Consider the following 53,094-nt stretch of genomic DNA (forward strand, 5'->3'; position numbering starts at 1 on the left):
AAATTCGTTCAGTGCAGCCGTTCGCTCAGATCGCGTGGACTCGAGCGGTCCAGAAGTCGCGAAACGCGTCTTCGATGGCGGCCCGCGGCTTTCCCGTCGCGTCGGAGACGTCGGTGACGTCGGCGTGGTCGCGGACCTCCCCGAGCACGCTCCGCTCGCCGACGACGATCACGCGGTGCACGTCGTCCGCGTCGGCGACGGCGGCCAGCGCGCGGTTCGCCTTCTGCAGGTGATTGTCTATCTGCCCCTCTCGCCGGCGCTCGAAGCGCCCCTGCGAGAAGCCGCCCTTCGAGTGCGCCTCCTTCACGGCGGAGGTAAACCCCTCGAAGGCGACGCGTTCGGCGCCCTCGTACGTGCCGAGCGCGAACATGTCCGAACGGACCACCGCGAAAGCGAACCGACCGGTCGGACGAAACCACTCGTCCGACAGTCGAAAGGTGTCGTCCCACTCGTCGAAGGGCGTGGGTACAATCGCCGGCGTGATCGCCGCGCTCACAGCGCCCGAGTCGTCGGCGAGGACGACCGCGGGCGCGGCCCGACGAACGAGTCGCGTCCGGTCGCCAAACCAGTCCGAGACGCTCGTCGGCACTGCGTTGTCGTCCGGAACGAACGCGGTGAGCAGCCCCTCCGGATCGGCGCTCTCGATGGCTCCGAAGCGGTCGAGGAGGTCGGCCAGGCGCTCCCCTCGGGCGTCGCTCACGCGCCGGAAATCGACCGCGACTTCCCCGGTTCCGGCGTGACTCAGCCGTTCCTCTAGCGACTCGATCCGGTGTTCGAGGTCGTTGACGCGCTCCTCGGCGCGCTGACGGTCGGCGACCGCGTCAGAGCGGCGCTCCTCCTCGGCCTCGGCGCGGCGTTCGAGGTGGTGCTTCTCCTCTTCCAACTCCGCGATCCGCTCTTTCAGCGTCGCGCGCCCGAGCAGCCTGTCGATCATACCGAATCCGCGACCGCCGGTGACCTAAAAGGTGCGTCTGCGACGCCGACGAGTGCGGGACGGCTTTTAAATGAGCAAGACAACTGATAACTGAACGACGGCGGTCCAATCCTACGCGTTCACGAACGGTTCCCACCCCTCCCACCGCAGCAGGTTCTCGGCGCGGTCGGCGTCCGCCAGCAGGACGTTCTTCCGGTCCGGAAGCGTCTCGTCGGCGATCTCGAGCGGAATAGCGAGCGTGCCACTCGGGATGTCCTCGTCGCCACCGACGGGGATGTGGCCGCTTCCCAGCTTCATTACGAGGGGCGCGTCGAGTCGCTCGACGCCCTCGCCGTCCGCATACAGCTGCTCGTTGACGTGTTCGTGGTCGGCCCGCTGGATGACGGCGCGGTCGCCGTCGTGGGGCTCGACGTACAGTTCCCCCAGGTAGTATCCGCTCGAGAATCGCTCGAACATACTGTGCATGTGAATCTCTACCACGACAGTATTTAAGCGTTACTCGGAACACGCGTTCGACTGATAATCGGGGGCGACGGGCGTCCAATCCGCGAAAAACCGGTTGCTACGCCTCGTCAGACCGCCGCGCGACCTCGTGACGACCGAAACCGTACCGCAATCGGTTCGCGAGTCGACGCGAGAACCGTCCTTCGTTCCGCGAGTCGAACCGCTCCGCCAGCGCCTGATAGATGAGGGGGACCGGAACCTCCTGCTCGAGCGCCTCCTCGACCGTCCACGTGCCGGTGGACCCGCCGGCGACGTGGTCCGCGACGTCTCCCAGATCGGACCCCTCCTCGTGGAACGCCTCCTCGCAGAGTTCGAGGAGCCACGATCGGATGACGGCGCCGTTGTTCCACGTCCGCGCGACGGACTCCATGTCGAGGTCGTACCGTCCCTCGGCGAGCAGTTCGAACCCCTCGCCGTACGCCTGCATCAGCGCGTACTCCACGCCATTGTGCACCATCTTCACGTAGTGGCCCGACCCCGACTCGCCCATCCGGTCGTGGCCGTCGGGGCCGGTTGCGACCGCGTCGAACACCGGCACCAGCGCCTCGTAGGCCCACTCGGGGCCGCCGATCATCAGCGAGAAGCCCGCCTCCGCGCTGGCCGGGCCGCCCGAGGTGCCGCAGTCGAGGTAGGCGGCAGCCGTCTCCTCGGCGCGCCGGACCGATTCGTGAAACCGCGAGTTGCCGCCGTCGACGACCACGTCGTCGCCGTCGAGACGGGGCTCCAGTTCTCCGAGCGTGGCGTCGACCGCGTCGCCCGCGGGCACCATAAGCCAGATTCGCTTGCCCCCCTCGCCGTCGTCCAACCGGTCGCAGAGGTCGCCGACCGAGTCGGCCGGCGTCGCGCCCGCCTCCGCCGCGGTCGCCGTCGCCTCAGCCGAGAGGTCGAAAGCGACCACGTCGTGTCCCGCCTCCAGCGACCGATTCACGACGATCTGCCCCATCCGTCCGAGTCCGATGACGCCGAGTTCCATGCGCGAGGGGTAGCGACCGCTCGCCGTAGTGGTTCCGGTTCGGGCGGGCGAGCGGTGCAGCGGTGAGGACACGACGGTCGGCGAGTCGAGGGGCCCGGTCCCCCCTACTCCCCGTCGAGCGCCTGCCAAGAGAGCCGAGGGTTCCGCGCCGCGGAGACCTGGTCGATTCGGCTCGCGGCGGTCCGGTTCGGGGCCGCGTCGAGCGCCTCGTCGGTGTCGGCGTACGCGAGGTTGAACGCCTCCGCGAGGTCGTCGAGCGACGACTGCCCCTCGATTTCTGTCGGCTCCGTCAGCATCGCCTCGGGAACCATCTCTGGCCACTTCGTCGTCGGCGGGTGGACGCCGAAGTCGAGCATTCGCTTGGCGACGTCGGCGGCGTCGCGCTCGCCCGCCGTCGCCGCGAACTCGTGGTGGAAGGGACCGTGCGGCACGTCCAGGTCGATCCCCTCGGCGAGGTAGTTCGCGTTTAACACGGCCTTCGCTGCCGCGTCGGCGAGTCCCTCGTCTCCGAGTCGGGCGATGTACGCGTACGTCTTGACGAGGACGAGCCAGTTACCGGTGAACCCGTGGACCTTCCCGATGGTGCGATCGGGCTCGACGCGCTCGTACCCGCTTCCGGTCTCGTTCTCGCGGACCTGCGGCGCGGGGAGGAACTCCGACAGTTCGTCGACGACGCCGACCGGTCCGGCGCCGGGACCGCCGCCGCCGTGCGGCGTCGCGAACGTCTTGTGGACGTTGTAATGCATCACGTCGAACCCCATGTCGCCGGGCCGGCCGCGGCCGAGCAGGGCGTTGAGGTTCGCCCCGTCATAGTAGAGCAACCCGCCCGCATCGTGGACGATGTCGGCGATCTCGGTGATATCGCGCTCGAAGAGCCCGACGGTGTTCGGGTTGGTCAACATCAAGGCGGCCGTATCGTCGCCGACGGCCGCCTCCAGCGCCTCGACGTCGACGCGCCCGTCCTCCCCAGACGGGAGCTCTACCACGTCGTAGCCGGCGGTCGCGGCGGTCGCGAAGTTCGTCCCGTGCGCCGACGCCGGGATCACGACCTCCGACCGGTCGTTGCCGTGGTGCTCGTGGTACGCCTTCGCGATGAGGATTCCGGTGAGTTCGCCGGCCGCGCCCGCCGGCGGCTGGAGCGTCACGGCGTCCATCCCGCCGATCTTGGCGAGGAACTCTTGCAGGCGGTACTGGAGTTCGAGGTTCCCCTGCACGGACCGTTCGGAGCGGTCCGGGTGAACCGCCGCGTTCGGGTCGGCGGCGACGTCCTCGGTGAACTTCGGGTTGTACTTCATCGTACAGCTTCCGAGGGGGTACGGCCCGGAGTCGATCGCCCAGTTCATCTGGGAGAGTCGAGTGTAGTGTCGGGCGATCTCCGGCTCTGACGGCGACGGCAGGGTGAGCTCGTCGCGCGTCAGATCCTCGGGAAGCGGCGACCGCTCGCCGACGTCGACCGTCGTCTCCCCCTTCTCGGAGAGCAGGGGCTCACGGACGTTCTCGCCGTCGCGCTCGTAGTTTGCCTGATCGTGAATCATTCAGATCACCTCCTGAAACGCAGCCACGAGGTCGTCCGTCCGCGCCGCATTCAGGTCCGTCACGCACACCTGGAGGAGATGCTCGCCGACGACGTGGACCGCGAACCCCGCGGCCTCCAAGTCCTCGGCGATCGCTTCGGCCGGTTGGTCGACGCGCACGGCGAACTCTCGGACGTGGTGGCGGTCGTGGACGGGCGAGATGGCGCCGTCCAGCGCATCTATTCGGTCGGCGAGCGTGGCGGCCGCCCGGACGGATTCGTTCGCGAGGCCGACGAGGCCGTCCGGGCCGAGCACTGCCGCGTGGATCGCCGCGCGGAGCGCGACCCACGCCTGGTTGGTGCAGATGTTGGAGGTCGCCCGCTCCTTCCGGATGTGCTGTTCGCGGGTCTGGAGCGTAAGCGTGAACGCTCGGTCGCCGTCGGCGTCCTCGCTCGCGCCGACGAGCCGCCCAGGCACCTGCCGGAGGAACTCGTCGCTGCAGGCGAAGAGTCCGAGCCCCATCCCGTAGGCGGTCGGGAGCCCGAGCGACCCGGCCTCGCCGACGACGACGTCGGCGCCGACGCTCGCCGGTTCCTCCAACACCGCGAGCGAGACGATGTCCGACCCGAGGACGAACAGGGCCTCGGCGTCGGCCGCGAGGTCGCCGACCGCCGCGAGTCGTTCCTCGACGCAGCCGCGGACCGTTGGGTTCTCGGCGTACACCATGACGACGTCGTCGCCGACGCGCTCGGCGAGGGCGTCGACGTCGGCGTTGCCGTCGGTCATCGGGTACGACTCGACTGTCAGGTCGGCGCCGCCGCAGTAGTTCGCGAGCACCTCGCGCTTGCCCTCGCGGAGCTGCTCGGGGACGAGGACGGTATCGCCCGAGGTCGACCGGACACGGTCCGCGAGCGTCGCCGCCTCACCGAGCGCGGTCGCGGCGTCGTACATCGAGCAGTTCGCGACCGGGAGCCCGGTGAGTTCGACGAGCATCGACTGGTACTCGAACAGCGCCTGGAGGAACCCCTGTGAGATCTCCGGCTGGTACTGGGTGTAGCTGGTGAGGAACTCCGCGCGGTCCGAGAGGTGGTCCACCACGCTCGGGACGTAGTGGCCGTAGTGACCGCGTCCGAGGAACTCCGTCAGGTCGTCGTTCCGACCGAAGATGTGCCCGCACTCCGCGCGGATCTCCCGCTCCGTCCGCGGCTCGATCCCGAACTCGCCGTCGAAGGCGACGTCGTCGGGGATGTCGAACAGCGCCTCCTCGTCGTCGACGCCGATTGCCGAGAGCATCGCCGCCGTCTCGGCGTCCGTGTGCGGCGCGTACGGAGAGCCGCCCGTCCCGCTCATCGGATCGCCCCCGCGCGTCGGCTCGCTTCCGCGCGTCCGCCGTCGCTCTGTCGTCCGGTACCGGGTCGTCCGTCGAAGGGTGGGGTTGTCGTTGTCATGTGGCCCTTGGTGTGCGCCGCGTCCGGGCTTCGGTTCGGACGCGCTCCGCGTTCGCTACGCGATCTGTGCGTCGTACTCGTCGGCGTCGAGGAGGCCATCGGCGTCGCCGCCGTCGGCCAGGTCGACTTCGAGCATCCACCCGTCGCCGTACGGATCCTCGTTGACGAGTTCCGGCCGGTCGAACAGCGACTCGTTGACCGCGACGACCTCGCCGGAGACGGGGGCGTACAGATCAGAGACGGCCTTGATCGACTCGACGACGCCGAACGGCTCCCCGGCGGTGATCTCGTCGCCGACCTCGGGAAGCTCGACGAAGACGACGTCGCCGAGTTCGTCCTGGGCGAAATCAGAGACACCGACGCGGACGGTGTCGCCGTCGGTCGTGGTCCACTCGTGCGATTCTAGGTACCGTAACTCGTCGGGAACTTCGAAGCTCATTTGTGAAAGGGATCGTCGTGGAACGCTCGAAGCGGGCGCGGCCCGGCGGACGCGCACCGCCGGTTCACGCGGCGTCGATCGGCCCGCGTTCGGGGGGCGACGACCGACGGAATCCGCCGTCGAGAGATGGTCCACGACACGTGTAGCGTATCCTTCCCACGAAGGGGAAATAAAAGGTATGTTCGCGGCACCCCTTCGTGTCGCACCGGCCGTCTCACGCCCGGAGGTCGACGCTCACGACCAGCGATCGAGGCCGGTCTGGACCTGCGACTCGCTAATACGCTCGAAGCCCCGCTCGACCTCGTCGGCGTCGACGCCCCACTCGTCGACCACGTACGCCCGAGCGGCCGCCACGTCGGGGTTCACGTCGGTGTCGACGTCAACGTCGGTCGCCGGCGGGTCCATGAACAGTTCTCGGATCTCCGCTGCGTTCGGGATCTCGGTACCGCGCGCGTCGAGGACGCCCCATAGGTCGCCGTGTTCCTTCACCTCCTTCACCGCGGTCTTCGGCCCGACGCCGTGAACGCCCTCGTTGAAATCGGTGCCGCAGAGCATGGCGACGTCGACGAGCCCCTGTCGGTCGAGTTCGAGGGCTTCCAGCGTCGCCGCGAGATCCATCAGCTCCGGATTGCCCTTGCTCGTGAGCTGGCGAAGCGTCGTCGGGGCGCCGAACAACAGGGTGTCGTAATCCTCGCTGCCGGCGTGATCGACCGTTCCGGTCGCGGCCATGTGCGCGCACTGGGCCTCCCCCTCGGCCGGGGCCTCGACGATCGGGACGTCGAGCAGCCTGAGTAGCTCGCGGGTCGTCTCCTGGATCGTCTCCGTGAGCCGCTGGGTGCGGGCCTCCAGCCGTGCGGCTTCGACGGCGTCACCGCGGTCCTCGGCGGCTGCGCGCCGCTCCTCGGCTTGTTCGCGCTTCTCGCGCCGGTCCGCTACCTCGTCGGCCTTCAGGTCGGTGACGGCCCCGTCGAACACCATCACGGGGATCAGGTCGTGTTCGAAGAACTTCGGGAGCCCCTGAACGACGCCGATCAGGTTCGCGACCTCGACGCCGTCGGCGGTCGTGTACTTCTCGTCGGTCGTCCACTTGACCGTCGTCGTGAGGTACCGGTACAGCCAGTTGTGCGCGTCGACGGCGACGACGCTTCCCTCGATCTCATCGAACGCGACGTCCCGGATCGCCGCGAGGTCGCGTAGGTCCGCGTTTCCCATTACCCGATCGGTTAGCGTCGCGGCTCTTAAACCATCGACTCGTTCGCCCGTCCGCGAACCACCGTCCCCCGCTGCCGGCTTGTGTGGCGTTTATGTGCGTCAGACCGCTACGGTACACCAGCGAATGGTCTCGCCGTTCGAGGTGTTGGAGATAGACGAAGACGCCGACGAGGCGACGATAGAGCGGGCCTACCGCGACCGGGTAAAAGAGGCGCACCCGGATCAAGGCGGGACGGTCGAGGAGTTCCAACTCGTCAGGCGCGCCTATCGCGAAATCGACGAGCAGACCGCGAACGGAGGCGACGCCGACGGTACGGTCACCGACGTCGATCTGGGCGACGACGACGGCGACGCCGCGGAGGTGGAGCCGGTCCGCGTCGAGTTCCTCGATTACGACGTGCTCGCCGACTACGGCTGGTCGCTCGACGACGAGGATCTATTTACGAAAGCGTCGCACGCCGACCTCGACGCGGCGGCGCACGGCCGACTGCTCGTCCAGCCCGACGAGAGCCTCTTGGAAGCGGCCGAGAACCGCGGGTTCGGGTGGCCGTTTTCCTGTCGCGGCGGAGCCTGTGCGAACTGCGCGGTGTACCTCGTCGACGGTGAGCTCTCGCAGCCGGCGAACCACATCATGCCCGACGAACTCACCGAAGACGGGTTCCGACTCTCGTGTAGCGGCTATCCGCTGAGCGACGAGCTACAAGTCGTGTTCAACGTGAAACACCTCGCGAAACTCGACGACCTCATCCTCCCGCCCGGACCGTTCACGCGACGCTGATCTGACGCGGCTATCGAGTTGCTGTATAAACTGACGCGGCGACCTCGCGGTCGCCTACCCGAGGAAGTAGCGGAGCCACGGCGTGTTCTTGACCAGTTCCGTCTCTTCAAGCACGCGGTCTACGCCGAGTATCCGGCCCGCGCCCCACGCGCCGAGTCCGAACAGGAGCAGCATGTAGACGAACGAGCTGTCGACGAAGTAGCCGTGCGCCACCGGGAAGCCGTCCATGAGGCCGCCCTGCCACGCCGCGGTCCAGAACAGCGATAGTTGGATTGCACCCATCAGCGCGGCGAATCTGAAGAGGACGCCGAACAGGAGCGCCAGCCCGATCAGAATCTGTCCGAACACTACCAGTGGGTCGACGATCGCCGCGTAGTCGGCGAAGAAGAGGAACAACCCTCGAAGCGGGTTCGCTTCCGCAATCGCATTCTGGAGGAAGCCGGCCGAACTCCACGCCAACGGGTCGGCGAGTCCGCCTTCGAACAGCTTCGATAGACCGGCCTGCAGGAATACCCACGCCATCACCACGCGGAGGCCGAGCATGGAGTACGCGAGCCACGTCTCCGAGTAGTTGAATGTTACCTCGTTTCCCAGTAGCTCCGAGCGGAGCGTTCGTTCCGACGGCTGTGTTGCCATGTCACCATCACCCACACTAAGAAGTCAACGAGGCAACAATAGCTTATCGGTGAACCCAATGCGCGGGAGTTCTCGGAAGTCTCCCGAAAATTACTCTCGCGTCTCAGAACGCTTCGGCGATGGCGGCGACGACAGCGTCTTCGACCGCGTCGCGCTCGCCCGAGAGGAACTCGATTTTGCCCTCGCGGAGCCCGGCCGTCGCCACGTCGGCGGCGGGCGCGAGTTCGGCCGTGCGCTCGGCAACGCCGCGAACGGAGACGTTCGCGCTCGTGCGGATGTACAGCTCGTCCATTCCGATGCCAACGGTCGCGTGCGCCTCGCCGTTCGTCCGCCGGCGGTGGAGGTCGTCGAGCAGGAGCGGCGTCGGCGGGAAGTCGTAGCGGTGGGTGTAGCCGTCGGTGTCGAGGACGTCGAACTCGACGCCGTCGACCGCCTCGGTGACGACGTTCGCGGTCGCGGTCTCGATTTCGGTCTCCAGCTTCTCGCGGAACTGCTCAGAGACGTGCGCCGCGAGGTTGCCGCTGTCCTCGAAGAGGAGGTCGGCGACGAGCTCGCGTTTGTCCTGGTACGACTGGTAGTACGCCTCGAGGGCCACCGCTTCACGGAGCTCCGCGACGCGCTCGACGTCGTAGCCCGCGTCACGGGCGAGGTCGACGTAGCGGTCGGGCGTGTCCGCCCAGTAGCTCACAGCCGGGAGGTGCCGTAGGTCGTCGCGGATATCGTCGTTGACCGCAGAGGCCAGCGACGCGACCAGTGCGCCCGTCGAAAGGTCGCCCTCTACCGATTCGATCTCCGGGGAGACGAGCGTGTCGACGGCCTCGCGGGTCTCGGGGTCGGCGACCTCCGCGTCGACGACGACGGCGTCGACGCCGTAGACGGAGAGCAGCTCGATGCCGTCGGCGGACTCGACCGTCGAGCCGGTGCCGACGAGCAGGAACAGCGGGAGCTTCTCGTCGTGGCGGTCGCGGTCCTGCAGCATGCGGGTCGCGTCGTTCGTCGCCGCATCCATCCCGTACACCGGCTCGTCGAGCGGGCGGCGGGTGAAGTAGTGGTACTCGGCGTCGCTCTTGGCGTGCTCGTCGCGGATCAGCGGGAGCACGGCGCGCTCGACTGCCGCGCCGGCGACGTAGCCGTCGGCGGTGGCGGCGTGACGCACGACGATCGGACGCGATTCGAGGACCGCGCGACGGATCGCCTCCGCGGCGTCGAGCAGGCCGTCGGCGAGCTGCGCGACCGTCTCGTCGCCTGCGAGCGGCTGCAGCCCGTCCGGACGCGCCTCGTCGGTGAGCGCCTCGGCGAGCCGGCGGCGGACCGCGTCGGCGTCCGCGTCTTCGAGGAGGACGAGGGCCGAAGACTCGACCTGCACGTCGCCTCGGTGACTCTCGACCTCGCCGTCGATCCGCACCACATCGCCGACCTCGATGGTCGGGTACGCGCGGGCGCCCGGCTCGATGAATGCGGCGACGTCGACCACACCGGTCTCGTCGCGTACCTCGAAGACCGTGGGGCCGCCGGTCTGCCGGACGCCGACGACTTCGCCGTCGATCTGTACCTCATCGTCGACGAGTTCGGAGAGCGCACCGATCTCGACGCGCTCGCGGTCGTCGTCGAGGTCGTCGGAGTCATCGGCGGCGTCGGACTCGCCGCCGTCGATGTCGCTCTCGGCGTCGGTCGGTCCGTCGTCCGTCGTCACGTCGGCGACATCGCCCTCGGCCGAGGGCGTCGAGCGGTCTACGTCGTTCGGCTCGCTCTCGTCGGACGACGAGTCGGCCGCCGTCGCGTCGTCTTCAACGGCCGCGTCGTCTTCAACGGACGAGTCATCTTCTTCGGTCGTCTCGTCCGCCCCGGTCGCTCCGTCGTCTTCGTCGTCCTCATCGTCCTCGTCGGGCACGTCCGGCTCGGCCGATTCGGCTGGTTCGGCCGCCGTGTCGTCGTCGTCCTCGTCTGCATCCGCTTCCTCGGGCAGGCGTTCGGTGTCGCCGTCCTGCACGAGCACGCCGCGGAACTCGCGGTCCGCCTGTCGGATCGACCACGCGAGGTCGATGTTCCCGTTGTCGCGCACGCCTTTTACCTGCACGAACACCTCGTCGCCCGACTCCCAGTCGAGGCTTTCGAGCCGACGGTCAAGTTCGGAGCGGTGGAGCAGTCCGGTCACGCCGGGTGAGAGGTCGATGAACACGCCGAATTCGGCGTAGCCGTCGACGACGCCGCGGTAGAATCGGTCGGGCACGAGCTGATCGGGAGCATTCCCGCGGAAGTCGAACACGACGTCCTCCTGGTGCGGATCGCAGATGCGACCGCCACCGTCGACGTCGACGCCACAGATGATACAGGATCCCATTTGAGTACACCGAGAGCTTCAGGCCTAAAACGGTTGTCGAAAGCCCCGCGCGATCCTCCGCGTCGGGAGCGACCGAATCAGAACCGCGGGCACAGAGCGGCAATGGCCACCCGGTGTCTCCCCGGCGACTGCCGCACCGGCCGCGCGGTGTCACCCGAGGAGGAGTCGAACTGACGCGATCACGCGGTAGCCGACGCCGTAGCCGAGCAGCGCCGGCGGAATCCCGGCGACGAGCGTCCGAAGCGGCGACGTCCGGTGAACGACCCGGAAGCCGATCAACAGCAGCACGACCGCGTACGCGCCGCAGGCGACGCGCAGCGCCGGTATCGGCGGCCCTGCGAGCGCCATCGGCGAACTCGCGTACGCAACGACCTGCACGGTCTCGCTGACCCCGCCGCGGTCGCGCAGGCGGAGACCGTCGTCGTACTCGACGCTGGCGACGATGACGCTCACCGTCGCGACCGCCGCGGTCAGGTGGAGTCCGACCGGGGCCGCGAGCGCGATCACGACGAGGAGCACGACGAGTGCAGAGACCGGAACCGACGAAACGATGCCGGGGACGACGGCGGGGTCCGCGATCAGCCAGCCGAGCGTAAACGCGGCGGCGACGGCGACGGCGAACGTCAGCGCAGGCGCTTGATCGCCGGGTCCAACCCCGTTCGCGAAGAGGCGACGCGGTCGCACGAGGGTCTCGACCCAGGCGCGGGCGAGTCCGCGGGCGCCTCGCTCCCGCCCGCCTGCCGGGTCCTCGATCCACGATGTCACGGACTCCCTTCGGGCGGGTGGAATAACGGGGTTCCGGTTCGCGCCGAACGAACGGCTCCGGTTCGCTGACGCGACGCCCTCGACCACGAGCCGGTCGTTCTCCCGTCTGATAAGCGGCGGGTAAACGCTTATAAGACTGCACTCGGAGGAGGATTCGAATGAGTGGGTTTCGGAACGACCAGCGTGGGTTTACCCCGATAGCCGGCACGGGACTGCTGGTCGGTATCGTCGTCCTCCTGCTGGCCATCGTTGGGGCCGCGATGTTCGGCCTGATCGACGGCGTCGCACCTCCGGACGCGGAGTTCCAGGTCGAGACCGAAGGCGGCGACCTCGTTATCATCGCCGCCGGCCCCGAGCCCGTCGCCGCCGAAGAGCTGTACGTCCGCGGTGAGGACCCCGATGGCAAGGTCGAGTTCGGCGCGTGGCCGGGCGGCGGGGTCGTCGAGCCGGGCGACCGCGTGACCGTCCCCAACGCGACCGGCAACGAGCAGTTCGACGTGATCTGGGAGCCCGTGGCGTTCGACACGCGCGAGACGCTCGGCAGCTACGACGGCGAGAACTCGGCTATCGGTGAATGGACGGAGGAGGGATCGAGACGGGACCCGCTCGGCGGTGGCGGCGGGTTCTAACGAGGACGGCTACTCCACCGACACCCACTCGCCGCGCTCGTCGGCGCGCTCGATCGCGCTGAGGGCCGTCTGCACCGCGTACCCCTCCGCGAACGACGGCGAGAACTCGCCCCCCTCGGCGACCGCCGAGAGGAACTCGTAGTTCTCGTGGACGAAGGTGTGTTCCCACCCGATGACGTGTCCGGGGGGCCACCACCGGTCGACGTACGGGTCCGTCTCGTCGGTGACGAGGACCGTCTGGTAGCCACGGTCGCCCTCCCGGAGCACCTCCAGTTCGTTGAGCCGCTCTAAGGAGAACTTCAGGCTGCCCGTCGAACCGTGCACCTCGATCGTGTGGTCGTTCTTGTGGCCGCTCGCGAAGCGGCTCGCCTCGAAGCTTCCCATCGCGCCGGAGTCGTAGGCGACCTGCGCGGAGTAGGCGTCGTCGACGGTCACGTCGCGGTACTCGGCCACGTCGCCGTCGTCGTCGTACACCGGACGCTCGTCGACGAACGTCTGCAGGTGTCCGGAGACGCGGTCGATCCCGCCGACCTCGTCGCCGACGAGGTAGTTCGCGAGATCGATTGTGTGCGCGCCGAGGTCGCCGAGCGCACCAGAGCCGGCCATGTCGGCGTCCATCCGCCACGCCCACGGCGCCTCCGGATCGACGAGCCAGTCCTGCAGATACCGCCCGCGAATCTGTCGGATCTCGCCGAGGTCGCCGTCCTCGATCAGTCCCTTCGCGTAGCGAATCGCCGGGACGAACCGGTAGTTGAACGCGGTGCCGGCGGGGACGTCGGCCGCCGCAGCGGCGTCGCGCATGGCCGCCGCCTCGTCGAGCGTCGGCGCGAGCGGTTTCTCGCAGAGGACTGGAACGCCCGCCTCGAGGGCTGCGATCGACGGCTCCGCGTGGACGTGATTCGGCCCGAGATTGTAAAAGACGTCCACCTCGTCGAGGGCGTCTTCCCAGTCCGTTGCGGTGTGCGCGAAGCCGAAGCGCTCCGCGGCGTCCGCGAGGGCCGCCTCGTCACGCCCGACGAGCGTGTGCCGCTCGACCGTGGGCGCGTCCGCGAAGAACATCGGCAGCCGCGCCAGCGCGTTCGCGTGCGCCTTACCCATGAATCGATACCCCAGCACGCCGATCTTGAGTGGTTCCTGTGTCATGATCTCGTCCTCCGTCTCACTCCGCCCAGTAGGCGTCGCCCGGTTCGGTCGCGAAGACCGCTCGGTCGAGCACGTCGACGGCCTTCTCTAATCCCTCGCGCGAGGAGGTGAGCGAGTCCTCGTGTTCGATTGAGAGCGCGCCCTCGTAACCGACCATCCGGAGCGTCGAGACCACGTCCTTCCAGTGGCCCTCGTCGTGGCCGTAGCCGATGGAGCGGAACAGCCACGACCGGTCGGGCTCGTCGGTGTAGCTCGTCGTGTCGAGGACGCCCTTCACGCGGGCGTTCGCGTCGTACACCTTCGTGTCCTTGGCGTGGACGTGGTGGATCGCGTCGCGCTCTCCCAGAAAACGGATCGCCTCGGTCACGTCGATCCCCTGCCAGTAGAGGTGCGAGGGGTCGAAGTTGGCGCCGATCCGCTCGTTGGTCGCCTCCCGCAGCGCGAGCATCCCAGTCGGTTCGTAGACGAGCATGTTCGGATGCATCTCGATGGCGACGTCGACGCCGTGGTGGTCGGCGTGTTTCGCCAACTCCCGCCAGTACGGGATCGCGACCTCGTCCCACTGGTACTCGTGTGCGTCGGCGTGCTCGCTCGGCCAGGGAGCCGTGATCCAGTTCGGCGTCGAATCGCCGGGCGCGCCCGCGGGCAGCCCCGAGAAGCAGGTGACGGTGTCGACACCGAGTAAGTCGGCCAGTTCGATCGCCTCCCGGAGTTCTCTGTCGGCCGCCGCGGCGCGCTCCTCGTCCGGGTGAAGTGGGTTGTTGTGGGTCGCCAGCGCCGAGACTCGGAGGTCGTGCTCGTCGAGGAGACCGAGGAGGACCTCTCGCTCGGCCTCGTCGTCGAGATGGGCCTCGCGGTCGACGTGCTCCTCGCCCGGCCAGCCGCCGACGCCCAGTTCGACCGCGTTCACCCCGATGGATTCGAGGTACGCAGCCGTGTCTTCGATCGATTCTCCGCCCAAGGGAACCGTCAGCACGCCGATGTCCATGCGTAAAGAGTGTACAACATCCCGAATAAATCTTCAGGAACGTCTCAGCGTTGCGGTCGCGTTCGGGCCACACAACCCATCAACCCACACCGACCGGGATCGCGTTCGGGTCAGCTCAGCCGGTCGCGCCCGAGTCGGTTCGATCGAACGCCGCAACGGGACGGTCCTCGCGATCGTTTCGAGGGGTGGAGGGGTCGGCTGTGGCGTTTCGGTCGGGTGTGGGGTCCCTAAACCACATGAGGTTTTAACGGGTGGAACGCGTATGCCGGGGTATGGGAATCCTCTCGCGCGCCTCCTACGTTATTCGCTCGAAGCTGAACGCCCTCCTGAATCGAGCGGAGGACCCGACGGAGTCGCTCGACTACTCGTACGAACAGATGCGCGACGAACTCCAGGACGTCAAACAAGGGATCGCCGATCTGACGACCCAGAAGAAGCGGTTGGAGATTCAAAAGCGCAAGCTCGACGAGAACGTCGAGAAGCACAACCGACAGGCCCGCGAGGCGGTCCAGCAGGACCGCGACGACCTCGCGCGGAAGGCCCTCGAGAAGAAAAAGTCGAAGATGGCCCAGATAGAGGAGCTTGAGGGCCAGATCGCCTCCCTGAACAACACCCAAGAACAGCTCGTCGAGAAGAAGAACAAGCTCCAGAGTCGTATCGAGGAGTTCCGCACGAAGAAGGAGACGATGAAGGCCCGCTACGAGGCCGCGGAGGCGTCGTCGCGCGTCTCGGAGGCGATGACCGGCGTCGGCGACGAGATGGAGGACGTGGCCCGTTCGATCGAGCGCGCCGAGGAGCGCACCGAGGAGATGGAGGCACGCGCGGAGGCGATGGACGAACTGGAGGACTCCGGCGCCTTCGAGGACGCGCTCTCGGACAAGGACAGCATCGACCGAGAGTTGGAGAGCCTCTCGACGGACAGCGAGGTCGACGCTGAGCTGGAGACGCTCAAGGGCGAACTCGGGAAAAGCGAGCCGGCGAGCGACACGGACGACGGCGCGACCGACGAGGAGATCGACGCCGAACTGGAAGATATCGAGACGGAGATCGACTCCGACGACCTCGAAGCCGAACTCGACAGCGAGGCCGACGAGGACCTCGACGTCGAACTTGAGGATTCAGAAGTCAACGCGGACGAGCCACGGAACTGACGCCTTACAACGGTCCGCGTTACTTGTCTGTACGCTGCCGGGCGCCGGTTCCCGTCCGGTCCTGTTCTCCGAGCCGAATCTCGCCGCCCGCCATGTCGACCCCGTCGTACGGGTCCTCGGCGAGCAGCAGGGAGCCGTCGAGGTCGGCGTAATCGAGGAGCGGTGCGAGCGCCGCAGCCGCCGCGATTGACGCGTTCGATTCGATCATGCAGCCGCACATCACTTCCAGTCCGTGGGCGCGAGCCGCGGCGATCATCCGCCTCGCCTCCAGCAGTCCGCCCGTCTTCATCAGCTTCAGGTTCGCGATGTCACAGCGGTCGGCGATCGCAGGGATGTCCGACAGCGTGATACACGACTCGTCCGCCGCGATCGGGAGCGCCGAGCGTTCATAGACGAACCGGAGGCCCTCCGGGTCCTCGGCGGGGACCGGCTGCTCGACGAACTCCACGTCGCGGTCGGCGAGCCACTCGCTCTTCGCGACCGCCTCGTGCGGGGTCCAGGCCTCGTTGGCGTCGACGCGGAGGCGAGCGTCCGGCGCGGCCTCGCGGACGGCGTCGATCAGTTCGCGGTCCCGGTCGGTGCCGAGCTTGATCTTGAGTACGGGATAGCCGGCCTCGACCGCCGCCGCAGCCTTCTCGCGGACGCGAGCCGTCTCGTCGAGCCCGATCGTGTAGGAGGTCGCGGGCGCCTTAGAGGGGTCGAGCCCCCACAAGCGGTGGAGCGGGACGCCGAGTCGCTTGGCGGCGAGGTCGTGAACGGCGATGGAGACGGCGGCCCGGGCGGCCGGGTTGTCGCCGATGACACCGGCCATCCGAGATTCGATCTCGTGGATCGCGTGCGGGTCGGCGACCGATTCGACGGCCGAGAGCAACTCAGGAAGCACCGCCTCGACCGTCGCGGCCGTCTCGCCGTAGTGGCTCGCGGGCGCGGCGCCGCCGACGCCGGTCATGCCGCCCTCGTCCGTGATCCGAACGATCACGTTTTCCGCTTCGGTCTGGGTCCCGCGGGAGATGGTGAACGCGTTCTCGAGCGGGAGCGAGACCCGCTCGAACTCGGTTTCGAGGCTCATTCGCCGGCGGCTCCCCCGTCGGCGGCCGCGGTCGGCTCACCCAGCCCCGCGTCGACGATGCCGTCGACGATCGCATCGGCGCCGTCCCGGACCGGATCGGCCGCGGGCACACCGACCGAGTCGCCGAACTCCGTGACCACGTCGGCGGCGGTCGCATCGTCGGCGACGTCCTTGGTGTTGAGCGCCCCGGCCACGATACTCGCCTCCCGAACCGGTGCCGAGAGCCCCTCGTAGAGGTCCACGTAGTCGGAGAACGGGGGGAGCGAGAACGACTCGTAGCCGTGGACCGCCTCGCGTCCAGCGGCGTGACAGAGGACGAGGCCGTCCGCCATCGATCCGTGGAGGATGCCGCAGGTGACCGCCGAGTAGGCGGGGTGGATGATGCTCCCCTGCCCCTCGACGACGAGGAGGTCGTGGTCGTCGCCGATCTCGAGGAGCATGTCCTCGACCGCGCCGGCGGTGAAGTCGGAGATGACGCGGTCGATCGGGTTCCCCCAACCGGCGATCATGATACCGGTCTGGCCCGTCGGGACGAACGCCGCGTCGATCCCCCGTTCGCGCGCTGCCGCGACAATCTCCAGTGAAGCCGTCATCTTGCCGACCGAACAGTCGGTGCCGACCGTGAGCACCACGTCGGCGTCGACGTCGCCGGAGGCGCCCGTCGCCACCGTCAGGTCGTCGTCCGGCTCGCGCACGTCGACGAGGTTGACGCCGTGTTCGGCGGCCAGCGCGGCGAGGTCCTCGTCCTCGTTGAGGAAGTAGTGGAGTCCGCTGATCACGTCGCAGCCGGCCGTGATCGCTGCCTCGACGTCGTCGCGCCACGACTCGTCGAAGCCGCCGCCGATCGGGGCGATCCCGATGTAGAGGGCGTCGACGTCGCCGTCGGCGGCCGCGCGCGCCTCCTCGAACGATTCGACGATCGGCGCGTCCGCCACGTCAGGGACGTGATCGTGCACGCGGTCGCCGGCACAGTCGCGGTCGAGGACGGCCTGTACCGTCTGGTCGCCGTAGCGCATCACGCCGAGTGCGGTCTTCGCTTGGTCTGGGAACTTTTCGTGGGCGAGGATGACGATCCGTTCGTCGCTCATGTCCCAGCGCTCTCTCCGACGGGTGATAAAAGAGTCGGGGCAGATCGGCGGGGCGAACCGGCCCCGGTGAGATAGTCAGACGAGTCGCGGCGTCGGAACGAGACGTTGGCCTCGCGTTAGGCGCTGCCGTCGACGAACTTGTCGGCGCCCTCGTAAAACCAGTAGCCGTTCTCGCGCATCGCGCGGCCGAGCTCCTGGTGGAACTCGACGAAGTCGGCGAACTCCTCTTTCTCGACGCCCTCGAAGATTTCTGCGACGGAGACGACCGTCTCGAAGTCGATCCGAATCGGGTGGTCACCGTACTGCTCGACGTACTCCGCGGCCGTCAGGGGAAAGTCCTCCTCCTCGTTGATCTTCTTCGCGAGCACGGCGTGGCCGTACTGCCGCATACCCTCGCTTCCCTGCTCGCCGTCGGGGTCGTGTGGCCAGTCCATACCCCTCGTTTACGGTGCCACAGGAAAGTCGTTGCGCTCCGACGAACGCGCGGCCGCGTCCCTCGGCGTGGGGGCTTGATCGCTCGCGGCGCCGCCGGACGCATAGAACTACACAAAATGACTATTAATTGAATTGTACCACGATTTATTAACGGTATATATAATTGAAAAACATTTAGGATAAACGCGGCGGACAGTTCAAATGGACCACACTATGAAAGCAGTAGTTTACCAAGGGCCGTACGAGGTAGCCGTAGAAGAGGTAGATGACCCACAACTCGAACACCCGAACGACATCGTCGTCGACATCACGACGTCGTGTATCTGCGGGTCCGACCTCCACATGTACGAGGGTCGGACGGCCGCGGAGGAAGGAATCGTGTTCGGTCACGAGAACATGGGCGTCGTGAGTGAGGTCGGCGAGGCGGTGTCGACGCTCGAGGAGGGCGACCGCGTGGTGATGCCGTTCAACGTCTCCTGTGGATTCTGTCAGAACTGCGAGGAGGGGTACACCGGCTTCTGTACCAACGTCAACCCCGGCTTCGCGGGCGGAGCGTACGGCTACGTCGCCATGGGTCCGTATCCGGGCGGACAGGCGGAGAAACTCCGCGTTCCGTACGCGGACCACAACGCGCTGAAACTGCCCGAAGGGCGCGAACACGAAGACTCGTTCTCACTGCTCGCGGACATCTTCCCGACCGGCTGGCACGGCACGGAGCTGGCTGACCTCCAGCCGGGCGAGTCGGTGGCCATCTTCGGGGCCGGCCCGGTCGGCCTGATGGCCGCGTACAGTGCGAAGATCAAGGGCGCGGCCGAGATATACGTCGTCGACCAGGTTCCGAGCCGACTGGAGTTGGCCGAGGAGAACTGCGACGCCACCGCCATCGACTTCTCCGAGGGCGATCCGGTCGATCAGATCATCGAGACACACGGCGGGATGGTCGATAAGGGCGTCGACGCGGTCGGGTATCAGGCGACCGACCCCAAAGACGTCGACACGGAGACGGAGGACTACTCGTACGACCCCGCCAAGGAGAACCCGGCGGTCGTGATCAACAACCTCATTCGCGTCGTCCGGCCGACGGGCCAGCTCGGCATCCCCGGCCTCTACGTGCCGGAGGACCCGGGTGCCCCGGACGAGATGGCCGCGCAGGGGCGGCTCGGTATCGACTTCGGGAAGTTCTTCGAGAAGGGACTGAAGTGCGGCACCGGGCAGTGTAACGTGAAGTCGTACAACCGCTACCTCCGCGACATGATCATCGAGGGACGGGCCGACCCGAGTTGGGTCGTCTCTCACCGCGTCAGCCTCGACGAGGCGCCGGAGATGTACGAAGCGTTCGACGCCCGCGAGGAGGGCGTGACGAAAGTCCTGCTCGAGCCCTGATCCGCCGAGGCTCCGCCTCGCTGTCCCCGGCTCCGGCTTTTTTCACCCGCGTCGATGCTTAGGTTCGGAGCCACGCCTTCGGGTGTTCGACCCGAAGATGTGACTGATACTGCGTGATAAGTTCCGGATACCCGTCTGCAACGCAGTGCCAACCGCAGTGTTCGCAGAGTCGCTCGACCCCTTCGTCGTCGCTTCGCACGTGTCCCCCCCGCCTGTATACTACCATTGTGTAATACCGCCGCGGCCGTCCACGTCGATGGATACCATACGTCACGAACACTGTTCACTCTATCGGCGCTCCCATATCCTGCCGCTCGGGCGCGTTCGAGCTTCCGAACCCGACTGGCCCGCCGAAACCGGTATGTCGGTTCCGCGCGTTTCGCCCCGTATGTGCAAGTACTGTAACTGGGCGTTCCACGACGGGTGGGGCGAGCTGTTGAAGTACGACGACGTGTATCAGTCGGCGGTCGGCGCCGAGACCGAGTCCACCCACGGGTTCCACGAGGACTGGGACGACCTCCAGGCGGAGCTCGGCATCTGAGTCAGAGCGGGAAGACGTCGGCCGCCGAGGCCTCACTCGGATCGGCCACTGCCAGCTCGTCGAGCTCCCGTCGAATCCGCGTCTCGTCCATCTCGCTGCCGATGAACACGAGTCGTGTGCGCCGGTCGTCGTCCGGCCCCCACTCGCCGATCGGTCCGGCCTGCACCGCGGGTCCGGCCTGACTGACGCCGATGACCTCGTCCGTGCCGGCGACGTTCGCGACGCCCTTGGCCCGGATGATGTCGCCGTCCCAGTCGTCGAGCCAGTCGGCGAACGGCCCCGGATCGAGGGCGTCCGCGGAGCGGTAGACGAACGAGTCGACGCCGTGAGCCGCGGCGGCTCCCTCGGCGTGGTCGTGGCCGTGTTCGTCGCCCTCGCTCTCGACTATCGCTCGTTTCCACCCCGGCGACCGCGAGGCCTCCTCGAAGTCGAACAGGCCAGTGTCGAGCACGGCGTCTGGGGCGACCTCGGAGTAACTGGTGCGGATTCGCTTCGCCCGCGGACCGAGGCGCTCGGCGACCGACTCTATCTCGTCGAGCACGTCGTCGGGCACCATATCCGTCTTGTTCATCACGAGCACGTCACAGAACTCGATCCCTTCGACGAGCACGTCCGCGAGCGGGCGGTCTTCCGCCGGCTCCCCGTCTCCCGGGAGCGACTCGCCGGCGTCGAACTCTTTCCAGAAGCCGTAGGTGTCCAGCACCGTCACCATCGTGTCGAGCCGGAAGCGGTCAGTCGGGTCGACCTCGGAGTCCTCGGTTCCCTCCGTGAACGCCCGCGCGATCGGGATCGGCTCGGAGATGCCCGACGACTCCACGAGAAGGTAATCGAAGTCGCGCGACTCCGCGAGCGCGGCCGCCTCGCTCAGCAGGTCGTCTTGCAGCCGACAGCAGATACAGCCGTTCGAGAGGTCGACGATTCCCTCCTCTTCGTTCTCGCGCGCGACGAGTTCGGCGTCGACGTTCACCTCTCCCATATCGTTCAGGATGACGGCGATCCGCCGGTCACCCGGGTTCGCAAGCAGGTGGTTCACCATCGTCGTCTTCCCGGCGCCGAGGTACCCGCTGAGGACGGTGACGGGAATCCGGTCGTCGTCACTCATACGTGTTACCGTGAGACGTGCCACCAGTATGAAACGATCGATCGGGTGGGTCTTCAGCCACAAAATGTTCCCCGACGGCCGGACCGCACTCTCCTCTGCGCCGCTGAGCCCTCGTTTCGACCGTGGTCATTCCGGCGCGGCGACGAGACGGTACTCGACGAGGCGACGTGAGCCGACCGCGAGTCAGCGCTCGATGCCGCCCTGCGCTTTGATCTGCATGATATGCCGGACGTTCAAGTAGATCTCCTCGGGCGAGGTCTGCTCGTCGGGGTCGTACAGGTCCGACACGCGGTAGAGGATCGCCGAGAGCTGTTTGCTCTCGGAGCTGTCACCGCGGACGTCGGCCGCAACGTCGCGGAGGAACGCTCGGACCTCGTCGTCCGCGGCGAACGCCTCTCCGGCCGCGTCCGCGGCTGATTCCGGAACGGCGGGGTCGACGCCGGCGGCGGCGAGGGGGTCCGCGGGGCCGTCGTCGCCACAGTCACCGCCGTCGCTATCGCGGTCCTCGCTCATCGCTCCTCGCTCACGCTACGGCGGCGCACCACGCCGGCGTTGTTCGCGACGTTCTCGACGATCACGCGGAACGCGTCGGCAGTCTCGCCCTCGTCGAGCACCACCGGCTCGCCGTCGTCGCCGCCGCTCCGGACCGCGGGATCGAGGGGCACGCCGCCCAGGAACGGAAGTTCGTGCTCCTGCGCCAGCGCCTTCCCGCCACCGGAGCCGAATATCTCGTGGAAGCCACCGCAGTCGGGGCATCGGAACCCGGCCATGTTCTCGGCGATACCGAGCACGTTCGTGTCGTGTTTGCCGAACATCCGGAGCCCCTTCACCGCGTCGTCGAGCGCGACTTGCTGGGGGGTGGTGACGATCACGGCACCCGTCAATGGGAGCGTCTGGAGGATTGTGAGTTGGGTGTCGCCCGTCCCCGGCGGGAGGTCCATCACGAGGTAGTCCAGCTCGCCCCACTCCACGTCCTCGACGAGTTGGGTGATGATCTTGTGGACCATCGGTCCGCGCCAGATGACAGGGTCGTCCTCGCCGGTGAGGAAGTCCATGCTCATCAGCTTCACGCCGAAACGTTCGGGCGGGACGATGGTCTCGCCGTCGGTCTTCGGGCGCTCTTCTGCCGACACCATTCGTGGGACGTTCGGGCCGTACACGTCGGCGTCGAAGAGCCCGACGCGCGCGCCGAGTTCCGAGAGCCCAGCGGCGATGTTCACGGCCATCGTCGACTTCCCGACGCCGCCCTTCCCGGAGGCGACCGCGATCACGTTTTTGACGCCCGGGAGGACCTGCTCGTCCGCGTCTAACCCGTCCGGGATCGACGCCGAGAGCGACACGTCGAGGCCGGTGTCGGCGAGCGCGTCCCGGACGTCCTCGGCGATTGCGGACTCGTGTGGCGAGAACGGGGCGCCGAGCGCGAGCGACACGCGGACCTCGCCCGCGCCCTCGTCGACCTCGACGTCGTTCACCAGCCCGAGCGAGACGATATCGCCCCCGAGGTCGGGGTCCTGCACGTTCGCGAGCCGCTCTCGCACGTCCGCTTCGTTCATATCCGGAGGGAGGGCGGTGGGGCGAATAAGGGTTCGGTCAGCCGGTCAGTCGATTCGCGTGCCCGCGGCCTCCCCCCGTAGGAACGATTCGAGCCCCGCGGCGCCGAACACGTACGCCGGCGCGTCGAGCGCCAAGAGCTCCCGCACCTTCGCCGCCATCCCGCCGGAGACGTCGGTCGCGTCGCTCGCGCCGAGCGCCTCAGCGACCGCGTCGAACGAGTCGATGGCGGGGATCACGTCGCCGTCGACGTCGAGGACGCCCGACACGGTCGAGCAGACGCCGACCCGTCGCGCGCCGAGCCCGGCAGCGAGTTCGACGACCAACTCGTCGCCGGAGACGACGGTGACGCCCGCGTCCGCGGTCGCGACGCCGTCGCCGTGGAGCACCGGGACGAACCCCTCTTCGAGCATCGTCGCCGTCGAGGAGAGCGGCAGGTCGAGGTCACCCTCGGCCCCGTCCGGACGAGCCGAGAGCGACAGCGGATGAACCGGAACCGCGGGCACGTCCCGGTCGTGGAGCCGGTCGAGGACAGCCCGGTTCAGCGCCGTCATCGCCGTGTGAACGTCCATCACGGCCGCCGGGTCGTGAGTCCCCGCGCTCGTCGACACGCCGTGCTCGCTCGCGTGGTGGTGGCCGAAGCTCCCGCCGCCGTGGACGACGACGAGTCGATCGACCGTCCCCTCGGCGAGGGCCGCCGCTATCGCGTCGCAGGCGGCGTCGAGAGCGTCCTCGTCGAGCGTTTCGGGCCGTGATTTCTCAGTGATCAGGCTCCCGCCGAGTTTGAGCACGACCGGAGGAGCGGGGTCGTCTTCTCCGTCCGCCCCGCGGTCGGCGGTCACGACTCCACCACCCGGACGCCCTCGGTCGCCAGCTCGGCGCGGAAGGCGTCCTCGCAGCACTGGGTGAACGAGAGCGCGGTCTCGGTCGCATCGCTCGCGTCGAGCGCGACGATGCAGCCGCCGCCGCCGGCGCCCGTGAGCTTCGCGCCGTGAGCGCCCGCATCCCGAGCGGCCCACACCATCGCGTCGAGCGACCGCGCCGAGACGCCCAGCGCGGCGAGCAATCCGTGGTTGAAATCCATCAGTTCGCCGAGCTCGTCGAGCAGCTCAGGTGACGGCTCCGCTTCGGGGGCGGCATCTTCCAGCAGGGCCTCACCGGTCCGGACGACGTCGCCAATCGACTTGACCGTGTCCGCCGCGAATCCGTACTCCTCGCGGAGTTCGCCGACGCCGGCCACTAGTTCGCCGGTGTCGCCGGCGCCGCCGTCGAAGCCGACGACGAACGGGAGGTTCGGCGCCTCGATCGGCTCGCAGTCGTCGCCCTCGACGCGGACCGCGCCGCCCATCGTCGAGCAGAACGTGTCGGCTCGGGAGGCCTGCCCGTCCTGTACCTCGAACTCGGCGCGGTACGCGCGGTCGGCAAGTTCGCGTCGGTCGAGCGGCTCTCCGAGCGCCCGCGTCGCCGCGTCGATTCCCGCGACGACGACGGCCGCCGACGAGCCGAGCCCCGCGCCAAGCGGAATGTCGCTCTCGACGGTGATGTCGAATCCGGCGTTCGGCGCGTCGGCCGCCGCCCGCGCCTGCCGCACCGCGGCGTCGACGTACCCCATCGCGGCCTCGACCAGCGGTGTCGGCACGTCGACGTCGGGCCGGTCGCCAGTCCCGCCGGAGTACTCCACGGTGAATCCGTCGAGTGAGAGGTCTTCGGCCGCGACGCGGACGTGGTCGTCGGCCCGCGGTTCGGCGGTCACGGTTGCGCGCCGCTCGATCGCGGCCGGCACCGCCGGCTCGCCGTACACGACGGCGTGTTCGCCGAAGAGATACACCTTCCCCGGCGCTTCACAGACAGTCATACGACCCTCCTCTCTCCGCGGGCTTACAGGCGTTGCGCTTATCGGCTGGTCGATCCCCAGCTTTTCCATGTCGGCCCTCGTCGCGTGTGTCATGACTCAGCTGTCGTCGCTGCTCGAGGGGTCGATCACGAACTTCGTTCAGAGCGTTTCGGTCGCCATCCCGCGACTGCTCTCAGGGATCGTCTTCATCGCGCTGGCGTACGTGACGGTCCGGATCGTTCTCGCGCTGGTTCGGGGCTCGATTCGGCGGATGTACGTCGGGGACCGGGAGCTCGTCGGGGACCTCATCGTCACGCTCGTGGCGATTTTCCTGTGGTTCGGCGTCGCGCTGACGTTCCTGAAGATCGTCGGGATGGGAGATATCGCGGCGAGTCTCGGCACCGCCGTCGGCTTCATCGCGTTGGGCGTCTCGTACGCGCTCTCCGAGATGATCGAGGACACGGTGGCCGGCGTGTATCTCCTCCGCGACCCGGACTTCAACCCGGGCTATCGCGTCGAAGCGAAGGGCGTGACCGGAACGGTCGCCGCCATCGAACTCCGGAAGACGCGGATCGACACGGACGCCGGCGACCGCATCGTGCTCGCTAATCGCGAGATCGAAGGGCGGTGGACGTACGATAAACCCGACAACGAGGCGGCGTGAGGACTCGGGATCTGGGATCCCTCGTTCACCAAACATTTATTACGGCAGAATGAAAGCTGACAAACATGTCTGACAGTATCGACACCGATGAGGAATCGACGGTGGAAGAGGTGGATCCCGCGGAGATGACGGGGGAAGACGCAGATCCCGCGAGGACGACGGGGGAAGACGCGGACCCCACGGAGACGACAGTCGAGGGCGACAGGACGCTCGCGGCGTTAGCGCACGCCTCCTCGCTCTTCGCGTCCTTTTTAGGACCAATCCTCTTTCTGATACTCGCCGATGACGACGACGAACTCGTCAAACAGAACGCCAAGAACGCGCTCAACTTCCAGATAGTCGTGTTCGTAGCGCTCGTGATATCCGGCCTGTTGACCGTCGTGCTCGTCGGCTTCCTCCTGCTTCCCATAATCGGCGTGATAGACCTCGTGTTGGTCCTGATTGCGACCGTGAAAGCCAACGACGGAGAGGTGTACAAGTACCCGTACACGCCCGACATCATCTGATCGGACGGCGCGTAGCGGACGCATCCGGCGACTCGGTACCGCCGCTCGCGAACTCTTAATACGCGCGTGGTATGCGCACCGCTCTGAACCGGATTCTCTGGGTATGAGTCGCGAAAAGTCGAACTCGACGTCGAGGGCCGTTACAGTTCGTCCTCGAAGTCGTCGAGGGCGAAGACGGTGTCGGTGCCGCGGCGGTCGAGCGTCTCGTTGGCGAGGAGCCAGTAGACGACCGACAGCGCGCGTCGACCCTTGTTGTTCGTCGGGATGACGAGGTCAACGTTCGACAGCTGGTTGTTGGAGTCGCACATCGCGATGACCGGGATGCCCACGGTGATGGCCTCCTTGACGGCCTGCGCGTCGCCGATGGGGTCGGTCACCACGACGACGTCCGGCTCGATGTAGCCGGCGTAGTCGGGATTCGTCAGCGTGCCGGGGATGAAGCGACCCGTGCGGGCGCGGGCGCCGATGGCGTCCGCGAACTTCTCGGCCGGGAACCGGCCGTACTGCCGCGAGGACGTGACGAGAATCTGCTCGGGGTTGTAGTTGGAGAGGAAGTCCGCCGCGGTGCGGATCCGCTGGTCCGTCGTGCTCACGTCGAGCACGTACAGGCCGTCGTCGCGAACGCGGTGGATGAACCGCTCCATGTCCTTCGTCTTCTGCTGGGTCCCGATGTGGACCCCGGCGGAGAGGTAGTCCTCGACCGGAATCAGCAGGTCGACGTCGTCGTCGGGCATGACGTCGTCGTCGAACGGGGAGGCCTCCTCCTCGTCCTCGGCGTCGTCGCCCTCGGCGGTCGCCTCGTCGGGTTCGGCGTCGGCGGGTGCCTCCTCGGCAGCCGCGTCGGCGGTCGGTTCCTCGGTCGTGTCGGCCTCCTCCTCGACCGCCGCGTCGACCGCCTCGGTCTCCGCGTCGTCGTCGAGTTCGACCGCGTCGTTGTCTTCGCTCATGCGTGGTGTGGGTCCGTCATACCGCGTCGTCCGCGATGCGGATCAGTTCGTTCAGCTTGGCAGTGCGCTCGCCGCCGACCGTGCCGGTCTTGATGAACCCGGCATCGGTCGCCACGGCGAGGTGTGCGATGGTGGTGTCCTCTGTCTCCCCCGACCGGTGCGAGATAACCGTCTCGTACCCGTTGCGGGCGGCGAGTTCGACCGCGTCGAACGCGTCCGACAGCGTCCCGATCTGGTTCGGCTTGATCAGGATGCTGTTGGCCGCGCCGACGTCGATCCCCTCGCGGAGACGCTCGACGTTGGTGACGAACAGGTCGTCGCCGCAGATGAGCGTCCGGTCGCCGACCCGGTCGGTCAGCTCCGCGAACGCCTCGTAGTCGTTCTCGTCGAGCGGGTCCTCGACGTACGCGAGGTCGTACTCGTCGACGAGGCCGGCGACGTACTCGATCTGCTCGTCGGTCGACTTGGTCTCGTCGCCGTACACGTACGCTTCCTCGTCGTCGTCGTACAGTTCGGCGGCGGCCATGTCGAGCCCGAAGCGGATCTCGAAACCCACCTCGTCTTCGACCAATTCGACCGCCTCCTCGACGACCTCGAACGCTTCCGCGTCGGAGATCGGGGGCGCCCACGCGCCCTCGTCGCCCTTCGCGGCCGGCACGCCGCGCTCGTCGAGCACGTCCGCGACCGCCGCGTGAACTGCGGCGTTCGCGAAGACGGCCTCCGAGACGCTCGGCGCGCCGACCGGCGCCGCGAGGAACTCCTGGATGTGGGTCGCTTCCTTGGCGTGCTCCCCGCCGCCGACGACGTTGCCGAGCGGGATCGGGAAGTTCTCACCGCGGAACGCGCCCCCGAGGTGCTGGTACAGCGGGGCACCGAGCACGTCGGCGGCGGCCTTCGAGGCCGCCATCGAGATGGCGACGGCGCTGTTGGCGCCGATCGCGGAGAAGTCGTCCGTCCCGTCGGCCGCCCGAAGGGTGTTGTCGACGGCGCGCTGGTCGCCGGCGTACAGCCCTTCAAGCCGTGGAACGGCGTGTTCGCGGGCCTTCGCGATGGACTCGCTGGCGGGCAGTTCGATCGCCTCGTACTCCCCGGTCGACGCCCCGCTGGGCGCCGCCCCGCGGCCGAACCCGCCGGACTCGGTCAACACGTCGGCCTCGACCGTCGGATTCCCGCGGGAGTCGAGCACGCGACGCAGCGAGACGCTGGTGATTCGCGTCATTCAGTTGGACTCCCTCCGGACCGTGAACGGAAGCACGCCCGCGTCGTACTCTTCGGCGGCGACGAGGATGGGCTCCGTTTCGTCCGTCTCGATCAGCACGGGCGCCCCGTAGGACACCTGCAGCGCTCGTGCGCCGAGAATGCGTGCCTTCTCGTATCGATTGTATCGCTGTTCTGACATTGTTACTGGTACGGTGAGACGACGTCGACGAGGTCGCGATGGCTGACCATCATCCGGCGGCAGCAGTGCCGGTCGACCCCGAGGTCGTCGAGCACTTCGCCCGGGTCCTCGTCGCCCTCGCGGGCGCGCTCCTTGAACTCCTCCCAGTGTTCACCGATGACGTTGCCGCACGTGAAACACCGGACGGGGATCATCATGACTGAATCACCTCAGCGGTAGGATTTCTGGTAACGAGCGCGCGCGCCAGGTCCGCCCCACTTCTTGGGTTCGGACTGGCGCACGTCGTTGACCAGCAGCGTGCGGTCGAAGTTCATGTACGCGTCGCGCAGCTCGGCGTCGCTGAGGTGCTGGACGAGACCGCGCGCGATGGCGGTCCGCGTCGCGTCGGCCTGACCACTGAAGCCGCCACCCTCGACGTTGATGTCGATATCGACGCCGTCGCGGAGCTCCTCGCCCGCGATGCGGAACGGCTCCAGCATCTTGAGTCGTGCCTGCTCCGGTTCGACCAGCTCGACTGGCTGGGAGTTGATGCGAACGCGACCCTCGCCGTCGCGCACGGTTGCGCGGGCGACGGCCGTCTTCTTCTTGCCTGAGGTGTTAGTTACCATGTGACGTTGGCTCCCAGTGACTCGGAGATCTCCCCGAGCGTCGTGAACTTGATGTTCGAGAGGCGGTCGAGCGAGGTGCCGTCGAGGACGACGCTTTCGGCGTCCTCGTCGCGCTCGTAGGGGTTGCCCACGTAGACGCGGACGTTCGAGAATGCCTCGCGGCCGTCCTCAGTCTTGTACGGCAGCATGCCGCGGATGGCACGCTTGAAGATCCGGTCGGGGCGCTTGGGGTAGTACGGCCCGCTGTCGGAGCCGAGCTCCGCGCGGGTGTGGTACGTGTCCATCGTCGCCTCCTCGTTACCGGTGATGACCGCGTGCTCGGCGTTGACGACGGCGATCGTTTCGCCGTCGAGGACGCGCTGGGCGACCTTCGACGAGACGCGACCGAGGATGCAGTCGCGGGCGTCGACGACGACGTCCGCGTCAATCTTCGCGAGACTCATCGAATCACCCGGACGTTGCTCCCTTCGGGGTTCTGTTCAACGTACTGTTCAAGCGTCACCGCTTCGCCGGCCTGGTCGATCTTCGTGCGGGCGGTTCCCGAGAAGTCGACGGCGGCGACGGTGACGTTCTTTTCGAGCACACCGCTGCCCAGCACCTTGCCGGGGACGACGACCGTCTCGTCTTCCTGAGCGTACCGTTCGATGCGGCCCAGGTTGACCTCAGCGTGCGTGCGCCGTGGCTTCTCCAGTCGGTCGGCGATATCCAGCCATACGTTGGCACCGGAATCACGCGAGACCGACTTCAGATCGGCGATGAGATTCTGTAGTTTCGGATTCGTCTTGCTACTCATAGCTGTCCCTCCTGTGTTGGAGAGTTAGTAAAAACGGAGTGCAGGGAGCAGGATTTGAACCTGCGGACCTCTACAGGACAGCGCCCTGAACGCTGCGCCGTTGGCCTGACTTGGCTATCCCTGCGTGCACTCCTGGGTAATCCGGCTCCCTTCAAACCACTTTCGGTCCCGCCGTCGGCGGGGCGACCCGACGCGGCGTCGGATCGGGGTCCGGCGCCGCGGCTCCGTGCAGGGGCGAGCGCCGGTCGCGTGATTTGAAGGTCCGTCATTACGTTAGACCGCGACTTTCGTCTGTAGTTCGTCCGCGCGCTCCTCGATGGACTCGATCGCGCGGAGCAGCAGTTCCTCGACGCTGAACGACCCGTCCGTCTCGATGTGGAAGACGAACGCGCCGGGGACATCCTCGACGCTGACCTCCTTCCCGGGGAACCGTTCCGAGAGGTCGTTGTCGAACTCGTCTGTGAGCTCTATCGAACCGTCGGGCGTCTCGATGACACCGCGGAGGATCCGCGGTTCGTCGTCGTCGAACTCGCCGAGGTCTCCCTCGACCGAGACGCGCTGGAGGTGACGGTACCCGACGGAGACGCCGCCCTGATGTTTGGCGTGCTCCTTGCCGGTGTTCAGCACCGCGTCCGCCTCGAACTCCAGCCGCTGTCCCTCTTTCAGCTCGATGATCGGCACGTTGTCGTCAGCGACTTCGACGATCGGGTCGGAGCTCTCGATGTCGCCGGAGTACGCCGTCGCCGGTCCTTCGACGTCGAGCGCGAGGGTAACCTCGTCGCCGACCTCGAAGTCGTCGAGCGGCGTCGTCAGGGGAACGAGCCCCAGCCGAAGGCCGATCATCTCGTCGAACATGACGGAGGAGTTCTCGACGAACCGGACGGTGTCGATCGAGAACGTCGGGACGTCGGCGATCATCGCACGGCGGATGCCGTTCGCGAACGCCGGCGTGAGCCCACGGATCAGCACCCGCGCGCTGCGTTCGTCCCGTTCGACGTACTGGACGTCGAATTCGTCTTCCGTCATGTCAGACTCGCTTGTTCTTGGGCGCCTTCGTCCCGTCGTGCGGGATGGGCGTGACGTCCTCGATCCGGCCAATCTCGACGCCCGCACGCGAGAGCGCGCGGATCGTCGCCTGTGCACCGGGGCCGGTGGACTTGTTGAGGTTGCCGCCGGGGCCGCGCACGCGAACGTGCACGCCCTCCAGACCGGCATCCTTGACGCGCTCGGCGACGACCTCCGCCATCTGCATGGCGGCGTACGGCGACGCCTCGTCGCGGTTCTGCTTCACCACGGTGCCGCCGGACGACTTGGCGATCGTCTCGGCGCCCGTCTCGTCGGTGACCGTGATGAGCGTGTTGTTGAACGACGCGTACACGTGGGCGATGCCCCACTTTCCGTCCTCGGATTCACTCATGGTTGGTTACTCCTGTGACTCCGCGCGCTCGGGGTGGAGATCGTCCGCGAGCGGGCTCGTCTCGTCGAAGGCGATGGCGCCTTCGTCGTCCACGTCGACCTTCACCGAGGGGCGCGTGACGCGTGCGCCGTTGACGGTGATGTGGCCGTGAACGATGAACTGGCGGGCCTGTTGGGTCGAGGACGCGAATCCCTGCCGGTAGGCGACCGTCTGAAGACGGCGCTCGAGCAGGTCGGTCACGTCCAGCGAGAGGACCGCGGAGATGTCGTCGTTGTCGCCGAGGATGCCGATGCGGCGAAGTCGCGCGACGAACTCCGCGCCGGCCTCCTGGGCGGCGTCGACGTCACCCTGGGCCTCGCCGAGCAGGCGACGCGCCTCGCGTCGCATGCTACGCAGCTCGGACTGGGCGCGCCAGAATTCCTCTTTGTTTTTCAGGCCGTACCGCGAGAGGAGGTCGGACTCCTCGGCGATGCGCTCGCCCTGGTACGGATGGTTCGGCGTCTCGTAGCCCTTCGTGTTCTTACCGGTACTCATTCGTCGTCAGCCTCCGCTTCTTCCGCCATCTCCTCGCGGATCTCCTCGACATTGACGCCGATGGTGCCCTCGGACCGTCCCGTGGACTTCGTGCGCTGGCCGCGTACCTTCTGGCCGCGCTTGTGGCGAACGCCTTTGTACGATTCGATGACCTTCATCCGGTTGATGTCGTGGCGGCGCTTCTCGTTGACGTCGGTGCCGACGAGGTGCGTCGTCTCTCCGGAGTAGAAGTCGTTCTGTCTGTTCGTCATCCACGACGGGACGTGGTCTTCGAGGTTCTCGGCGATGTCAACCACCGCGTCGATGTCATCCTCGTCGAGGAGACCGAACGTAGAATTGCGGTCCACGTCGGCCTTCTCGGCGACCAGCCGCGCCGTGCGCGTGCCGATGCCGTCGAGTTCGGACAGGCTTCGCTCGACCGTCTTCGTCCCGTCGAGGTCAGCGCCCCCGATCCGGACGAAGTATTGGAGGTCTTCCTCCTCCTCCGGCGAGTCGTCCTGTGATTCTTCCGTGCTCATGTGTTGGTTGTGGTGAGTCCTACCGGCGCGAATCCGGCGGTACTCGGTCCGTTCGAGCGTTGCGGCGGGGATTCGAACCCCGGAGGCAGTGACGCCACAGAGTTAGCAACCCTGCGCCTTGGGCCAGGCTTGGCTACCGCAACCCGCGTTGTATCATCGCCCTCGTGGACTCGGGACCCGACGCCCCTGCAGTTCGTGCATCAGTACGGTTCCGCTTTCGCTACTTAAACATCACGGAAGGCTCGGGCGAGTGTGGTCCGTTCGCACGGGTGTCAGCGGGTAACGTGGAGAAAACCGGACTTTCATAGAGGTTCCGTTTTCCGTACTGTTTAGTTGGTGCCGCGGGAGGTCCGACTCATGAAAGCAGTCCAGTTCGATTCTCACGGCGATCGCGACGTCATCGAATACGACGAGTTCCCTGATCCCGAACCGAGTCGCGGTGAAGTCGTCATCGATGTCAAGGCGGGCGCGCTGAACCATCTCGACATCTGGACGCGTCGCGGGATGCCCGGAATCGACCTGGAGATGCCTCACATCCCCGGTAGTGACGCGGCCGGCATCGTCGAGAGCGTGGGCGAGGGCGTGACGCGATTCGCGCCCGGCGACCGTGTCGCCGTGAGCGCCGGCGTCTCCTGCGGCGAGTGCGAGTTCTGTCGCCACGGCGAGGAGACGCTGTGTCAGTCGTTCCACATCATCGGCGAACACGTGCGCGGGGTCCACGCAGAGAAGGCGGCCGTCTCGGCAGAAAATCTCGTCACGGTCCCCGCGGGCGTCGACTGGGAAGTCGCCGGCTCCGCCTCGCTTGTCTTCCAGACCGCGTGGCGAATGCTCCAGACCCGCGCCGACATCGAGGCGGGCGAGAAGGTCCTCGTGCTCGGCGCCTCCGGAGGCGTCGGTCACGCGGCCGTCCAGATCGCCGACCACGCCGGCTGTGAGGTGTTCGCGACCGCCTCCACTGAGGAGAAGCTCTCGCACGCCGAGTCCTGCGGCGCAGACCACGTCATCGACTACGAGACGAACGACTTCGCCGAGGAGGTCGCCGAACTCACCGGGAAGCGCGGCGTCGACGTCGTGGTCGACCACGTCGGCGCGGCGACGTACCCGAACTCGCTGAAGTCGATGGTGAAGGGCGGACGACTCGTCACCTGCGGGGCGACTACCGGCCCCAATCCCGACGCGGGACTCAACCGTATCTTCTGGAACCAACTGTCCGTCATCGGGTCGACGATGGCGACGCCCGGCGAGGTCGACGACGTCCTCGAACTGGTCTGGGACGGCACGTTCGAACCGCGCGTCCGCGAGACGCTCCCGATGAGCGAGGCCGCGCGCGCCCACGAGATGATTGAGAACCGTGAGGGCTTTGGCAAGGTAGTGGTTAAACCCGATAGTGAGTTCTGAGACCGACGCCGACGGGACTACCGACGGTGGCTACGTCCACGTCCCGGGGGGAGACGACGGCGAGCGTTCGGTCACCGAGGAGTCGACCACCGACGGCTTCGGTCGGAGAGGGTGGGCGCTGACGGCAGTGCTGTTCACCTGCGTCCTCGTCATCCCCGGGATCATCTACCTCAACCCCTACGCCGCGGGCTGGTTCGGGCTCCCCTTCTTCGCCACGTACCTCGCGCTCCCGCTCGTCCCCGCAGTCCTCCTCGGTCTCGTCGCCGTCTGGTCGATGACCGCGGCCACGCGGGACCGGTAGCGAGGGCGGCGGCTCAGCCCCGGACCGTTCGCCGCCGGTCGCCGACTGGAGCGCCGAACGACAACCGTTTTGAACGACACCCGCGCAGTAGCGATATGTTGATTACCGTCTCCGGCCCGCCGGGAAGCGGGAAGAGCACGAACGCCGCGGGGCTCGCCGATCGGCTCGGCATGGATCACGTCTCCGGGGGCGACATCTTCCGCGAGATGGCTGCCGAACGCGACATGACGCCGGTCGAGTTCAACGAGTTCGCCGAGGAGGACCCCCAGTTCGATCGTAAGCTCGACCGTCGCCTCCGCGAGATCGCCACGACCCGCGACGGCCTCGTCCTGGAGTCGCGACTCGCGGGGTGGCTCGCGGCCGAGCAGGCCGACTTCCGCTTCTGGTTCGACGCCCCGCTCTCGGTCCGTGCCGAGCGGATCGCCGAGCGAGAGGAGAAACCCGTCGACCGCGCGCGAGCCGAGACCAAGCGCCGCGAGGACTCCGAGGGGAAGCGGTACGACGAGCTGTACGACATCGACATCGACGACCTCTCCATCTACGACGCGGCGTACAACACGGCTCGCTGGAGCCCGGACCGTTTCCTCGACGTGCTCGTCGCGACCGTCGAGGCGTACGACCCCACGACCGACGAGGGGAAGGCGCCGGTCGAAGGCGTGCGCTACGACTTCTGAGATACAGACCACACGGTGTCCCACATGACCGACACAGCCGACGACGTTCCCGAACCCGCGGACGACCCGCTCCGTGCCCCGCCCGGCGAGCGGTCGGTCCCCGAACTGCTCCGCTTCGGCGTCGTCAACGTCGACAAGCCCGCCGGCCCCTCCTCCCACCAGCTCTCCGCGTGGGTTCGCGACGCGATCAACGACGCGCTCGACGAGTTCGACCCGGAGGGCGAACCGATCGATGGCGTCGCCCACGCCGGCACCCTCGATCCGAAGGTCACCGGCTGTCTCCCGACGCTCACCGGCGACGCGACCCGGGCGGCGCAGGTCTTCCTAGAGGGTGGCAAGGAGTACGTCGCGGTCCTCGAACTCCACGGGTCGCCCCCGGGCGACTTCCGCGAGGTCGTCGGCGAGTTCGAGGCGGAGATATACCAGAAGCCGCCGCGGAAAAGCGCCGTGACCCGCCGGCTCAGGACCCGCACGATCCACGCCCTCGACGTGCTGGAAGTGACCGACCGCCAGGCCCTCCTCCGGATTCGGTGTGAATCGGGGACGTACATCCGAAAGCTGTGTCACGATATCGGCCTCGCGACGGGCGTGGGCGCCCACATGGGACACCTCCGGCGCACCGCGACCGACCCGTTCGACGACGGCGACCTCCACACGTTACAGGACCTCGTGGACGGACTCACGTGGGCGCTCGACGGCGACGAGTCGCTGCTCCGCGAGGTCGTTCGGCCCGCGGAGGACGCGCTGGTACATCTCCCCTCGGTCACGGTCGCTCCCTCGGCCGCGCGCAACGTCGCCACCGGCGCGCCGGTGTACGCGCCCGGCGTCATCGACGCGGACCCGGAGGCCCGATCGATCGACGCGTCCGCGAGGGGCGACGACCGACCGCTCATTGCGTGCCACACGCCCGACGGCGTCGCGGTGTGTCTCGGTCGGCTCGTCGGCGACCCGGACGCCGACTCCGGCGTCGTCGTCTCGCTGGAACGCGTCCTTTTATAATCGCGTCGTCGCGGGTCGCCGTCGTCAGTGACGGCCCGAATGAGGGTCTCGCTGGGGCGTCGACGGCGCCTCGCGGTTCCGCGCGAGGACGAGGTGTGAAGCGAAGTCCTTAATTACCGCACTCTCATTTTTTCGCGTGCAGACAGGGACCGTGGGGTAGTGGTATCCTATGCGGATGGGGTCCGTATGACCTGAGTTCGACTCTCAGCGGTCCCACTTCGATTTTCACTTCGTTCGATGCCGACGCACTCGTTTATAAGATCGACCGGTGATCGAGGGCGACGGCGCCTCCCGCTCCGGAACCACTAAACGCCGCACCACCCTACCGCGGGTAATGGCTGACTGGACGGAAAAGTACCGCCCGAGCACCCTCTCGGAGGTCCGCGGAAACGACAAGGCCCGCGACGCGTTCGCGGAGTGGGCGCGCTCGTGGGACGACCACCACGAGGCCGTCGTCCTCCACGGGAGCCCGGGCGTGGGGAAGACGAGCGCGGCTCACGCGCTCGCGAACGACATGGGCTGGGAGACGGTCGAGCTGAACGCCTCGGACCAGCGCACGGCCGACGTCATCGAGCGCTTCGCGGGCCGGGCCGCCCGCAACGCCACGCTCGGCGGGAGCGCGAACGGCGGCGGGGCGGCCGGCGGCGACACGGCCTCCCGCCAACTCGTCATCTTGGACGAGGCCGACAACATCCACGGCAACTACGACCGTGGCGGCGCCTCGGCGATCACGAAACTGGTCAAGGAGTCGGGCCAGCCCATCGTCCTCATCGCCAACGAGTTCTACGACATGTCCCGGGGACTCCGCAACGCGACACAGGAGATCGAGTTCCGCGACGTCTCCGCCCGCTCCATCGTCCCCGTCCTCCGCGACGTCTGTCGGAAGGAGGGAATCGAGTTCGAGTCCGACGCCCTCCAGCAGATCGCCGAACGCAATCGAGGAGACCTCCGCGGCGCGATCAACGACCTGCAGGCCGCCACGGAAGGCCGGGACTCGATCACGGTCGAGGACGTGGTCACCGGCGACCGCGACAAGGCGCTCGGGCTCTTCCCGTTCCTCGACGCGGTGTTGAAAGAAGAGTCGGCACAGGAGGCGCTTCAGTCCGCGTACGCCGTCGACGAGACGCCCGACGATCTCACGAAGTGGATCGAGAACAACGTCCTCGACGTGTACGACCCGAACGAGGCGCTTCGGGCGTACGACTTCCTCGCGAACGCCGACGTGTGGCTCGGCCGCGTTCGCGCCACGCAGAACTACACCTACTGGCGCTACGCGACCGACAACGCGGCCGCCGGGGTCGCCGCCGCCCGCGACGGAGGGAAGGGCGGGTGGACGCGGTACAGTCGCCCGCAGTTCTGGGGCTCCTCGGACGCGACCGCCGACGAGGTCGTCGGACGGATCGCCGCCGCCAGCGGCTGTAGCATCGCCACCGCTCGCCGCGAGGTGTTGCCGTTCCTCAAAACCGTCACGCACCACTGCAAGCCCCGAGAGCTGACGGTCGCGATGGCGGCCGCCTACGACCTCGACGAGGCCGGCGTCGCCTTCGTCACCGGCTCCGGCGAGTCAACCAACAAGGTCGAGTCGGTCGTCGAGGACGCGCAGGCGCTTCGAGACGAGCGCATGGAGGACCACGCCGAAGGCGCGTTCGCCGGCGGTTCCCGGGCGATTGACGCTCCGGACGACGGCGCTGCCGAAGCGCCGGCTACCGACGAGAACGGTACGCACGAAAGCGCTGGCGACACCGACGACGGGACCGGCGAAGACGCCGAAGATGCCGAAGACGCCGAAGACGACGGACAGTCCGGGTTGAGCGATTTCATCTAAGACCGGCACACCGCACCACTGCGGCGGTACTCCATCAACGGTCGGCCGAGTCGGTCTCGGTGCTGCCGGACTCCGGTCCCTCGCAATCGACGTCAGCACCGTCGTCGGTGCCCTCGAACTCAAACTGCGCACCGCCTGCCCGGCTCTCCGTCACCGACACCGACCAGCCGTGCGCTTGGGCGATGCGCTCGACGATAGCGAGTCCGAACCCGGTCCCGTTGTCCGCGGTGGTGTGGCCGGGGTCGAACACCGACTCGCGCTCCGCTGGGTCGATACCCGTCCCGTCGTCGGCGACGTAGAAGCCGTCGGGCAGGGACCCGACGAAGACTCGGAGCGGCGCGCCGTCCGGCGGCTTGCCGTCGCTCCCGGTCTCGTCCGCCTCGAAGCCGCCGTGCCGACCGCCCGATGAGGACTCGTCGGGGGCGCCGTGTTCGATAGCGTTCCGAAAGAGGTTCTCCAGGGCCTGGCGGAGCCGGCGCCGATCGCACTCGACCGTCGGGAGCCGATCGTCCACCACCAGTTCGGCGGCGGCGTCGGCCCCGGCGGTTCGCCACGCGGCCTCGACGATTGGGCGGAGGTCGACCGACGCGGTCTCCTCGACGGACCGCCCCTCACGGGCGAGTGCCAGGAGGTCAGAGATGAGGTCGTCCATCCAGTCCAGCGCCTCGTGGGCGCGGTCGAGTCGCTCGTCGTTCGACTCACCCTGCGACTCCTTCGCCAGTTTGACGTTGCCGACGGCGACCGAGAGCGGGTTTCGCAGGTCGTGTGAGACGACGTTGGCGAACTCGTTCAGGCGCTCTCGCTGTCGCTCCACGCGACGACGGCGTTCGACCCGATCGCTCGCCGGGAGGAGGTAGCCGACGACGTCGCCGCCCGCTTCCCAGCGCCCGCACTCCCGAACCCAGGTCGGCTCGTCACCGATCTCGAGCCGATAGGTGACGTCGATAACGTCGCCGTCGAACGCCGCCCGGAGACGCTCTCGGTCCGCCTCGGCCGTGACCTCCAACCAGCCGGTTCGCGGCAGGGCGTCGACGTCCAGTCGCGCCTCGCCGGCGGCCTCAACGACGAATCGGTTCGGATCGCCGTCCGGCCGCCGATACGCGACGCCCGGTCGACGCTCCATCGATGCAAACACGACCCAATCGCTATCGTGTACGATATTAAACCTTACCTAACTATCAGTTGTCTGACGGTGGGTATCAACTCGTATCTACGTGAAATCAACCCTAAAAACGACGAAAAGAGCGTCTCTACCCTATATCGGGCGCTGTCGAATCGAAACTGCGATCTGTCCTATCACAAACGAGACCCATGTCTGACGCGGCGATAGGGACCGGAACGCCACGGATCGCGAGGGGTTTTACCTCGTTCCGCTCCCTTCCTCTGGCCATGCGCGCGGCGATCCTTCACGAGTACGGTGAACCGCTGGCGATCCGCGACGTGGCTCCCCCGGAACCCGGATCCGATGGAGCCGTGATACGCGTGGAGGCCTGCGGCGTCTGCCGGAGCGACTGGCACGCCTGGATGGGCCACGGCGAGTGGGCCGACGACCGCGTCCCGAAGGGACAGGTGCTCGGTCACGAACCCGCCGGAGAGGTGGTCGCGGTCGGCCGGTCTGTCGACCGATTTGAACCGGGCGACCGTGTCGTCGTCCCCTTCTCACTCGGCGACGGAACCTGTCCGTACTGTCGACGTGGCGCCGGCAACGTCTGTGCGGACGGGCGCGCGCTCGGCTTCGAACCGGACGCCCCGGGTGCCTTCGCGGAGCAGGTGGCCGTCCCGAACGCCGACTACAACCTCGTCGAGCGACCGGCGTGGCTCGACGCGACCGCCGCGGCCGCGCTCGGCTGTCGGTACATGACCGCGTACCACGCGCTCGCCGAACGAGCGGGACTGAGCGGCGGCGAGAGCCTCGCAGTCCACGGCTGCGGCGGCGTCGGACTCTCCGCGATCCAACTCGGCGACGCCCTCGGCGCCAGAGTCGTCGCGATCGATGTCGACGACGACGCGCTTTCGCTCGCGACGGACCTCGGCGCCGATGGGGCCGTGAATCCGAGCGAGGTCCCCGACGACGAGTCCGTCCCGGAGCGCGTCAGGGACCTCACTAGCGGCGGCGCAGACGTCTCGGTCGACGCGCTGGGGATCGCCGAGACCTGCCGAAACTCCGTCCGGTCGGTGCGCGCCCGCGGCACTCACGTGCAGGTGGGGTTGACCACCGAGGCCGAGCGCGGCGAGGTGTCGCTCCCGACTGACTGGATGACTCGCTGGGAGGTTTCGTTCCTCGGTTCGCGGGGAATGCCACCGACGAGCTACGACGACCTGTTCGCGCTGATCGAGGCGACCGACGTCGATCCCGGTGCCCTCGTGAGCGACGAGATCGGCCTCACTTCGGTATCCGACCGGCTCGCCGCGCTGGGCGAGTACGACGTACACGGCGTGGAAGTCGTCACCGAGTTCGAGGAGTGAGGGGCCTCACTCCTCACGATCGGCGCCCAGTCCGGGGATCGCGACCGCGCCCTCGACGTGCTCCATCAGCTTCGAGGCGGTGAGCACCAGCGCGAGGTACGTCACGCCGGTCACGACGAAGATGAGCGTGTACCGGAACGTCTCGGAGGCGATCTGGTCCGCCCGGTAGTACAGCTCAGGGACCGTGATAAAGGCCGCCAGCGACGAGTACTTGATCAGGTAGACGAACTCGTTGGTCCACGACGGGATGGCGTACCGGAGCCCCTGCGGGAGCACCACGTAGTAAATCGTCTCCAGCTTCGAAAGCCCGATGGACCGGCCGGCGGTGATCTGCCCCTCGTCGACGCTCTCTAAGGCGCCACGGATGTACTCCGCCTGGTACGCGGCCCCGTTGAGCGTGAATCCGAGAATCGCGACCCACACCACGTCCCGGGGGAAGACGCCGGAGACCGCTCCGGGGACGTAGCTTGCGAGATTGAGCCCGTAGTAGAGGACGAACAACTGCGCCAACAGCGGCGTCCCCCGAAGTAGCTCCGTGTACACGAGCGAGAGCCACGAGGAGACCCGGCCGTACACCCGGGCAACCGCCAGCGGCACGGCGATGAAAAAGCCGAGGACGAGGCTCATGGCGGTGATGACGACGGTGAGCCACGTTCCCCGCGCGAGCTCCGGCGAGAGTTCGACGACGAACCCGGCGTCGGCCGCGTAGGCGGCGAGTCCGGGGAGCGCGGCGACCGCCGCCTCGACGGTTCCCGGCGACACGAGCGGATCGCCGACCGGAACGACGACGCCGCCGAGCCACCGATTCAGCCAGCTGACGACGAGCCAGCCCCAGAACAGCACGCCGGCGGCGACGAGGAGGAGCCGACCGACCGACTGGTCCGACTCGGCCACGCGTTCCCGGATCGTGGTGGGTCTCGTCGCGCTCGCCATTAGTCGTGACTCGCGATCCGTTCGAGGAAGCGGCCGGTCCGCTCTTTTTCGGGTCGCTCGAACAGCTGCTCCGGCGGGCCGCGCTCGATGACGTGACCCCCGTCGAGGAACACGATCTCGTCAGCGACGGCCCGGGCGAAGCTCATCTCGTGGGTGACGACGAGCATGGTCATCCCATCGTCGACGAGCCCGTGCATCACTTCGAGCACCTCACCGATGAGCTCCGGGTCCAGCGCGCTCGTCGGCTCGTCGAACAGCATCAGCTTCGGCTCCATCGCCAGCGCACGGGCGATCCCGACGCGCTGCTGTTGGCCCCCCGACAGCTCCGCGGGGTACGAGTCGAGCTGGTCTGCGAGGCCGACGCGCTCTAACTTCTCCTTGGCGCGCTCGCGAGCCTGCGTCTCCGAGAGCCCGAGAACCCGCCGAGGACCGAGCGCGACGTTGCCGACCGCGGTCAGGTGCGCAAACAGGTTGAATCCCTGGAACACCATGCCGACCTCACGGCGGAGGTCGTCGACGTCGAGGTCGGGCGAGAGCACCTCCTCCCCATCGAGCCGGATCGACCCCTCCTGTGCCTCCGCGAGCCGGTTGACGCAGCGCAGCATCGTCGATTTCCCGGAGCCGGACGGGCCGATCAGGACGGTGACGTCGCCACGGTCCATCTCGAAGGAGACGTCGTGGAGCACCTGCTCGTCACCGTACCACTTCGACACGTCGGTCACCGTAAGGAAGTCCTCGTCACTCATGCCGACTCCCCCTCCGGGATTGCGTAGTGGTCACCGAGGCGGTCGAGCGCGCGGTTCGTCGTGAACGTGAGGACGAAGTAGATTGCACTGATGAACAGGATGACTTCGAGTACCGCGGTCGTCTGCTCCGAGAACAGATCGTATCCCCGGGTGAGTAGCTCCGCGAGGCCGATCGCGAAGACGATGCTTGTGTCTTTCAGCACAATGGTGAACTCGTTTTGGAAGCCGGGAATCGACCGGCGCAACGCCTGCGGAACGACGACGTACCGGACCGCCTCGAACCGCGAGAGTCCGATCGACCGCCCCGCTTCCAGCTGCCCGTCGTCGACGCTCGCGAGGGTCGCTCGGAAGATTTGCGACTGGTACGCGGCGCTTCGCAGGCCGAGCCCCAGTATCCCTGCGGTCATCGCCGAAGAAATGCTGACGACGCCGAGGTTGATCTGCGGGACGCCGACGACGAAGTACATCACTATGAGGATGACGACGATCGGGGTCCCGCGCAGCACGATTCCGGTGGTACTCACGACTCGCTTGAGCAGTCCGTCACCGTACACCTCGACCGCGCCGGCCGGGAACCCGATGACGAATCCGAGCAGAATCGACGCGACCGTGAGCGCGACGGTCAGCAGGACGCCAACGCTGAGGTAGTCGGTGTTGCGGAGGACGAACTCCCAGTCCTCGGGCTGACCGATCTGAAGCGTCGCCGCGGACGCCAATTCGGTGGCGAGCGCGGCGCTGTCGACCGCGGCGAGCGCGGTGATCGCCGCTGGGGGCATCGGTCGTTACTCCTGGCCGAACCAGGTGCTCGTTATCTCCCCGTAGGTCCCGCCCTCGCGGACGGCGGCGAGGCCGTCGTTGAGCGCCGACTGGAACTCAGACTCGCCCTGACGGATGCCGAAGCCGAACTCCTCACCGGTCTCCTCGATAAACGCGATCGTTACGTCGCGGCTGGCTGCGAACGTCTCGGCGACCGGATTGTCGATGACGACGGCGTCGACGTTGCCGTTTTCGAGGTCCTCGACGGCGAACACGTAGCTGTCGTACGAAGAGTAGTTGTCCTCGGGGATGATCCCGGGATCGACGAGGTTCGACTGTACCTGGTCGGCGCCGGTCGTCCCCGACTGCGCGCCCACGCGGGCGCCGTCGAAGTCTTCCCACGCCGACGGCTGGAAATCGCCGCCCTCGCTGACGAGGATCGCCTGGTCAGACTCCCAGTAGGGGTCCGAGAAGGCGATCGTCTCCTGCCGGTCAGGGGTGATCGTCATCGCGGCCGCGATCACGTCGATCTCCTCGTTCTGCGTGAGCGCCGGGATAAGCGAGTCGAACTCGAAGGTCGCCCACTCGCCGAGCTCGTACTCGGTCTCGGCGACGACGGCCTCCAAGAGGTCGATGTCGAAGCCGACCAGCTCTCCGTCCTGACGCATCTCGAACGGCGGGAAGCCGGGCGCGGTACCGGGCGTGATCGTGGTGCTGTCGTCGCCGAGACAGCCGGCGACTCCGGCCAGCCCGGCGGCGCTCGACGCGCCAGTGAGCTTCAGATACGTCCGACGGCTCATATCGGTCTGCGTGCGGCGTGACATACTCTTGGGTGAACGGGGACTGATTTCAACCTTTCCACCGCAGACGGGCCTATTCGCCCGCCGTCGCACGATTCGTCTCGCCGGACGTGACGCAGCCGTCCGCCTGCAGCGGGAGCGCTCAGTCGCCGCCGATCGGCTCGGTCGCGGGCTCGCCGCCGTCGGCTCCGCGAGCGACCCACGCCGCGCCGGCCGCGAGCGCCGCCGCGACGACCAACGCCACGAGGTTGGCCTGCTCCCAGACCGCGGTGTACAACACGAGGTCCCGACCCAACAACAGCGTCACGACGAGGGCGGCCATCGCGCCGGCCGCGAGAAGTCGGACTGTGGCGGCCGTGGACTCACTCACGCCCGCGTAGCCGGACCTGACCGCTTCCGTGGCGAACGCCACCGTCGCGACGAGTCCGAGGTGTCCCGCGAGGCCGGTCACGTAGAAGCCCGCCTGCGCGCCCGGCGAGTACGTGACGAAGGGGACCGCTCGCGAGAAGACCGCGCTGGCGACGACGCCGACCACGGCGATCGTCGTCGCGGTCCGGAGCAGGCCCGCCGACCCGCGTCCGCCGCCCCAGATGGTCGCCAGTCCGAGCAGCGTGAATATCATCAGCGCGACGGTCAGGTGCGCCGCGTGCGTCGAGACGGTGTAGCCGCCGGGGACGAGCCCGCCGACGGTGACCGTGATCGCGCCGACAGTGATCTGGAGGGGGAGGATGAGCACCGCGAGCGTCGCGGCCAGGCGCGTCCGCCGGTCGAAGCTCCCGAGCCACGTCCAGGCGGCGGTGCCGATGATGAGGAACCCGGTGACCATGGCCCACGCGCGGTGGAACCACTCGATGAAGTCCGGGTTGATCGTCATCGCGGGGATGAGCTGATCTGAACACAGCGGCCACTGGGCCTCGCACGCCAGCCCCGAGCCGGTCGCCGCGGTGTAGACGCCGAGCGCGAACAGCGTCAGCGTCATCCCCGTCGTCGCCGCCGCGTACCGCCTGAACGTCAACCACGCGGGCCGAAGACTCATTGTCGGAAGACGGGTGCGAGCGCACTTAGACCGTTCGGACACTCCAAGGGAGTGGGAAGCGGTGCGACCGGTCGTACGTCGCGATCGGTCGCGATCGGACGCCGACGGCGTCGCTCAGTTATCCCGGACATACCTCGCGAACATACCTCGCGGACGGTGACGCGTGCTACCCCGACAGCTCGCGTTTCGCGCGGCGGGCGCGCTCGGACATCTCCTCGTTGCCCTCGACGTCAGCGAGGGTCTCGACGGCCTCCAAGTTCCGGACCGCGTCGTCGAGGAACGAGAGCACGTCGCCGGTGTAGGCGTACACCATGTAGTCGTCCGTCATCACGTCGACGATCGCCTGCGGGCCGAGCCCCTCGGCGCGGAGTTCGAGGACGTAGCGCATGAACTTCTCCTCGGGACAGCCGCAGTAGGGGTTCGCCTGACAGCTGCAGTCGAGGAAGTCCTCGGCGAAATCGAGGATGCGATCGCGCGTCGTGGAGTCGAGTTTCGAGAGGCCGTCACCGCTGAACAACATGTCGAGCGTCGCCCCGGCGAAGGCCCCCTTGGGAATGTTCGTCTCCAGTTGGGAGGCGAGTTGCCGGTGGTTCTTCACGTATATCTTGTCGGTGAACGCCACGAGTGGTCTGTGATACGCCGGCTGGCAGTAAAAACGACGTGGTCGTCGGCGCGAGCCCCGACTCACGCAGACCGAGGTGAACCGACCGAATCGAACTCCGACCGAGGCGACCGATCGACGGACGCCACCGCGTCACACGGCCGTCCGGGAGTCGTAACGGTTATTTATCAAAGCGGGATAGATATCGACGCGTGTCCGGGTTAGGGTAGTGGACTATCCTTCAGCCTTGTGGAGGCTGAGACGCGGGTTCGATTCTCGCACCCGGACCTTCTCGCGAAGAGCAACACCGCGAGCCGCGAGGCTCCGCGGAGAAGCGAAGCAGAGAGCGCCGTGAGTGAACCCGAACCGAGTGCCGGCCTTATAAACCGATCTGCTCGCCGTCCGCCGGCACCAGCGTGTCTTCCGTCTCCGACCGGAGTTCCTCGCGGGAGAGCAAACAGTGATTGATCGCCTCCATGTGGACCACAGCGACTGCGGCGTCGGTGGCCTCCCGGACGGCGGAGACGCCCTCGATACCCATCGTTATCGGCTCGCCCTGATTGAACCGCGCAGCGCCGCCGTTGAGGACCACCGCGTCGGGCTCGAACCGGTCCAGCGTCTCCGCGACGGAATCGTACCAGACCGTGTCGCCGGCGAGGTACAGGATATCGTCGCCGACGAGGACGAAGCCAGAGACGGGACCCATCTGCTCGGCTAACTCCCCGTGACCGTGACGGCCGGGCGTCCGATGGAGCGTGACGCCCTCGAACGACACCGCGTCCTCGACGGGTCGCACGTCGGTGAACCCCTCGTCGACGAACGCCTCTGCCTCGGCGGGCTGACAGAACAGCGGGACCTCCGAGTCCAGTTTCTCCCTCGCCGCCTCGTCGAAGTGATCGGGATGTCGGTGGGTGACGATCACGGCGTCGTGTGACAGGTCGACGTCCGGCATCGGGACGAGCGGATTCCTCCGGTCGTTCGGGGTGTCGTCGATCGGTGGAAGCGAGCCTTGCGGCGCGAACAGCGGATCGACGAGAAAAGTCGTTTTGCCGACGGTCGCGAGGACCGTGGCGTTGCGAACGAGAGTGACGTTGACCCCAGTGGTGGGCATACGCGACCCTTCGACGGGCGACAGGTTGTGACTTGCGCCGCGATCGCTCGCTGTGGTTGAGTATCAGTGCGAGGAGAGACTCCGCGTTACGGGCTCACTTCGGGCGTCGCGAAGCCCACGCCGCCGGCCAGGATCGCGCTGCCGGCGAGGATCGTGGCGCCGAGCGTCACGAACCCGTCATCCGGATTCAGTCCGGCGATCGACGCCGCGACGTCCACGACGAACACCGTGACGAAGAGGCTCAGGATGACGAACGCAAGCATGACGATGCCACCGACCAATGCACTCGCTATCGAACCGAACGCGTCAAGAATTCCCATGTCATTTTCACGGTCACGTCCTCGCCGTATATAAGTGGTCATCGGACCCGGTTAGGGCCGTGAAACTCCGACCTCGCGGTTCACGATAATCTCGGCTCTGGACTAGGGGGCTGAGAGCCGTCTCGGCCCTGTGCGTCGGCGGCGACGCCATCGCCGCCCGCGAACGGCACGCGAAGTCAGCCGAAGATTCGCAGGAGACCGAGCAGCCACCGGGCCAGTTCAGAGCAGACGAAGAGGGCTCCCTCCGAGCGCGAGAGCCGTCGTCCCGACCACAGCGCCGCGACCATCAGCACCGTGAGGACCGTCAGCCAGACGAGCGTCTCGATCGCCGCGCCGCCGACCGCGAGCGGCCGGAGTAGCGACGCGATCCCGAGGATACCGAGAATGTTGAACACGTTGCTGCCGACGACGTTGCCGACCGACATGCCGACGTGGCCCTGGCGCATGGCGACGAGCGAGACGGCGAGCTCCGGCGTCGACGTGCCCGCCGCGACGATCGTCCCGCCGATCACCCAGTCCGAGACGCCGACGCCGCGTGCCAGAGACGACGCGGCCTCGACCATGAAATGTCCGCTGACAAGCACGACGGCCAGCCCGCCGACGAGCAGCAGCGCGTCGCGGGCGCGGTGCGAGAACCGCGTCGGAATCACGCCGGTGACCCGGGAGTCCGTGTACTCCGTCTCGATCGAGTGCGCCGTCGCCTCGTCGCGTATCAGATAGACCGTGTACGCGACGAACGCGCCGAGGAGGAGCGCTCCCTCGACGGCGGTGACGGTCCGGTCGAACAGGGCTGCGAATCCCACGAGCGTCGAGAGCACCAGCACGACGCCGTCCCGGTGGACGAGCGAGCGCTCGACCGGGATGACCCGAAGCAGTGACACCGCACCGAGGATGAACGCGAGGTTGTAGGCGTTCGAGCCGACGACGTTGCCGACGCCGATATCTCCCAGTCCCGCCAGCGCCGCGTCGACGGTCACGATCAGTTCGGGCGTCGACGTGCCCATCGCGACGATCGTCAGCCCGATCGTTAGCTCGCTGACGCCGAACCGCCGGGCGATCCGGACCGTCGAGTCCACGAGCGCGCGGGCGCCGATCCACAGGCCGATAATGGTGAGCGCGATGACAGCGATCTGGACAGTCGTCCCTCCGAGCATGTGCACGATCGTTCTCGAAAGACGATATTAAAGTCGACCCACTGGGCCGGACGCCATCGCCCCGGTTGCGTAACGTACCGTGTACTTATGTGTCGGTCGGCCGTCGTATCGACCGTCATGGAGGGACGTGGGTCGCCGTGAGACGACGGGATCTTATTCGCGCGGGAATCGCAGCCGGGACGGTCGGCGTCGCTGGCTGTGCGGCCGGCGGCGACGAGCCCTCGTTCACAGAGGGGTTCGAAAGCGGACTCGGCGACTGGGAGAGCGGCGCCGCGATCGGCCCGGAGGTCGAACTCGCCGACTTCGACTGGGAGGTCGACGTCTCCGACGTGGAGGCGGTCGCCGGCGAGCGCTCGCTCCGGATCTGGAACCAGGGCGACTACGACGACGGCGTCACCTGGGCCGTCCACCCGGTCCCGGTCGAGGCCGACGAAGCCTATCGGATCGAAGTGACCGGGCAGTTCTGGAGCGAGTCGGAGTCGTTCAACACCATTCGACACGCGCTGATGCGACTGGGGCCGGAGCCCCCGGAGGCGGAAGAGGACTTCCCCCAGCCGGGGCTGAACACGACCGATCTCGGCGAGACCCCCTACGGCGGCCTCCGCGACGCGTTGTGGCTCGCCGACGGCTGGCGCGAGTACTCCTTCGAGTGGACTACCCCGGTGCTGTCGACCGACACGCTCTACCTCGCCGTCGGCACGGCCGTGATCTGGGAGGCGGACGCGACGCACTACGTCGACGATCTGTCGGTCCGCGTCGAATCGCGATGAGTCGGGACGACGGCGCCCACGGAGACCCGAGCGAGACGCACCCGGACGCCGTCGAAGGAGACTCCGACGCGGACACCGCCGACACGATGCGGGAGCGGGCCGGCGAGAACCGACTGAAGCTCTGGCTCCTGTTGCGGGCGAACCGGCTCGTCGTCGCCGGGGCCCTGACGGTCGCCGTCTTCGTCGCGTTCGTCGCAGTCGCGTCGGGCCTCTCGCCGTCGCTCCCGGCGAAGGCCGGGGCGAGCGACCCGATCGAGACGCTGTTCTCCGCGATGATCACGGCCATCGTCACCGGCGCGACGCTGGTCGTCACGATCGGCCAACTCGTACTCACCCAGGAGAACGGCCCCCTCGGCGACCAGCGCGAGCGCATGACCGGCTCGATGGAGGTCCGGAATTCCGTCGCGAACCTGATCGGCGCGCCGGCGCCGACGGATCCGAGCGCGTTCCTCGCATCGATTCTCGACGCGTCGTCGGACCGTGCGGAACGCCTCCGAGAGTCGGTCCGCGACCGACACGAGGAGAACGAGGTCGATGCCCAATTCCGAGAGGACGTCGACGCGTTCGCCGACAGGACCGCAGAGAACGCCGACAAGGTACGGAGCCTGCTCGACGGCACGCGGTTCGGGTCGTTCGACGTTATCGCCGCGGCGCTGAACTTCGACTACGGTCGGAAGCTCGGCCGGATCGAGCGACTCGTGGACGAATACGGAGCGCGGCTAACCGATCGCGAACGCGACTTGCTCGACGAGTTGCGAGAGTCGCTGACGCTGTTCGCGCCGGCCCGCGAGCACGTGAAGACGCTGTACTTCCAGTGGGCGCTGATCGACCTCTCGCGGCTGATCCTGTACGCCGCGGTGCCGGCGTTGGTCGTCGCGGGGGTCATGGTCGCCGCCGTCGACAGCGGGACGTTCCCGGGGCAGACACTCGGATTCGACCACCTCACGCTCGCGGTCGGAGCGGCGTTCGCGGTCACGCTGCTCCCCTTCTCGCTTTTCGTCTCCTACGTGCTCCGGATCCTGACGCTCGCGAAGCGAACGCTGGCCATCGGGCCAATGGTGTTACGGGACGGGGACTAGCCGAGCGCGGCCGGTCTCGTAATCGTGGGAATGTCGCTTGCGACAGTATCAGGCGAGATTTTACTAGCAGACACGGTGAAAGTGAAATCCGGGGAGCAACGCTCAAAGCCCAAGAATCAATGTTTTATTTTGATTTATGATTGATATATAAATGTTAATGACGAGTAGTTGATTGCTCGGTAGAGTGACAACACACCGTTAGTGATCGTTCGTTTCAGAACGAAGGCAGATTCAGTCGCGTCATCCTAACTACTACTCATTAGTTACTGAACTGTTGAGCCAGCGTTGTCAACAGTACATCGAATTACATATGTTGCATATTGAATGTTCTTACGTGGTACTTGATAGAAGATAAAATAATGGCAAAACAACCGGTAATCATTGAATGTATACAGGAAATAACCCCGGATAAATGGAGAATGGCAAATATTAATACACCCCATATATAGAACATGAATCGCGGACAGAGACAAGAGAAATGACAAAGTTAGATGGGTTTCTGAGACGGGATGTACTGGGTGGAATCGGCGGCCTGACAGTGGCGGGACTGGTAAGTGGCACCGACCTCGCTCCCCATGAGAAACAGTCTGGACAGAAAAACTTCGCAGAAATCGCGTTCAGCGATCAGCAGTCGGACGGAACCTCCGTCACGGTGGACCGGACCTACGTCGAACAGGATGGGTTCATCACGATCCACACGTGGGATTTGGTTACCCAGCAGGACGGGGCTGGATCGCTAATTGGGGCGTCACGGTTGCTTGAAGCGGAGAATGGTAAGGGGACGGAGTATCTGAACGAGACCGTCGAGTTGTTCGATGCTGATACTGGCGTTTTGCCGGAGGTTGCGGAACAGGAGCGACTCGAGGAGGACCAGACGTTGATTGCGGTTCCCCACAGGGACATGGATCACAGCGGGGATTTCGATTCGTCCGTTGACGTTCCGTTCTCGAAGGGAAGTCGGATCCGGACTGACCTCCCGGCCGAGGGCGCAGTCAACGACGTCGCCGACGTGACACTCTAGCAGTACTGCTAGTCGTCGATCACGACGGGAATTATTCAGTCATCAACTATCTCTTGAGATCGGCGCGTCATGGGTAGAAAAATGTAGTTGAATTCGGGACTCTAAATACTATTCATAAATAGTTCTACTGACAATTGTGAAATGTCGCCCGCAACACTAACGACCGGTCTCATCTCCGGCGGCGTGCCGCGTCGACCGGGAAACCCTCGTGGCGGGCGGTCGCCTGCGCGGCGACGGGCGGATCGCGTGTGCGACCATATGTGACGCGCCTGGGTTCTCCGCGCTGTCATCGCTCCCATCGGGGAGTACTCGGGCGGGGACTGAGGGCGCGCATCGAGAGGTAGCCGGCGGACATATAAAAATGGGCTGACCGGCGACCCGGTCGGCCGCGAGCGAGTCACCGGTCAGTGGTGTCGCCAGCGGAATCGACGCGTATCCGAACGCACTTACGTCCCTGTGACGGACTCACGCGCAATGTCTGTACGAGTCGGCATCCTCGGTGCCACCGGCGCCGTGGGTCAGCGGTTCATCCAGTTGCTCGACGATCACCCGACGTTCGACCTCGCGGCCGTCACCGCGAGCGCGGACAGCGCCGGGAAAACCTACCGCGAGGCCGCCAAGTGGCGCGTGAATACGACGATCCCTGACGACGTCGCGGAGATGGAGGTCGCGGAGACGACGCCCGCGGGAGTCGCGGACGCCGACGTCGACCTCCTGTTCTCGTCGCTTCCCTCGGGGGTCGCCGCCGAGGTCGAGCCGGCGTTCCTGGACGAGGGGTACGTCGTCTCCTCGAACTCCTCGAACGATCGCATGGCGGCTGACGTCCCCCTCACGATCCCCGAGATCAACCCCGGCCACCTCGACCTCATCGAGGTCCAACGCGACGAGCGCGGCTGGGACGGCGCGCTCGTGAAGAACCCGAACTGCTCGACGATCACGATGGTTCCCACCCTCGCGGCGATCGACCAGTTCGGACTGGAGAGCGTTCGCGTCTCCACGCTCCAGGCGGTTTCGGGCGCGGGCTACTCCGGCGTCACCTCGATGGAGATCATCGACAACGCCATCCCGCACATCGGCGGTGAGGAGGAGAAGATGGAGACGGAGTCGCGGAAGCTCCTCGGCGAGTTCGACGGCGCGGAGGTCCACCTCCACGGCGCCGACGTCGCCGCCTCCTGTAACCGGATTCCCACCCTCGACGGACACCTCGAAAACGTCTTCGCCGAGTTCGCCGACGACCCCTCCGCCGACGACCTTCGCGAGGCGATGCGCTCGTTCGAGGGCGCCGGCTCGCTTCCGAGCTCTCCCGACCAGCTCATCAAGGTCTACGGCGACGACGAGCCGGAGCGCCCGCAGCCCCGCCTCGACCGCACGTACGCGAACGGTATGGGTATCGTCGCCGGCGGCGTGCAGTCGACCGACGCCGGCGCGAAGTACAACTGCCTCGCGCACAACACGATCCGCGGCGCGGCGGGCGCCTCGCTGCTGAACGGCGAACTGCTCGTCGAGGAAGGGTACGTCTAGACGGAGACGCCGAAGACGGAGACGCTCGAAACGGTCCGGAAGCGAGCGGCGGCGGCACGCCGCTGATTTTTAAGAAGACGAGAGCGACCGAACGGCCGCGGCCCTACTTTCCTTCGAACTCCGGCTCGCCGTCGCTCATGAACGCCGTGACGCCCTCCATGAGGTCGTCGGTGTTCATCACGTGGCCGAAGCCCATCGCCTCCACTTCGAGGCCGGCCTCGGCGTCGGTGCGGCCGGCGTGCATCGCGCGCTTCGTGTACTTCTGGGCGATCGGCGGGCCGGCGGCGAGCCCCTCGACCAGCTCTCGCGCGCGCTCGTCGAACTCGTCGTTGGGGATGACCTCATTGATGAAGCCGTACCCCTCCAGCGTCTCGGCCTCGTAGCGGTCGGCGGTGAAGATGATCTCCTTCGCGCGTCCCTCGCCGACGATCCGGGCGAGCCGCTGAGTGCCGCCCCAGCCCGGGAGAAGTCCGAGCTCGAGCTCGGTCTGACCGAGCTCCGAGCGTTCGGAGGCGACCCGCATGTCGGCCGCGGTCACGAGCTCCATCGCGCCGCCGAAACAGTAGCCGTCGATGGCCGCGACCACGGGCTTGTCGGAGTCCTCCAGCTTGCCGAACGTCTGCTGGCCCTGACGCGAGAGCTCGACGGAGTTGATCGGGTCCCCGCGGCCGGCGGCCATGCTCTGTAAGTCGGCGCCGGCCGAGAAGGCGCGGTCGCCGGCGCCGGAGAGAAGGAGGGCCCGTACATCGTCGTCGTCGTCCAGTCGGTCGATCGCGTCGGAAAGCTCGTCGAGCAGCTCCCCGTTGATCGCATTCATCCGGTGCTGGCGGTCGATCTCGACGTGGCCGACGCGATTCTCGACGGCGACGTTGAGCGTGTCGTACGCGGCGAGGGCGTCGTCCTCGGTCCCGGCGTCACCGCCCTCGGCGTCACCGTGGAACCCGCCCGCCTCGGCGGCGTCGCGGAGGTAGTCGGTGGCCTCGTAGCGCGCCTCGCCGGTCGCCTCGTGGAGGTCGTCGAGGACGTCGACGAGGTCGGCGAGCCCCTCGTTGTCGGCCAGCTTCGCGGGACCGTCAGGGAAGCCGGCGCCGAGTTTCACGGCGCGGTCGATCGCGGGCGCGTCGGCGACGTCGTTGCCGATCAGCCCCGCGACCTCGTTGGCCATCACGGCGAGCAGTCGCTTCTTGACGTCCGCATCGATCGCGTCCGAAGGAATCTGTGCGCCCTCGCCGTCCTCGTAGTCGTAGAACCCGGAGCCGGTCTTTTTTCCGATCTCATCCGCGTCGACCTTCTCGACGAGCAGCGGGCAGGGACGATACGCCTCGCCGAGCACCTCGTGCATGTAGTCGAGCACGTGGTACCCCACGTCGATGCCGACCTGGTCGGCGAGCTCGAACAGGCCCATCGGGAGCCCCATGTCGAACTTCGTCGTGGAGTCGACCGCCTCCATCGTGGCATCGCCGGACTCGACGATCCACGCCGCCTCGTTCATCAGCGGGACGATAATGCGGTTGACGATGAAGCCGGGGCTGTCCTTGCGAACGCGGACGGGGGTCTTCCCCATCGACTCCGCGAGCCCTTCTACCAGTTCGAGGGTGTCCTCCGAGGTGTGCTTCCCGGAGATGACCTCGACGAGGTCCATCCGCACCGGCGGGTTGAAGAAGTGCATGCCGCAGAAGCGCTCGGGGCGGTCAGTCACCTCGGAGAGTTCGGTGATAGAGAGGCTGGAGGTGTTGGTG

At 67.0% G+C, this 53,094-nt stretch carries 59 protein-coding genes and 4 tRNA genes (1 of these 63 cut by a window edge); 19 read left to right on the forward strand and 44 right to left on the reverse strand.

What is annotated here, in order from left to right; translation table 11 throughout:
* Nucleotides 1–25: 25 nt before the first annotated feature.
* The 7 genes from ACNS84_RS13190 to fen all read right to left on the reverse strand — a co-directional run bounded on the left by ACNS84_RS13190 (nucleotide 26) and on the right by fen (nucleotide 7,024).
* Nucleotides 26–934: a Vms1/Ankzf1 family peptidyl-tRNA hydrolase gene (locus ACNS84_RS13190; protein ID WP_435075335.1), complete on the reverse strand. Its 909-nt coding sequence runs from the start codon at nucleotides 932–934 to the stop codon at nucleotides 26–28.
* Nucleotides 935–1,045: 111 nt separating this feature from the next.
* Nucleotides 1,046–1,390 (reverse strand): DUF5802 family protein, encoded by a 345-nt coding sequence (locus ACNS84_RS13195; RefSeq protein WP_435075600.1) that lies wholly within the window; start codon nucleotides 1,388–1,390, stop codon nucleotides 1,046–1,048.
* A 106-nt stretch (nucleotides 1,391–1,496) separates the two neighbouring features.
* Nucleotides 1,497–2,411: an NADP-dependent phosphogluconate dehydrogenase gene (locus ACNS84_RS13200; protein WP_435075336.1), complete on the reverse strand. Its 915-nt coding sequence runs from the start codon at nucleotides 2,409–2,411 to the stop codon at nucleotides 1,497–1,499.
* Between the two features lie 104 nt (nucleotides 2,412–2,515).
* Complete coding sequence (gcvPB, locus tag ACNS84_RS13205; protein WP_435075337.1) at nucleotides 2,516–3,946, reverse strand: aminomethyl-transferring glycine dehydrogenase subunit GcvPB; 1,431 nt, start codon at nucleotides 3,944–3,946, stop codon at nucleotides 2,516–2,518.
* Nucleotides 3,947–5,275: an aminomethyl-transferring glycine dehydrogenase subunit GcvPA gene (gene gcvPA, locus ACNS84_RS13210; RefSeq protein ID WP_435075338.1), complete on the reverse strand. Its 1,329-nt coding sequence runs from the start codon at nucleotides 5,273–5,275 to the stop codon at nucleotides 3,947–3,949.
* A gap of 153 nt (nucleotides 5,276–5,428) precedes the next feature.
* On the reverse strand, nucleotides 5,429–5,812 hold the full coding sequence (gene gcvH, locus ACNS84_RS13215) for a glycine cleavage system protein GcvH (protein WP_435075339.1): 384 nt from the start codon (nucleotides 5,810–5,812) through the stop codon (nucleotides 5,429–5,431).
* Nucleotides 5,813–6,046: 234 nt separating this feature from the next.
* Nucleotides 6,047–7,024 carry a flap endonuclease-1 gene (gene fen, locus ACNS84_RS13220; RefSeq protein WP_435075340.1) on the reverse strand — a complete coding sequence of 326 codons (978 nt, stop codon included), beginning with the start codon at nucleotides 7,022–7,024 and terminating at the stop codon, nucleotides 6,047–6,049.
* 124 nt (nucleotides 7,025–7,148) lie between these two features.
* On the opposite strand from fen, the gene fer reads away from it, so the two are divergent.
* Nucleotides 7,149–7,802 carry a ferredoxin Fer gene (gene fer / locus ACNS84_RS13225; RefSeq protein WP_435075341.1) on the forward strand — a complete coding sequence of 218 codons (654 nt, stop codon included), beginning with the start codon at nucleotides 7,149–7,151 and terminating at the stop codon, nucleotides 7,800–7,802.
* A 54-nt stretch (nucleotides 7,803–7,856) separates the two neighbouring features.
* Here the strand turns inward: fer and ACNS84_RS13230 are convergent, their stop codons facing one another.
* From ACNS84_RS13230 to ACNS84_RS13240, 3 genes are all read right to left on the reverse strand, one after another.
* Entirely contained in the window at nucleotides 7,857–8,438 is a 582-nt protein-coding gene (locus tag ACNS84_RS13230) for a TQO small subunit DoxD (protein ID WP_435075342.1), read from the reverse strand.
* A 103-nt stretch (nucleotides 8,439–8,541) separates the two neighbouring features.
* Nucleotides 8,542–10,779: a DHH family phosphoesterase gene (locus ACNS84_RS13235; protein ID WP_435075343.1), complete on the reverse strand. Its 2,238-nt coding sequence runs from the start codon at nucleotides 10,777–10,779 to the stop codon at nucleotides 8,542–8,544.
* Between the two features lie 150 nt (nucleotides 10,780–10,929).
* Nucleotides 10,930–11,544: a YIP1 family protein gene (locus ACNS84_RS13240; protein ID WP_435075344.1), complete on the reverse strand. Its 615-nt coding sequence runs from the start codon at nucleotides 11,542–11,544 to the stop codon at nucleotides 10,930–10,932.
* A gap of 158 nt (nucleotides 11,545–11,702) precedes the next feature.
* On the opposite strand from ACNS84_RS13240, the gene ACNS84_RS13245 reads away from it, so the two are divergent.
* Complete coding sequence (locus ACNS84_RS13245) at nucleotides 11,703–12,173, forward strand: type IV pilin domain-containing protein (RefSeq protein ID WP_435075345.1); 471 nt, start codon at nucleotides 11,703–11,705, stop codon at nucleotides 12,171–12,173.
* 9 nt (nucleotides 12,174–12,182) lie between these two features.
* Here ACNS84_RS13245 and ACNS84_RS13250 read toward each other — a convergent pair whose 3' ends face one another.
* Both ACNS84_RS13250 and ACNS84_RS13255 read right to left on the reverse strand, forming a co-directional pair.
* A complete protein-coding gene (locus ACNS84_RS13250; protein ID WP_435075346.1) occupies nucleotides 12,183–13,316 on the reverse strand; it encodes a Gfo/Idh/MocA family protein in 1,134 nt (377 codons plus the stop codon).
* Nucleotides 13,317–13,332: 16 nt separating this feature from the next.
* Nucleotides 13,333–14,304: a sugar phosphate isomerase/epimerase family protein gene (locus ACNS84_RS13255; RefSeq protein WP_435075347.1), complete on the reverse strand. Its 972-nt coding sequence runs from the start codon at nucleotides 14,302–14,304 to the stop codon at nucleotides 13,333–13,335.
* Nucleotides 14,305–14,576: 272 nt separating this feature from the next.
* On the opposite strand from ACNS84_RS13255, the gene ACNS84_RS13260 reads away from it, so the two are divergent.
* Nucleotides 14,577–15,455 carry a PspA/IM30 family protein gene (locus ACNS84_RS13260; RefSeq protein WP_435075348.1) on the forward strand — a complete coding sequence of 293 codons (879 nt, stop codon included), beginning with the start codon at nucleotides 14,577–14,579 and terminating at the stop codon, nucleotides 15,453–15,455.
* Nucleotides 15,456–15,474: 19 nt separating this feature from the next.
* Here the strand turns inward: ACNS84_RS13260 and ACNS84_RS13265 are convergent, their stop codons facing one another.
* The 3 genes from ACNS84_RS13265 to ACNS84_RS13275 form a co-directional block, all read right to left on the reverse strand.
* Complete coding sequence (locus tag ACNS84_RS13265; protein ID WP_435075349.1) at nucleotides 15,475–16,524, reverse strand: dipeptide epimerase; 1,050 nt, start codon at nucleotides 16,522–16,524, stop codon at nucleotides 15,475–15,477.
* A complete protein-coding gene (locus tag ACNS84_RS13270; protein ID WP_435075350.1) occupies nucleotides 16,521–17,612 on the reverse strand; it encodes an N-acetyltransferase DgcN family protein in 1,092 nt (363 codons plus the stop codon). The genes ACNS84_RS13265 and ACNS84_RS13270 overlap by 4 nt, the downstream gene beginning before the upstream one ends.
* Before the next feature lie 116 nt (nucleotides 17,613–17,728).
* Nucleotides 17,729–18,046 (reverse strand): DUF5785 family protein, encoded by a 318-nt coding sequence (locus ACNS84_RS13275; RefSeq protein WP_435075351.1) that lies wholly within the window; start codon nucleotides 18,044–18,046, stop codon nucleotides 17,729–17,731.
* A 214-nt stretch (nucleotides 18,047–18,260) separates the two neighbouring features.
* Between ACNS84_RS13275 and ACNS84_RS13280 the strand changes: the two genes are divergently transcribed.
* Complete coding sequence (locus ACNS84_RS13280; RefSeq protein ID WP_435075601.1) at nucleotides 18,261–19,430, forward strand: glutathione-independent formaldehyde dehydrogenase; 1,170 nt, start codon at nucleotides 18,261–18,263, stop codon at nucleotides 19,428–19,430.
* Nucleotides 19,431–19,818: 388 nt separating this feature from the next.
* On the forward strand, nucleotides 19,819–19,971 hold the full coding sequence (locus tag ACNS84_RS13285; protein ID WP_004046465.1) for a hypothetical protein: 153 nt from the start codon (nucleotides 19,819–19,821) through the stop codon (nucleotides 19,969–19,971).
* Between the two features lies 1 nt (nucleotide 19,972).
* Here the strand turns inward: ACNS84_RS13285 and ACNS84_RS13290 are convergent, their stop codons facing one another.
* The 5 genes from ACNS84_RS13290 to mvk form a co-directional block, all read right to left on the reverse strand.
* Nucleotides 19,973–21,073, reverse strand: coding sequence for a CobW family GTP-binding protein (locus ACNS84_RS13290; RefSeq protein WP_435075352.1), 1,101 nt, complete (start codon nucleotides 21,071–21,073; stop codon nucleotides 19,973–19,975).
* 183 nt (nucleotides 21,074–21,256) lie between these two features.
* The gene (locus ACNS84_RS13295; protein WP_435075353.1) at nucleotides 21,257–21,586 is read right to left on the reverse strand and encodes a DUF7976 family protein; all 330 of its coding nucleotides are present in this window, start codon (nucleotides 21,584–21,586) and stop codon (nucleotides 21,257–21,259) included.
* A complete protein-coding gene (locus ACNS84_RS13300; protein WP_435075355.1) occupies nucleotides 21,583–22,626 on the reverse strand; it encodes an Mrp/NBP35 family ATP-binding protein in 1,044 nt (347 codons plus the stop codon). Before ACNS84_RS13300 ends, ACNS84_RS13295 begins: the two co-directional genes overlap by 4 nt.
* Nucleotides 22,627–22,671: 45 nt before the next feature.
* The gene (locus ACNS84_RS13305) at nucleotides 22,672–23,466 is read right to left on the reverse strand and encodes an isopentenyl phosphate kinase (protein WP_435075356.1); all 795 of its coding nucleotides are present in this window, start codon (nucleotides 23,464–23,466) and stop codon (nucleotides 22,672–22,674) included.
* Nucleotides 23,463–24,479, reverse strand: coding sequence for a mevalonate kinase (gene mvk / locus ACNS84_RS13310; protein ID WP_435075357.1), 1,017 nt, complete (start codon nucleotides 24,477–24,479; stop codon nucleotides 23,463–23,465). The genes ACNS84_RS13305 and mvk overlap by 4 nt, the downstream gene beginning before the upstream one ends.
* Nucleotides 24,480–24,570: 91 nt before the next feature.
* On the opposite strand from mvk, the gene ACNS84_RS13315 reads away from it, so the two are divergent.
* Complete coding sequence (locus ACNS84_RS13315) at nucleotides 24,571–25,122, forward strand: mechanosensitive ion channel domain-containing protein (protein ID WP_435075358.1); 552 nt, start codon at nucleotides 24,571–24,573, stop codon at nucleotides 25,120–25,122.
* A 125-nt stretch (nucleotides 25,123–25,247) separates the two neighbouring features.
* Entirely contained in the window at nucleotides 25,248–25,628 is a 381-nt protein-coding gene (locus ACNS84_RS13320) for a DUF4870 domain-containing protein (RefSeq protein WP_435075602.1), read from the forward strand.
* 140 nt (nucleotides 25,629–25,768) lie between these two features.
* Here the strand turns inward: ACNS84_RS13320 and rpsB are convergent, their stop codons facing one another.
* From rpsB to ACNS84_RS13385, 13 genes are all read right to left on the reverse strand, one after another.
* Nucleotides 25,769–26,575 (reverse strand): 30S ribosomal protein S2, encoded by an 807-nt coding sequence (gene rpsB / locus ACNS84_RS13325; RefSeq protein ID WP_435075359.1) that lies wholly within the window; start codon nucleotides 26,573–26,575, stop codon nucleotides 25,769–25,771.
* Between the two features lie 16 nt (nucleotides 26,576–26,591).
* Complete coding sequence (gene eno / locus ACNS84_RS13330) at nucleotides 26,592–27,794, reverse strand: phosphopyruvate hydratase (protein ID WP_435075360.1); 1,203 nt, start codon at nucleotides 27,792–27,794, stop codon at nucleotides 26,592–26,594.
* Entirely contained in the window at nucleotides 27,795–27,974 is a 180-nt protein-coding gene (locus ACNS84_RS13335; protein ID WP_435075361.1) for a DNA-directed RNA polymerase subunit K, read from the reverse strand. It abuts the gene before it with no gap.
* Between the two features lie 2 nt (nucleotides 27,975–27,976).
* A complete protein-coding gene (locus ACNS84_RS13340) occupies nucleotides 27,977–28,171 on the reverse strand; it encodes a DNA-directed RNA polymerase subunit N (RefSeq protein WP_123112492.1) in 195 nt (64 codons plus the stop codon).
* A gap of 12 nt (nucleotides 28,172–28,183) precedes the next feature.
* Nucleotides 28,184–28,582: a 30S ribosomal protein S9 gene (locus tag ACNS84_RS13345; protein WP_144923182.1), complete on the reverse strand. Its 399-nt coding sequence runs from the start codon at nucleotides 28,580–28,582 to the stop codon at nucleotides 28,184–28,186.
* On the reverse strand, nucleotides 28,576–29,025 hold the full coding sequence (locus tag ACNS84_RS13350) for a 50S ribosomal protein L13 (protein ID WP_435075362.1): 450 nt from the start codon (nucleotides 29,023–29,025) through the stop codon (nucleotides 28,576–28,578). The genes ACNS84_RS13345 and ACNS84_RS13350 overlap by 7 nt, the downstream gene beginning before the upstream one ends.
* Nucleotides 29,022–29,375: a 50S ribosomal protein L18e gene (locus ACNS84_RS13355; RefSeq protein ID WP_435075363.1), complete on the reverse strand. Its 354-nt coding sequence runs from the start codon at nucleotides 29,373–29,375 to the stop codon at nucleotides 29,022–29,024. The genes ACNS84_RS13350 and ACNS84_RS13355 overlap by 4 nt, the downstream gene beginning before the upstream one ends.
* Nucleotides 29,376–29,414: 39 nt before the next feature.
* A tRNA-Leu gene (locus ACNS84_RS13360) sits at nucleotides 29,415–29,499 on the reverse strand.
* Between the two features lie 149 nt (nucleotides 29,500–29,648).
* Nucleotides 29,649–30,401, reverse strand: coding sequence for a DNA-directed RNA polymerase subunit D (locus ACNS84_RS13365; protein ID WP_435075364.1), 753 nt, complete (start codon nucleotides 30,399–30,401; stop codon nucleotides 29,649–29,651).
* Nucleotide 30,402: 1 nt separating this feature from the next.
* Entirely contained in the window at nucleotides 30,403–30,792 is a 390-nt protein-coding gene (locus ACNS84_RS13370; protein ID WP_004046448.1) for a 30S ribosomal protein S11, read from the reverse strand.
* Between the two features lie 6 nt (nucleotides 30,793–30,798).
* Nucleotides 30,799–31,326: a 30S ribosomal protein S4 gene (locus ACNS84_RS13375; protein WP_435075365.1), complete on the reverse strand. Its 528-nt coding sequence runs from the start codon at nucleotides 31,324–31,326 to the stop codon at nucleotides 30,799–30,801.
* A complete protein-coding gene (locus ACNS84_RS13380; protein WP_435075366.1) occupies nucleotides 31,323–31,844 on the reverse strand; it encodes a 30S ribosomal protein S13 in 522 nt (173 codons plus the stop codon). The genes ACNS84_RS13375 and ACNS84_RS13380 overlap by 4 nt, the downstream gene beginning before the upstream one ends.
* Nucleotides 31,845–31,901: 57 nt before the next feature.
* A tRNA-Ser gene (locus ACNS84_RS13385) sits at nucleotides 31,902–31,987 on the reverse strand.
* 214 nt (nucleotides 31,988–32,201) lie between these two features.
* Here ACNS84_RS13385 and ACNS84_RS13390 point away from each other — a divergent pair.
* The 6 genes from ACNS84_RS13390 to ACNS84_RS13415 all read left to right on the forward strand — a co-directional run bounded on the left by ACNS84_RS13390 (nucleotide 32,202) and on the right by ACNS84_RS13415 (nucleotide 37,041).
* Nucleotides 32,202–33,242 (forward strand): zinc-binding dehydrogenase, encoded by a 1,041-nt coding sequence (locus ACNS84_RS13390; protein WP_435075367.1) that lies wholly within the window; start codon nucleotides 32,202–32,204, stop codon nucleotides 33,240–33,242.
* Nucleotides 33,232–33,543 carry a DUF7977 family protein gene (locus ACNS84_RS13395; RefSeq protein WP_435075368.1) on the forward strand — a complete coding sequence of 104 codons (312 nt, stop codon included), beginning with the start codon at nucleotides 33,232–33,234 and terminating at the stop codon, nucleotides 33,541–33,543. Before ACNS84_RS13390 ends, ACNS84_RS13395 begins: the two co-directional genes overlap by 11 nt.
* A gap of 95 nt (nucleotides 33,544–33,638) precedes the next feature.
* Nucleotides 33,639–34,217, forward strand: coding sequence for a (d)CMP kinase (gene cmk / locus ACNS84_RS13400; RefSeq protein ID WP_435075369.1), 579 nt, complete (start codon nucleotides 33,639–33,641; stop codon nucleotides 34,215–34,217).
* A 24-nt stretch (nucleotides 34,218–34,241) separates the two neighbouring features.
* Nucleotides 34,242–35,216, forward strand: coding sequence for an RNA-guided pseudouridylation complex pseudouridine synthase subunit Cbf5 (locus tag ACNS84_RS13405; protein ID WP_435075370.1), 975 nt, complete (start codon nucleotides 34,242–34,244; stop codon nucleotides 35,214–35,216).
* 145 nt (nucleotides 35,217–35,361) lie between these two features.
* Nucleotides 35,362–35,432 (forward strand) — tRNA-Pro (locus ACNS84_RS13410).
* 118 nt (nucleotides 35,433–35,550) lie between these two features.
* The gene (locus tag ACNS84_RS13415; RefSeq protein WP_435075371.1) at nucleotides 35,551–37,041 is read left to right on the forward strand and encodes a replication factor C large subunit; all 1,491 of its coding nucleotides are present in this window, start codon (nucleotides 35,551–35,553) and stop codon (nucleotides 37,039–37,041) included.
* A 34-nt stretch (nucleotides 37,042–37,075) separates the two neighbouring features.
* On the opposite strand, the gene ACNS84_RS13420 is transcribed toward ACNS84_RS13415, so the two are convergent.
* A complete protein-coding gene (locus ACNS84_RS13420) occupies nucleotides 37,076–38,164 on the reverse strand; it encodes a sensor histidine kinase (RefSeq protein WP_435075372.1) in 1,089 nt (362 codons plus the stop codon).
* 266 nt (nucleotides 38,165–38,430) lie between these two features.
* Here ACNS84_RS13420 and ACNS84_RS13425 point away from each other — a divergent pair, with 266 nt between their 5' ends.
* Nucleotides 38,431–39,507, forward strand: coding sequence for a zinc-dependent alcohol dehydrogenase family protein (locus ACNS84_RS13425; RefSeq protein WP_435075373.1), 1,077 nt, complete (start codon nucleotides 38,431–38,433; stop codon nucleotides 39,505–39,507).
* 6 nt (nucleotides 39,508–39,513) lie between these two features.
* Here the strand turns inward: ACNS84_RS13425 and ACNS84_RS13430 are convergent, their stop codons facing one another.
* From ACNS84_RS13430 to ACNS84_RS13455, 6 genes are all read right to left on the reverse strand, one after another.
* A complete protein-coding gene (locus ACNS84_RS13430; RefSeq protein WP_435075374.1) occupies nucleotides 39,514–40,440 on the reverse strand; it encodes an amino acid ABC transporter permease in 927 nt (308 codons plus the stop codon).
* Nucleotides 40,440–41,186 carry an amino acid ABC transporter ATP-binding protein gene (locus ACNS84_RS13435; protein ID WP_435075375.1) on the reverse strand — a complete coding sequence of 249 codons (747 nt, stop codon included), beginning with the start codon at nucleotides 41,184–41,186 and terminating at the stop codon, nucleotides 40,440–40,442. Before ACNS84_RS13435 ends, ACNS84_RS13430 begins: the two co-directional genes overlap by 1 nt.
* Nucleotides 41,183–41,962 carry an amino acid ABC transporter permease gene (locus tag ACNS84_RS13440; protein ID WP_435075376.1) on the reverse strand — a complete coding sequence of 260 codons (780 nt, stop codon included), beginning with the start codon at nucleotides 41,960–41,962 and terminating at the stop codon, nucleotides 41,183–41,185. Before ACNS84_RS13440 ends, ACNS84_RS13435 begins: the two co-directional genes overlap by 4 nt.
* Before the next feature lie 6 nt (nucleotides 41,963–41,968).
* Nucleotides 41,969–42,766, reverse strand: a complete 798-nt coding sequence (locus ACNS84_RS13445; RefSeq protein ID WP_435075377.1) for a basic amino acid ABC transporter substrate-binding protein — start codon at nucleotides 42,764–42,766, stop codon at nucleotides 41,969–41,971.
* 118 nt (nucleotides 42,767–42,884) lie between these two features.
* Entirely contained in the window at nucleotides 42,885–43,721 is an 837-nt protein-coding gene (locus ACNS84_RS13450) for a COX15/CtaA family protein (RefSeq protein ID WP_496923259.1), read from the reverse strand.
* Nucleotides 43,722–43,944: 223 nt separating this feature from the next.
* Nucleotides 43,945–44,400 (reverse strand): DUF5814 domain-containing protein, encoded by a 456-nt coding sequence (locus tag ACNS84_RS13455; protein WP_435075379.1) that lies wholly within the window; start codon nucleotides 44,398–44,400, stop codon nucleotides 43,945–43,947.
* A gap of 194 nt (nucleotides 44,401–44,594) precedes the next feature.
* Here ACNS84_RS13455 and ACNS84_RS13460 point away from each other — a divergent pair.
* A tRNA-His gene (locus ACNS84_RS13460) sits at nucleotides 44,595–44,667 on the forward strand.
* 91 nt (nucleotides 44,668–44,758) lie between these two features.
* Here the strand turns inward: ACNS84_RS13460 and ACNS84_RS13465 are convergent.
* The 3 genes from ACNS84_RS13465 to ACNS84_RS13475 form a co-directional block, all read right to left on the reverse strand.
* The gene (locus ACNS84_RS13465) at nucleotides 44,759–45,490 is read right to left on the reverse strand and encodes an MBL fold metallo-hydrolase (RefSeq protein ID WP_435075380.1); all 732 of its coding nucleotides are present in this window, start codon (nucleotides 45,488–45,490) and stop codon (nucleotides 44,759–44,761) included.
* A gap of 86 nt (nucleotides 45,491–45,576) precedes the next feature.
* Nucleotides 45,577–45,810, reverse strand: a complete 234-nt coding sequence (locus tag ACNS84_RS13470) for a hypothetical protein (protein WP_435075381.1) — start codon at nucleotides 45,808–45,810, stop codon at nucleotides 45,577–45,579.
* Nucleotides 45,811–45,986: 176 nt separating this feature from the next.
* Nucleotides 45,987–46,964, reverse strand: coding sequence for a calcium/sodium antiporter (locus ACNS84_RS13475; RefSeq protein ID WP_435075603.1), 978 nt, complete (start codon nucleotides 46,962–46,964; stop codon nucleotides 45,987–45,989).
* A gap of 137 nt (nucleotides 46,965–47,101) precedes the next feature.
* Between ACNS84_RS13475 and ACNS84_RS13480 the strand changes: the two genes are divergently transcribed.
* The 4 genes from ACNS84_RS13480 to asd all read left to right on the forward strand — a co-directional run bounded on the left by ACNS84_RS13480 (nucleotide 47,102) and on the right by asd (nucleotide 51,355).
* The gene (locus ACNS84_RS13480; protein WP_435075382.1) at nucleotides 47,102–47,734 is read left to right on the forward strand and encodes a hypothetical protein; all 633 of its coding nucleotides are present in this window, start codon (nucleotides 47,102–47,104) and stop codon (nucleotides 47,732–47,734) included.
* Complete coding sequence (locus ACNS84_RS13485) at nucleotides 47,731–48,813, forward strand: DUF7972 family membrane protein (protein WP_435075383.1); 1,083 nt, start codon at nucleotides 47,731–47,733, stop codon at nucleotides 48,811–48,813. The genes ACNS84_RS13480 and ACNS84_RS13485 overlap by 4 nt, the downstream gene beginning before the upstream one ends.
* Before the next feature lie 478 nt (nucleotides 48,814–49,291).
* Nucleotides 49,292–49,834 carry a DUF7282 domain-containing protein gene (locus tag ACNS84_RS13490; protein WP_435075384.1) on the forward strand — a complete coding sequence of 181 codons (543 nt, stop codon included), beginning with the start codon at nucleotides 49,292–49,294 and terminating at the stop codon, nucleotides 49,832–49,834.
* A gap of 474 nt (nucleotides 49,835–50,308) precedes the next feature.
* Complete coding sequence (gene asd, locus ACNS84_RS13495; protein WP_435075385.1) at nucleotides 50,309–51,355, forward strand: aspartate-semialdehyde dehydrogenase; 1,047 nt, start codon at nucleotides 50,309–50,311, stop codon at nucleotides 51,353–51,355.
* A 103-nt stretch (nucleotides 51,356–51,458) separates the two neighbouring features.
* Here asd and ACNS84_RS13500 read toward each other — a convergent pair whose 3' ends face one another.
* On the reverse strand, nucleotides 51,459–53,094 hold the 3' portion of the coding sequence (locus ACNS84_RS13500) for a 3-hydroxyacyl-CoA dehydrogenase/enoyl-CoA hydratase family protein (RefSeq protein ID WP_435075386.1). It continues 356 nt past the right edge of the window; only the last 1,636 of its 1,992 coding nucleotides appear in the window; its start codon lies beyond the right edge, outside the window; the stop codon is at nucleotides 51,459–51,461.

This window comes from Halorubrum wangae (assembly GCF_051194135.1).
In the GTDB taxonomy this organism is placed as follows: domain Archaea; phylum Halobacteriota; class Halobacteria; order Halobacteriales; family Haloferacaceae; genus Halorubrum.

Bases quoted from the DNA above. Each gene is read 5' to 3' on its own strand.
- ACNS84_RS13190 (WP_435075335.1), bottom strand. From the start codon at position 934: ATGATCGACAGGCTGCTCGGGCGCGCGACGCTGAAAGAGCGGATCGCG.
- ACNS84_RS13195 (WP_435075600.1), bottom strand. From the start codon at position 1,390: ATGTTCGAGCGATTCTCGAGCGGATACTACCTGGGGGAACTGTACGTC.
- ACNS84_RS13200 (WP_435075336.1), bottom strand. From the start codon at position 2,411: ATGGAACTCGGCGTCATCGGACTCGGACGGATGGGGCAGATCGTCGTG.
- gcvPB (WP_435075337.1), bottom strand. From the start codon at position 3,946: ATGATTCACGATCAGGCAAACTACGAGCGCGACGGCGAGAACGTCCGT.
- gcvPA (WP_435075338.1), bottom strand. From the start codon at position 5,275: ATGAGCGGGACGGGCGGCTCTCCGTACGCGCCGCACACGGACGCCGAG.
- gcvH (WP_435075339.1), bottom strand. From the start codon at position 5,812: ATGAGCTTCGAAGTTCCCGACGAGTTACGGTACCTAGAATCGCACGAG.
- fen (WP_435075340.1), bottom strand. From the start codon at position 7,024: ATGGGAAACGCGGACCTACGCGACCTCGCGGCGATCCGGGACGTCGCG.
- fer (WP_435075341.1), top strand. From the start codon at position 7,149: ATGGTCTCGCCGTTCGAGGTGTTGGAGATAGACGAAGACGCCGACGAG.
- ACNS84_RS13230 (WP_435075342.1), bottom strand. From the start codon at position 8,438: ATGGCAACACAGCCGTCGGAACGAACGCTCCGCTCGGAGCTACTGGGA.
- ACNS84_RS13235 (WP_435075343.1), bottom strand. From the start codon at position 10,779: ATGGGATCCTGTATCATCTGTGGCGTCGACGTCGACGGTGGCGGTCGC.
- ACNS84_RS13245 (WP_435075345.1), top strand. From the start codon at position 11,703: ATGAGTGGGTTTCGGAACGACCAGCGTGGGTTTACCCCGATAGCCGGC.
- ACNS84_RS13250 (WP_435075346.1), bottom strand. From the start codon at position 13,316: ATGACACAGGAACCACTCAAGATCGGCGTGCTGGGGTATCGATTCATG.
- ACNS84_RS13255 (WP_435075347.1), bottom strand. From the start codon at position 14,304: ATGGACATCGGCGTGCTGACGGTTCCCTTGGGCGGAGAATCGATCGAA.
- ACNS84_RS13260 (WP_435075348.1), top strand. From the start codon at position 14,577: ATGGGAATCCTCTCGCGCGCCTCCTACGTTATTCGCTCGAAGCTGAAC.
- ACNS84_RS13265 (WP_435075349.1), bottom strand. From the start codon at position 16,524: ATGAGCCTCGAAACCGAGTTCGAGCGGGTCTCGCTCCCGCTCGAGAAC.
- ACNS84_RS13270 (WP_435075350.1), bottom strand. From the start codon at position 17,612: ATGAGCGACGAACGGATCGTCATCCTCGCCCACGAAAAGTTCCCAGAC.
- ACNS84_RS13275 (WP_435075351.1), bottom strand. From the start codon at position 18,046: ATGGACTGGCCACACGACCCCGACGGCGAGCAGGGAAGCGAGGGTATG.
- ACNS84_RS13280 (WP_435075601.1), top strand. From the start codon at position 18,261: ATGAAAGCAGTAGTTTACCAAGGGCCGTACGAGGTAGCCGTAGAAGAG.
- ACNS84_RS13285 (WP_004046465.1), top strand. From the start codon at position 19,819: ATGTGCAAGTACTGTAACTGGGCGTTCCACGACGGGTGGGGCGAGCTG.
- ACNS84_RS13290 (WP_435075352.1), bottom strand. From the start codon at position 21,073: ATGAGTGACGACGACCGGATTCCCGTCACCGTCCTCAGCGGGTACCTC.
- ACNS84_RS13295 (WP_435075353.1), bottom strand. From the start codon at position 21,586: ATGAGCGAGGACCGCGATAGCGACGGCGGTGACTGTGGCGACGACGGC.
- ACNS84_RS13300 (WP_435075355.1), bottom strand. From the start codon at position 22,626: ATGAACGAAGCGGACGTGCGAGAGCGGCTCGCGAACGTGCAGGACCCC.
- mvk (WP_435075357.1), bottom strand. From the start codon at position 24,479: ATGACTGTCTGTGAAGCGCCGGGGAAGGTGTATCTCTTCGGCGAACAC.
- ACNS84_RS13315 (WP_435075358.1), top strand. From the start codon at position 24,571: ATGACTCAGCTGTCGTCGCTGCTCGAGGGGTCGATCACGAACTTCGTT.
- ACNS84_RS13320 (WP_435075602.1), top strand. From the start codon at position 25,248: ATGACGGGGGAAGACGCAGATCCCGCGAGGACGACGGGGGAAGACGCG.
- rpsB (WP_435075359.1), bottom strand. From the start codon at position 26,575: ATGAGCGAAGACAACGACGCGGTCGAACTCGACGACGACGCGGAGACC.
- eno (WP_435075360.1), bottom strand. From the start codon at position 27,794: ATGACGCGAATCACCAGCGTCTCGCTGCGTCGCGTGCTCGACTCCCGC.
- ACNS84_RS13335 (WP_435075361.1), bottom strand. From the start codon at position 27,974: ATGTCAGAACAGCGATACAATCGATACGAGAAGGCACGCATTCTCGGC.
- ACNS84_RS13340 (WP_123112492.1), bottom strand. From the start codon at position 28,171: ATGATGATCCCCGTCCGGTGTTTCACGTGCGGCAACGTCATCGGTGAA.
- ACNS84_RS13345 (WP_144923182.1), bottom strand. From the start codon at position 28,582: ATGGTAACTAACACCTCAGGCAAGAAGAAGACGGCCGTCGCCCGCGCA.
- ACNS84_RS13350 (WP_435075362.1), bottom strand. From the start codon at position 29,025: ATGAGTCTCGCGAAGATTGACGCGGACGTCGTCGTCGACGCCCGCGAC.
- ACNS84_RS13355 (WP_435075363.1), bottom strand. From the start codon at position 29,375: ATGAGTAGCAAGACGAATCCGAAACTACAGAATCTCATCGCCGATCTG.
- ACNS84_RS13365 (WP_435075364.1), bottom strand. From the start codon at position 30,401: ATGACGGAAGACGAATTCGACGTCCAGTACGTCGAACGGGACGAACGC.
- ACNS84_RS13370 (WP_004046448.1), bottom strand. From the start codon at position 30,792: ATGAGTGAATCCGAGGACGGAAAGTGGGGCATCGCCCACGTGTACGCG.
- ACNS84_RS13375 (WP_435075365.1), bottom strand. From the start codon at position 31,326: ATGAGTACCGGTAAGAACACGAAGGGCTACGAGACGCCGAACCATCCG.
- ACNS84_RS13380 (WP_435075366.1), bottom strand. From the start codon at position 31,844: ATGAGCACGGAAGAATCACAGGACGACTCGCCGGAGGAGGAGGAAGAC.
- ACNS84_RS13390 (WP_435075367.1), top strand. From the start codon at position 32,202: ATGAAAGCAGTCCAGTTCGATTCTCACGGCGATCGCGACGTCATCGAA.
- cmk (WP_435075369.1), top strand. From the start codon at position 33,639: ATGTTGATTACCGTCTCCGGCCCGCCGGGAAGCGGGAAGAGCACGAAC.
- ACNS84_RS13405 (WP_435075370.1), top strand. From the start codon at position 34,242: ATGACCGACACAGCCGACGACGTTCCCGAACCCGCGGACGACCCGCTC.
- ACNS84_RS13415 (WP_435075371.1), top strand. From the start codon at position 35,551: ATGGCTGACTGGACGGAAAAGTACCGCCCGAGCACCCTCTCGGAGGTC.
- ACNS84_RS13420 (WP_435075372.1), bottom strand. From the start codon at position 38,164: ATGGAGCGTCGACCGGGCGTCGCGTATCGGCGGCCGGACGGCGATCCG.
- ACNS84_RS13425 (WP_435075373.1), top strand. From the start codon at position 38,431: ATGCGCGCGGCGATCCTTCACGAGTACGGTGAACCGCTGGCGATCCGC.
- ACNS84_RS13430 (WP_435075374.1), bottom strand. From the start codon at position 40,440: ATGGCGAGCGCGACGAGACCCACCACGATCCGGGAACGCGTGGCCGAG.
- ACNS84_RS13435 (WP_435075375.1), bottom strand. From the start codon at position 41,186: ATGAGTGACGAGGACTTCCTTACGGTGACCGACGTGTCGAAGTGGTAC.
- ACNS84_RS13440 (WP_435075376.1), bottom strand. From the start codon at position 41,962: ATGCCCCCAGCGGCGATCACCGCGCTCGCCGCGGTCGACAGCGCCGCG.
- ACNS84_RS13445 (WP_435075377.1), bottom strand. From the start codon at position 42,766: ATGTCACGCCGCACGCAGACCGATATGAGCCGTCGGACGTATCTGAAG.
- ACNS84_RS13450 (WP_496923259.1), bottom strand. From the start codon at position 43,721: ATGACGCTGACGCTGTTCGCGCTCGGCGTCTACACCGCGGCGACCGGC.
- ACNS84_RS13465 (WP_435075380.1), bottom strand. From the start codon at position 45,490: ATGCCCACCACTGGGGTCAACGTCACTCTCGTTCGCAACGCCACGGTC.
- ACNS84_RS13470 (WP_435075381.1), bottom strand. From the start codon at position 45,810: ATGGGAATTCTTGACGCGTTCGGTTCGATAGCGAGTGCATTGGTCGGT.
- ACNS84_RS13475 (WP_435075603.1), bottom strand. From the start codon at position 46,964: ATGCTCGGAGGGACGACTGTCCAGATCGCTGTCATCGCGCTCACCATT.
- ACNS84_RS13485 (WP_435075383.1), top strand. From the start codon at position 47,731: ATGAGTCGGGACGACGGCGCCCACGGAGACCCGAGCGAGACGCACCCG.
- ACNS84_RS13490 (WP_435075384.1), top strand. From the start codon at position 49,292: ATGACAAAGTTAGATGGGTTTCTGAGACGGGATGTACTGGGTGGAATC.
- asd (WP_435075385.1), top strand. From the start codon at position 50,309: ATGTCTGTACGAGTCGGCATCCTCGGTGCCACCGGCGCCGTGGGTCAG.